Below are 56147 nucleotides of genomic sequence, written 5' to 3'. Positions count from 1 at the left end.
CAGCCGCAGATCAGATTGCCGATGCCGTCGGCCTTGAGCTCCTTGCCCGTCAGGACGCCGACGACGCCCGGCATGGCTTGCGCCTTCTTCACGTCGATCTTCTTGATCTGCGCATGCGCGTGCGGGCTGCGCACGAATACCGCATGCCTCATGCCGGGGACCACCATGTCGTCGACATAGCGGCCGCCGCCGGTGATGAACCTCTTGTCTTCCTTGCGCGCCACGCGGGCGCCGACGCCTTCGATACCCATTGCGGAAATTCCTCCGGAATTTAGGGGAGTAGTGAGTAGCGAATAGTGAGTAGTGAGTAGGAAAAGATTGGAGCAGCGATCGGTCACAGAGACGCCGACCATTCGCTACTCACTATTCGCTACTCACTCATCTCACGCTGCCTGCTTCGCCTTGCCCTTGGCGCCCTTCGACATCGCCTCCGATGCGGCGAGGATCGCCTTCACGATGTTGTGGTAGCCCGTGCAGCGGCAGATATTGCCGTCAAGCTCGGCGCGCACAGTTGCCTCGTCGAGGCCTTGCGGGTGGCGCGCGATCATGTCGGTCGCGGCCATGATCATGCCCGGCGTGCAGAAGCCGCATTGCAGCCCGTGATACTCCTTGAACGCGGCCTGAACCGGATGCAGCTCGGCGCCGTCGGCCAACCCTTCGATGGTGACGATGGTCGAGCCCGAAGCCTGAACGGCGAGCATGGTGCAGGACTTCACCGCCCGGCCGTCGACATGCACGACGCAGGCGCCGCATTGCGAGGTATCGCAGCCGACATGCGTTCCGGTGAGGCCGAGATGTTCTCGTAGGAAATGCACCAGCAACGTTCGGTCTTCGGTACTACCGCTGACCCGTTTCCCATTCACAGTCAACGACACGTCCGACATGCAGCCTCCCTGGGTATTGACCTTGGTCCTCGCCTTGCCGATGCCGCGCCTGTGCTTCGGCAGCGCGCTATTTGCGTACCGTACAACGGGCAAAACAGTGCTGCCAGCGCTCCGCCCCTTGTACTTTCGGTCATGGCCGACAAGCTGTTGAGCGTGCCGCCCGGCCCATTGCCAAATCAGGGATTGAGGGCAAAGATGCCCTCGACGCGAAGCGTGCCTGACACGCATAAGAAAAGACACGCATAATCAGCGTTGGAGGAAATTGCGGAGAAGGCGGCTGGCCAGTTCTAGCACACGCTATGCATCGGGCCTTTCGGCGCTCACCACGGATGAGCCCGACCCGAATGTTTTTGCCCGGGCCATCGCGGCCGAAGCCGCAATCGTCGACGCCGGCTTCGCGCTTTTGTTCTTCTCCCAGAGCCTGGTCGACGCGGCAGCGCTCGCGCAGGCGTTGAAGGTACACGCTCCGTCGCTTGCCTATGCTGGCTGCTCGACCGCCGGCGAGATCACGCCGCAGGGGCTGGAGGAAGGACATGCCCTTGCCCTGCTTCTGCCGTCGGCATCGTTTTCGACCGTCGCCACCATGGTCGAGAACCTCTCCTCGTCGGGCATGGACCGGATCACCGGCGAGGTCGCCTCGCTGCGGCGTCTGCTGCGCGGGCGCGTCGGCCAGGATCGGGCCAAGAACATATTCGCGCTCTGCTTCATCGATGGGCTGTCCTATGCCGAGGAAGCGGTTACCTCGGCCATCCACTGGGGGCTGGACGACATTCCGCTGATTGGCGGCTCGGCCGGCGACGACCTGAAATTCGAGACGACGAGGCTGATCGCCAACGGCACGGTCGCGTCCGACAGCGCCATCGTCGTGCTGGTCGCGACCGAGATCCCCTTCCACGTCTTCAAGACCGATAATTTCATTCCGACCGACGAGAAGCTGGTGGTGACGGCGTCCGACCCGGACCATCGTGTCGTGCGCGAGTTCAACGCCACCAACGCGGCGGAAGAATATGCCGCCTCCGTCGGCATCGTGCCGCAGACGCTGACGCCGCTGAGCTTTGCCTCGCACCCCGTGGTGGTGAAGGTCGGCGGCGAATATTACTGCCGCTCGATCCAGCGCATGCATCCCGACGGCTCGCTGTCCTTCTTCTGCGCCATCGACGACGGCGTGGTGCTTTCCATCGCCCAGCCCAAGAACATGGTCGAAGCGACGCGCACCGCTCTCCAGGACGTCGAGCATCGGCTCGGCGGCATCGACATGATCCTCGGTTTCGACTGCGTGCTGCGCCGGCTCGACGCGCGCAACCGCCAGGTTTTTCGCGATATCTCCGAGCTCTACCGGACCAACAAGGTCATCGGCTTCGGCACCTATGGCGAGCAGTATCGTTCGATGCATCTCAACCAGACCTTTACCGGCATCGCCTTCGGCGAGCGCCAGGCAGCCGAGTGAGTGCAGATGCCGCTTCGCGACATCGACGACCTCGAAAGGCTGAAGAAGATCAACGCCGCGCTGGTCAGCCGCGTCGAGCGCTCGATGGACCAGCAGGGCAACGCCTTCTCGCTGTTCCAGACCGCGATCTCGCTGGAAAACCGGGTGCGCAACCGCACCGAGGAACTGCACGCCACGCTGCGCCGGCTCGAACAGTCGAACATCGACCTCAGCGCGGCGAAGGAGAGCGCCGAGCTGGCAAACCTCTCCAAGACCAGGTTTCTCGCCGCCGCCAGCCACGATGTGCTGCAGCCACTGAATGCCGCGCATCTGTCGGTCTCGGCGCTGGCAGAGGTCCAGGCCAGCGATGAAGGCAGGAAGCTGGTGCGCCAGGTCGAGCGCTCGCTGGAGACGATGGAGGACCTGCTGCGCACGCTGCTCGACATCTCCAAGCTCGACGCCGGCGTGGTGCAGCCCGAGATCGGCGACGTCAGCCTGGAGGCGCTGTTTTCCTCGCTGCGCTCGGATTTCCTTCCCGAGGCGGCAAAGAAAGGCCTGTCGCTTAAATTCCGCCCCGTCAATGTCGCGGTGCGTTCCGACCGCACGCTGCTCAGGCGTATCCTGCAGAACATCCTCTCCAACGCGCTGCGCTACACCCGCTCCGGCGGCGTCCTGGTCGGCACAAGGCATCGCGGCGACACCATCCGCATCGACGTTGCGGATACTGGCTGCGGCATCCCCGAGGACCAGCGCGAGGCGGTGTTCGAGGAATTCCACCGCGGCACCTCCACGCTTGCCGACGCCGGGCTCGCCGGCGGGCTCGGGCTCGGCCTCGCGATCGTGCGCCGCATGGCGGCCGCCCTCGGCCACCCTGTGACCTTTTCCTCCAAGGTCGGGCGCGGCACCATCTTCCATATCGACGTGCCGGTCGGCATGGCCGCGGCCGAGCCGGCGATGGCTGCCGCCGACATTGAGCGGCCGCGCGGCTACGGCCTGTTCGGCACCAAGGTGCTCTTGGTCGAGAACGACATGGACGTGCTCTCGGCAATGACCTCGCTGCTCGAGCGCTGGCAATGCCTGGTGCGCGCCGCGACCTCGACCGACGATGCGCTCGACCTGCTCGGCGACACCGCCTGGCTGCCCGACATAGTCATCGCCGACCAGCATCTCGACGGCGGCGACCTCGGCACGTCAACGATCGCCGAAGTGCGCGACTATCTCGGCCGGACCGTGCCGGCGCTGATCGTCACCGCCGACGGCTCCGAACCCGTCGCCAAGGCCGCCCGCGCCGCCGGCATAGAGCTGATGCGCAAGCCGCTGAAGCCGGCGCAACTACGCGCGCTGCTGGCGCATTTGCTGGCTTAGAAATACCGCCTCAAAACCCCGCCTGATCCCGAAACAGTTCCGCATTGTCGAGCTTCGACACCTCGATCACCGCCTGCGTGCGGCTGTAGACGTTGAGCTTGCGCAGGATCTCCGAGACGTGTGCTTTCACAGTAGTCTCACCCACCTGCAGCTCATAGGCGATCTGCTTGTTGAGCATGCCCTGGCGCAGCATCTGCAGGACCCTCAGCTGCTGCGGCGTCAGCCTGGCTAGGCGCTGCACCATGTCGGCGCGGTCGGTGCTGTCGGGGTCCGGCGGCTGGCCCTCGTAATTTTCCGGCACATAGACCGCGCCATCCATCACCGAGCGGATGGCGGCGGCAAGATCGCTCTTGCGGGCCGATTTCGGGATGAAGCCGGCGGCGCCATAGGACAGCGCCTCGGAGATGATCTTCGGTTCCTCATAGCCCGACACGATCACCACCGGCAGGCGCGGATAGCGCGTCCTCAGTTGCAACAGCCCCTCGAAGCCATGCACGTCGGGCATGCTCAAATCGAGCAGCGCGAGGTCGAACGGCTTGGTGTCGGCAAGAAGCTCGATCGCTTCCCCGATCGAACGAGCCTCGACCGTATCGACGTCCGGATAGGCCATCTGCACGGCGCTGTGCAGCGCCTCGCGAAACAGCGGGTGGTCGTCGATGATCAGGAAGCGGGCGCGATCGTTGACGGCGGTCATTGCTCAGGATCAGGCATCGGTTCGGTTTCCAGCCGGCACAGGATAGTCTCGCGGCCCTGGCCAGATTATTGGCAAATAGTATATCGCCCAATGGTATACGGCATTGTCGGTGAAGCGACAGGGCCAACATGTTCGTGGCCATAGAGCCTTGCTCGCCCGTCGAAATCGGCTGAAGGTGCGGACGATTCATGCCAGCACGGAGACCGCCCATGCCAGAGTTCGTCCTTCCGCCCCCGGCGATTGCCTCGGTTGCCGTCGCAGGCTCGGCGGAGCGGTTTGCCGTGCGCCGCATCTTCTGCGTCGGCCGCAATTACGCTGCGCATGCGCGCGAGCTCGGCAATGACGAGCGCGACCCGCCCTTCTTCTTCACCAAGCCGGCCGACGCGGTGGTCGACAGCGGCGCCGAGATCCCCTACCCGCCGCTGACCTCGAACCTGCACCACGAGATCGAGCTGGTCGTGGCCGTCGGCAAGGCCGGCTTCCGCGTTCCGCGCGAAGACGCGCTCGCCCATGTCTGGGGCTATGGCGTCGGCGTCGACCTGACCCGCCGCGACCTGCAGGACCAGGCCAAGAAGGCGGCGCGGCCCTGGGATTGGTCGAAGGCGTTCGACCAATCAGCGCCTTGCGGTCCGCTGGTTCAGGCCGCGAAATCGGGGCATCCGGAAAAAGGCCGCATCTGGCTTGCCGTCAACGGCGTGGTGAAGCAGGACGGCGACCTGACCGAGCTGATCTGGCCGATCGCCGACATCGTCGCTATCTGCAGCGAGGCGGTCGAGCTGCAACCCGGCGACCTGATCTTCACCGGCACGCCGGCCGGAGTCGGCGCGGTCCAGGCCGGCGACAGGATCACCGGCGGCGTCGACGGCATCGGCGAGATCGCGGTCACCATCGGGCAGCCGAGGCCATGAGCGACCTCGTCCTTCATAACTACTACCGCTCCTCCACCTCCTACCGGGTGCGGATCGCGCTGGAGATGAAGGGCCTGAGCTACACTTATGTGCCGCACCACTTGCGCCATGGCGAGCATCTCGAGCCTGCCTATCGCGCCGTCAACCCGCAAGGGCTGGTGCCGGCGCTGGTTCTGGACGGCGGCACGCTTCTGACTCAGTCGCTGGCGATCATCGAATATCTCGACGAGATCCAGCCTGAGCCGCCGCTGCTGCCGAAGGATGCGCTGGGTCGGGCCCGCGTCAGGATGCTGGCGCAGATGATCGCCTGCGACATCCACCCGGTGAACAATCTGCGCGTGCTGACCTCGCTGCGCAGTTTGTTCGGCGCCGGTGACGAGGATGTCGTCAACTGGTTCCGGCACTGGGTGAACGAAGGTTTCCAGCCGCTTGAGAAGATTCTGGCTTCGTCGCCTGAGACCGGCACCTTCTGCCACGGTGACGCGCCTGGCCTTGCCGACATCTGCCTTGCCGCGCAGGTCGCCAACAATGCTCGCTTCGGCGTCGACATGGCGCCCTATCCGGTGATTGCGCGCATCAACGCCGCCTGCATGGCGCTGCCAGCGTTCCAGAAGGCTGCGCCGCAGAACCAGATCGATGCCGAATAACGAATTGAAGGACTCCCCATGAAAGCTGTCGTCTTTGAAAAATTCGGCGAGGCGCCGACGATCCAGACCGTTCCCGATCCGAAGCCCGCCCCCGACGGCGTGGTCATCAAGGTCGAGGCTACCGGCCTGTGCCGCAGCGACTGGCACGGCTGGATGGGCCATGATGACGGCATCACGCTGCCGCACGTCCCCGGACATGAACTGGCTGGCGTCGTCGTCGCCGCCGGCAAGCAGGTCGGCCGCTGGAAGGCCGGCGATCGGGTCACGGTCCCCTTCGCCGTCGGCTGCGGCCGCTGCTTCGAATGCACTTCGGGCAACCATCAGGTCTGCGAGCATCAGACACAGCCGGGCTTCACCGGCTGGGGCTCATTCGCCGAATATGTCGGCATCGAGCATGCCGACACCAACCTCGTGCGCCTGCCGGAGGAGATGGAATTCGCCACCGCAGCCAGCCTGGGCTGCCGCTTCGTCACTTCGTTCCGCGCCATCGTCGACCAGGGCCGGGTGACGCCCGGCGAATGGGTCGCGGTGCATGGCTGCGGCGGCGTCGGCCTGTCGGCGATCATGATCGCCACCGCCATGGGCGCCAATGTGATCGCCATCGACCTCACCGACGAGAAGCTGGAATTCGCTAAAAAGATCGGCGCGGTCGCGACCATCAATGCCTCGACGACGCCGAACGTCGTCAAGGCCGTCAAGCAGATCACCAATGGCGGCGCGCATATATCGATGGACGCGCTCGGACACCCGACCACCTCGTTCAACTCGATCGCCAATCTGCGCCGCCGCGGCCGTCATGTTCAGGTCGGCTTGATGCTGGGCGAGCATGCCCGGCCGCAGGTGCCGATGGACAAGGTGATCGCCTTCGAGCTCGAAATCCTCGGCAGCCACGGCATGCAGGCCTACCGCTACAACGCGATGATGGAGATGATCCGCACCGGCAAGCTGAAGCCCGAATTGCTGGTCGGCAAGAAGATCAGCCTAGATGAAGCGCCCGCCGCCCTGATGGCGATGGGCGGCTTCGAGGGCATCGGCATCGGGGTGGTGACGAGGTTTTAGCAGGCGTCGCGGCGAATATTCGCGCTTATTATGCTTGCAGTATTTTTCTTAGGAACATAAAGTGAACAAGAGATTGGGATAAGCCAACGAATGTCGGGTTGAGGGCAATGAGGCTTGCTTCGTACTTATTTTTGTTTGCGTTGCTGGTTTCTACGGCTGATGCTGCTGCTGCAGAGCAAGTAAGCCATGGGGCCACTCCAGATTGGCCACCCGCCCCTGCAGCATCGCCAGGGTGGGATGCTCCGCGCTTTGAGAAATATCTCGCAAAGCTTAGCCCTGAGGGCTCTAGAGCGAAGCCTCGCTTCAACGGATCAAACTGGACGCCGGAAACCAAGGCCAGGATTAGGGAGGCGGTGAAGTCCGGCTACAATTTCGCCGGACATTATACGATCGTCGAAATGGGATGCGGTACTGAATGTAAATCAGCTTGGATTGTCGACGGACGAAGCGGCGCGATCCACGCCTTCCCATTGGGTGGCGAAGGCACAAGCAGCCTGAAACTGGTCTATAATGTGAAAAGCCGATTGATAAAGTCCGCATGGCTTAACAGCGAAAAGGTTCTGTACAGGCAGCAAGATTTCGATTGGGACGGCAAGGATTTCAATAACATTGTTGGCATGGACCATACCGACAAAGGCACCTTCTTTCGATGCGACGTTCTCGATTCGAGCGTATCGATGGAGTGGCCGTCCGATGAGGCGAAGACATCACCAAGCGAAGAATTGCGCTTCGAAACCTTTCCGGCGAGGGTTTTTCAAAACGGACCCGTTAAGTTGCCTCAGTTTGACGGCAGAGACCGCGGGGCGCGGGAATACCGCACAAGGATATCAGATGCGATGAAATCCGGTGCTAATTTTGCCGGGCACTACAGGATTGTCGAAATCGGATGTGGTACGGGTTATTCATGCGTTTATATCGCAGACACAAATAGTGGAAAAGTTTGGGATTTCCCACTGGGCGGCATGGAATACTTGAATTTAGATTTGAAATACTCGCCGGATAGTCGCCTGATAAAGGCCCGGTGGATAGACGGACTAAATGGCGATCAGGCTGACTGTGCGGAGTCGGTCGCTGAATGGGATGGTCGCAGCTTCAACAGCTTCGGTAAGACGCACCGCGGAGTGGCCGACGAAACCTATTGTTCGTTTGAACCACCCCAAAACGAGTAGGATCGAGCAAGAACCAATCGCACTCGCCTCCCCTACCGCGCGAACTTCTTCGCCCCGAACACGCAGGCCACGACGCCGAGCGTGACGACCACCATCATCGGGCTGACCTTTTCGTGCAGCAGGCTCGCCGCCAGCGCCAGGCCGAAGAAAGGCTGCAGCAGCTGCAGCTGCCCGACGGCGGCGATGCCGCCTTGCGCCAGGCCGCGATACCAGAACACGAAACCGATCAGCATGCTGAACAGCGAGACATAGCCGAGGCCGATCCACGCGCCCGAACCGATGGCGGCGAAGGATGGCGGCAGCGTCGCGAAGCTCAACGCCAGCATGACCGGCAGCGACAGCGCCAAGGCCCAGCAGATCACCTGCCAGCCGCCGAGCTTGCGCGACAGCTTGGCTCCTTCGGCGTAGCCCAGCCCGCAGGCGATGATGGCGCCGAGCATCAGGCCGTCGCCGACCGGCGACGCGGTCACGCCTTGCGCCAGGGCGAAGCCTGCGACCAAAGCGCTTCCCAGGCACGAGAACAGCCAGAAGGCCGGGCGCGGACGGTCGCCGCCGCGCAGCACGCCAAAAATCGCGGTGGCCAGCGGCAGCAGGCCGACGAAGATGATGGAATGCGCCGAGGTGACATGTTTCAGCGCCAGCGCCGTCAGCAACGGGAATCCGACCACGACCCCCAGCGCAACGACGACGAGCGAGATCAAGTCGCTGCGCTCCGGACCCTTCTCGCGAAACAGCAGCAGCATCGCAATCCCGAGCAGACCGGCGATCGCCGCCCGGGCCGACGTCAGGAAGGTCGGGTCGAAATCCATCACCGCCACCCGCGTCGCCGGCAGTGACCCGCTGAAGATCAGCACCCCAATGAAGCCGCTGAGCCAGCCGTCGAAACTCTTTTCCATGATCCGCTCCGTTTGCGCTTCCGTACCGGCGCGGGCCATGGTGTTGCCAGGTACAATGGAGTACAATTTGACAAAACTGTAATGGCCTACAGAGAAGTACAGATGGAAGCATCAGGCCCAAATGGAAGCGGCGCCACCCTCGTCGAAACCGTCATGGCGGCAATCCGCCAGCGGATCGCGGCGCGCATGCTGACGCCCGGAGCCCGCCTGCCGTCGATACGGGCCATGGCCAGATCCATGCAGGTTTCAAAATCGACCGTGGTCGAAGCCTATGAGCGCCTCGCGGCGGAAGGCACGATCCGTTCGCGGCCTGGCTCCGGCTTCTACGCCGCCGGCCAGCTCGCGCCATTGTCGCTCGCCGAGATCGGCCCACGGCTTGACCGCGCCGTCGACCCGCTCTGGGTGTCGCGGCAATCGCTCGAAGCGGGCGAGGAGATGCTGAAACCCGGCTGCGGCTGGCTGCCGGCGTCCTGGATGCCGCAGGCCGCCTTGCGCCGGGCGCTGCGCACCGCTGCCCGTGCTGACGACGTGGCGCTTGCCGATTACGGCACGCCGCTCGGCCTGCCGTCGCTGCGTCAGTTGCTGGCAAGGCGCATGGCCGAGCATGGCGTCGAGGCCTCGCCGGACCAGATCATGCTGACCGACTGCGGCACCCAGGCGATCGACCTTCTGTGCCGCTTCCTGATCGAGCCCGGCGATGCGGTCCTGGTCGACGATCCCTGCTATTTCAACTTCCATGCGCTGCTGCGCGCGCATCAGGCCAAGGTTGTCGGCGTGCCTTACACGCCTTCGGGGCCGGACATCGAGCTATTCGCCGAGGCGATCGCCGAGCACCGGCCGCGCCTCTACATCACCAATTCCGGCATCCACAACCCGACCGGCGCGATCCTGTCGCCGGTCACCGCGCATCGGCTCCTGAAGCTCGCCGACCAGGCGGACCTCACCATTGTCGAGGACGATATCTTCGCCGACTTCGAGCATAGCCCTGCTCCGAGGCTCACGGCCTTCGACGGGCTGCAGCGCGTCGTCCAGATCGGCTCCTTCTCCAAGACGCTGTCGGCCTCGGTGCGCTGCGGCTTCATCGCGGCGCCAGCCGACTGGATGGAAGGCCTGACCGATCTCAAGATCGCCACGACATTCGGCGGCGCGCGGCTATCCGCCGAGCTGGTGCTGACCCTGTTGAAGGACGGCAGCTACCGAAAACATGTCGAGCAGTTGCGCACGCGCCTGTCGCGCGCCATGGCCGAGACCGGCGGCAGGCTGAAGGCGATGGGCATCGTTCCCTGGATCGACCAGCCAGCCGGCATGTTCCTCTGGTGCCGGCTGCCCGACGGCATCGATGCGGCGGAAGTCGCGCGCCATGCGCTTTCGGACAATGTCGTGCTGGCGCCCGGCAACGCCTTCAGCCTGTCGCACACCGCCGGCCGCTTCATGCGCTTCAACGTGGCCCAGTGCTGGGATCAGCGCATCTTCGGAGCGCTTGAGAAAGCGATGTCGGCATCGCGCCGCAACAAAGCTGCATAGATGACTTGATCAGCCTGATGAACCGACGCCGCCAGGTCTGTCGAGATTCAGGTCAGGCCGAGTCGAAAATAGTGAGTTCCGAGAACCGGAGCGGAGCGTACTTGAAGTACGTGAGCACCGGAAGCGCAGGAAGCCGCCATTTGCAGACCGGCCTCACCTGAATATCGGCGGACCTAACCTGCCCGTTTGCGGCGCTCATACATCATCACCAGCGTTTCGGCGGTCAGCGCCGGCTTCTGCTCGCCTTCGATCTCGACGGTGTTGGCCGCCTTCATCAGATACTGGCCGGGACCGCGGTCCTCCATGGAAAGCAACGTGGTGCGCAGCCTGATGCGCGCGCCGGCCTTGACCGGCGCCAGGAAGCGCACCTTGTCGAAGCCGTAGTTGAAGGCGGCCTGGGTGTTTTCCGGCACGATGCCCATCTCCAGCGCCAGCGCGCCGATGATCGACAAGGTCAGGTAGCCATGCGCGATCGTGGTGCGGAACGGGCTCTGCCGTTTCGCCCTTTCCGGATCGACATGGATCCACTGGTGGTCGCCCGTGCACTCGGCGAACTGGTCGATGCGCTGCTGGTCGACCGTCGTCCAGTCGGACACGCCGAGCTCCTGCCCGGACATCATGCGCAACTGCTCGAAGGTCGGCGGCGTTCTCAGCCGTGTTTCCGTCATTCCGGCTTTCCCATCACTCTTGCTGTCTCCCGACCATGAAGCGGCGGCCTCTGTCAATTCGCCGCCCCGCGATTTTCGCCGGTAGAGTTGATGCTTTGGGGCAGGCCGAGAACGCTCGGACGCCTGCGCCGGTTGCATCGCATGTCGGTCGGTGATGGGTCCGAAATCGCCAGGTAGCCTATTTCTTTTCGTAGCCGGCGCGGATTTCCGCCATCGCATCCCGGATCCGGTCGCGCAGGATCTCGACCGATTCGGTGCTGGATTTGCGTACAAGGTCGGCCACTTCGCTGGCATTCTTCAGCGTCGTCTCGAACGACCTGCGGGCAAACTCCGCCTGCTTGCTCATCAGCTCCTGCGGGTTGCCGGGCGTCTGATAGTTCTGTGCCATCCGCGTGATCTCATGCATGGCATTCTGGACCATCTCATGCTGCCTCGCCAGCACCGAGGATGCGCCGGCCGCACTTGCCCTCGCCGATTTTTCCAGGGCTTCGAGGTTCTTGCGGTGATGGTCGAGGATCGCCTGGACGTCGACATTCGGTAGCTTGAGGTCGCGGCCGAACCTGCTGAACATGTCGAGGAACGAGTCCGGTTCCGGTTGTCTTGCCATGCTCTGCCTCCCTGCCGGCCGCCATAGGGCGCCCTTGAACGAGAATAGTGCTCCGTGGGCCGGCGTCAATTGACGAGGAATAGCCGCTCCGCCGTATGGAGCGCCAGCCCGGCAAGCCCGCCGACGATCATGCCATTGAAGCGGATATATTGCAGGTCCCTGCCGATGTTCAGCTCGATCAGCCGCGTCAGTTGCGCCAGGTCCCAGCGCTTGACCTGGTCGGCGATGAATGTCGACACCCCGCTCTTCTGACTCTCGACGAACGAAGCCAGCGCCACGACAAAACCCTGGTTCATATCGGCCCTGATCTGGGCGTCGTCGGCCAGATGCCTGCCGACCTCGACGAACATGTTGGCGAGGTGCTCGCGGATCGTCGAATTCGGCGCATTGACGTCCTGCTCGATGAACAGGCGCAGGCTAGTCCATGCATCGCCGGCCAGCGCCCGCACCTCCGGACGTCCGAGGAAATCGCGCTTCAGCTTCTCGGCGCGCCTGGCATATTGCTTCGAAGTCCTGAGCCGCTCGATAAAGCCAAGTACGAAGCCGTCGAATTCGGCACGCATCGGATGGTTGGGATCGGCCCGCACCTCATCGAGCAGCGAACCCGCCGACGCGACGATCTTCTTCAGAAGATAGGCGTCGGCGCGAAACAGGTTGAACAGCGACGGCAGTTCCTCGCGGATCTTTTCACGCATCGTCGCCAGCGCCTGCTCGTCGTTGAGGAAACGCCCGACGACCCGGATGAATTCGTCGAAAAGCTTCTGGTGGCGACGATCGTCGGTCAGCGCCGACAAAAGATCGGCCGCGAGCGGCGCCAGCGGCACCTTCTCGATCTGCTCCAGCATGCGGCTGGTGACGAAGTCACGGAGACCTGATTGTTCCACCGCCGTCAATGTCTGCGGCACCAGGCGTACGACGAATCGCGACAGATCGGAGGCGCGTTCGGCGTCGGCCAGCCAGTCGGCGACCAAAGCGGCGAAATCGACCTCGGTGAGCTTCTCGCGCACCGGCTCCGGCGCCAGGAAATTGGCCTCGATGAAGCGGCCGAGATTATCGGCGATCCGGTGCTGGTTCTCCGGAATGATGGCCGTGTGCGGGATCGGCAGCCCGAGCGGCCGCCGGAACAGCGCCACCACGGCATACCAGTCGGCGAGGCCGCCGATGGTCGCCGCCTCGGCGAAGGCCGCGACGAAGCCGAGCCACGGATGGCCGCCCTCGAAGGATTTGGCGAGCGCAAAGACGAGGATGCACAGCGCGAGCGCCGCGGCGGCGACGAACTTGGTCCGCCGCAACGCCGAGAGCTTCGCCTTGGCATCGGCGTCGAATCGAACCGGCGCGAGGGCCGAAGCTGACTGTGGCATGGAAAGGCCGTTTCCTGTTTGCACCCGCTTCTATCTAGTGGCTGCGCCGGCAAAACGCTCGTTCGAAGCGCGGGAGCACGATATGCGCCGGCATGCACAAAAAGTTGACACGATTATTCAGCTATGTGCCGGTCCAGTCTGGAATTGTTCCAAACTATGGGCCATATTCGGCTTCAAGCTAATATTTCGCGAGGATACCATGCGGCTCACGCGCCAGACCAATTATGCGATGCGCATCCTGATGTATTGCGCCGCTAACACTGAAAGGCTGAGCCGCATCCCCGAGATCGCCGCCGCCTATTCGGTGTCCGAGTTGTTCCTCTTCAAGATCCTGCAGCCGCTGGTCGAGGCCGGCCTGGTCGAGACCGTGCGCGGCCGCAACGGCGGGGTGCGGCTCGGCCGCTCGGCGGAACAGATCAACCTGTTCGATGTCGTGCGCGTCACCGAAGAGAGTTTCGCCATGGCCGAATGCTTCGAGAACGACGCAGCCGAATGCCCGCTGGTCGACAGTTGCGCCCTGAATTCGGCGCTGCGCGAGGCGCTCAACGCCTTCTTCGCCGTGCTTTCCCGCTACACGATCGCCGATCTCGTCGCCGCGCGCCCGAATGTACGCAGCCTGCTCGGCATCGACCTCCTGGAGCAGCGCGCCCCGGCAGCCTAAGCCGCCGACTGCGGCAGCACGAACGGCACGCTGCCGGCGGGCAGAGCACCAACCTTCAGCCTGCAGTCAAACACCTTTTCGATCATCTCGTCGTTCAGTACGTCCGTTGGCGAGCCCGCGGCGGCCAACTGGCCGCCATGCAGCACAAAAATTCGGTCGGCATACATGGCCGTCAGATTGAGGTCGTGCAGGATCGCTACCACGCCGCCGCCGCGCCGGGCGAAATCGCGCGCAATGTTCATGATGATGAGCTGGTGCTTGATGTCGAGGCTGGAGACCGGCTCGTCGAGGAACAGATAGCGCGGCCGCCCTTCGAGCACCGGCGCCCAGACCTGGCAGAGCACGCGGGCAAGCTGCACGCGCTGCTGCTCGCCCCCGGAAAGCTCCTGGTAGAAGCGGCCGACAAAGCCGTCGAGATCCACCCGCGCCAGCGCCCGCTCGGGCAAACGCGCATCCTCGCCGGGCAGCACGCCGGAGCGTCCGCCGATCAGGCCGAGGCGAACGATCTCGCGCACGGTGAACGGGAAGGACAGCGTCGTGGCCTGCGGCAGCACCGCGCGCAGCGTGGCTGCCTCGACCGGCTTCATGACCGACAGATCGCGGCCGTTGAGGGTGACGGTGCCGGTATAGGCGAGCTCGCCCGTCAGCGCCTTGAGCAAAGTCGTCTTGCCGGATCCGTTTGGCCCGACGAGGGCTGTTACTTCGCCGGGCCGCGCCCTGAAGTCGACATGGGAGACGACGCGCTTGCCGCCGATCGCCACCGAAATGTCGCGCGCTTCGATCATGGCGAACTCACAGATCAACGACGCCGCGCTTGCGCAGCAGGATCCAAAGGAAGAACGGCGCGCCGGCGACCGCGGTGACGATGCCGATCGGCAGTTCGGCCGGCGCGACGATGGTGCGGGCGACCGCGTCGGCGATGAGAAGCAGCGATGCGCCGAGCAGGGCCGAGGCCGGCAGCAGATAACGGTTGTCCGGCCCGATCGCCAGCCGCAGCACATGCGGCACGACGATGCCGATGAAGCCGATGCCGCCGCTGACTGCGACCGAGGCGCCGACCGCCGCCGACACGCCGACGATGGCCGTGTATTTCAGCCGCTGCACCGGAATGCCGAGATGGCCCGCGGTCGCTTCGCCCAGCGCCAGCGCGTTGAGGCCGCGCGACAGGAACGGCATCGCCGACAGCGCCAGCAAGATCACCGGCCCCACGGTGCCGATCTTCGACCATGTCGCGCCGGCAAGCGAGCCGAGCTGCCAGAACGTCAGGTCGCGCAGCTGCCGGTCGTCGGCCATGAAGATGAGGATGCCCGTCAGCGCCATGGCAAGAGCGCTGATGGCGATGCCGGCAAGCAGCATCGTCGCGACCGACGTCCGTCCCTGGCGCGTGGCGATGGCGTAAAGCAGCAATGTCACCGCGAGCCCGCCGAAGAATGCCGCGAGCGGCAAAGCGAGCGTGCCCAGCGCAAGCGTGACGGGCGCAAGCCAGGTCGTGCCGAGCACGATGATCGCCACCGCACCGAGACTGGAGCCGGCGGAGACGCCGATCAGGCCGGGATCGGCAAGCGGGTTGCGGAACAGCCCCTGCATCACCGCGCCGCAAACGGCCAGCGCCGCGCCAATCAGCACGCCGAGCAGCACGCGCGGCACACGGATGTCATAGACGATCAGCCGGTCGCGCGCCGCAAGCGCCGCGTCGGCAGGCATGGTGCCCGTAAACCAGCCGCGGATGACGCGGACCGCGGAGGCGTCGGAAGCGCCCGACGTCAGGGACAGGAACAGGCAGAGAGCGAGCGTCACACACAAGAGCAGGATGACAAGCCTTGCCCGGGCCGAGCGGTCGCCATCGGCCGCCATCACCCTGCCCGCGCCGGCAATGGATTGTTCGGCCATCGCCGCTCAGTCCAGGACCTGGTTGCCGTAGAGCGAAACGGCAAGATCATGGATGGCTTCGGCGGTGCGCGGCCCGAAGCCGGGCAGGTAGGCGCCCCCCATGCTGATCATCTTGCGGTCGGCGCCCGCCGGTGTTGAAGCGACGGCAGGGTTGGCGAACAGCTCCTCTTCCGAGATCGGCGGTCCGGCGCCCTTCATCGTCAGGATGACGTCCGGCCTGGCGCTGACGATCGCCTCGTCGGTCATCGACTTGTAGCCGGAAAAACCCTCGACCGCATTGACCGCGCGGGCCAGCTTGACGATGCCGTCGGCCGCCGTGTCGCTGCCGGCGGCAAGGATCTTGCCGCCCTGCGTCGACAGCACGAACAGCACGCGCTTGCGATCCTTGATCGCAGCCGTCTGCTTTTCGGCCGCCGTCAGCTTCGCGTCCGTCTCGGCGGCGAGCTTCTCCGCCTTGGCCTCGACCCCTAGCGCTTTTCCCACGACGCGGATCTTTTCGAGAATGCCCTCATGATTGTAGTGGTCCGGCACCTCGACGAAAGGCACGCTCGACTTCTTCAGCACGTCGACCGCTTCTTTCGGGCCGCTGCCCTGCAGCGCCAGGATCCCGGTCGGATTGACAGACAGGACACCCTCGGGCGACAGCGCGCGCATATAGCCGACATCCGGCAGCTTCGCCGCCGCCTCGGGATAGTTGCTGGTCGAATCGCGGGCCACGAGGCGGCCTTCCTCACCGAGCGCGTAGACGATCTCGGTGATCGAGCCGCCTATCGAGACGATCCGCGAGCTGTCCGAAAAGACTGTCATGCCTTCGTCCGCCTTGGCCGGCTGCAGGGCGACGGCAAGCAGGACGCCGAGCATCGGCGCGAGCGCTGCGCGGAAACTGAGAACAAAGCGCATTGGGTGCTACCTCATGCAGCGGTCGGATTGGGAATGCGGGGCAGGTTCTCGGCGAGAAAACGCCAGTCTTCCCGCTCGCCTTCGCCTTCATGGCGCTTGCCGAAGAACTGGATGATCATGCCGCCATTGGCGTCATAGGCCTCCAGCGAGGTGACATGGCCGTCCTTGGTGGGTTTGCGCACCGCCCAGACTTCGCGGATGTGGTCGGTCCTCAGATGCAGATGGAAAGTCTCGTCGAGCACGTTGAGCCACGGACCCATCGGCTTGACCGACTTGATCGGGCCGGAATGGATCTGGATGCAGCCGCGGTTGCCGACGAAGCACATGATCGGCATCTCGCCTGCCGCAGCGTGGTGGAACATGGCGATGAACGCATCATTGTCGAGCAGCCAGGCATAGTCCTGGCCCACCATGCGCACGGCCTCGCGGCGGCTGAGCTTCAACGTCTTCAGCATGCCGAAGAACTGATGCACGTCGGTAAGCCGGCTCCAGCGGTCGCGCAGATCGCCGATCGAGGCAGCCGCGCCCTGCCCTTCATCCTCTCCTTCCGCGGCGCTTGGGAGGATCGCGACGGTCGGTTCCTGGTTCGACGATTCGAGGCTCGCCACCAGTTTCTGGTAGGCATAGAGGTTGGATGCGGGCTTCAGATGCACCTTGTGCACCGCCTCGCCCGCCGCGTCGAAGAACTGCAGGCTGCGGCGGATCTCGCCGCCGTCGCGCTTTTCGACGGCAAAGCCATGCGCCCAGACTTTCGGGAAGATGCGCAGGTCGATGTTTTCGCCAAGCACCATGGCGTTGTGGTTGCCGGTCACGACCTTGTCGTAGACGCCGATCTTTTCGTGCACGGCGCTTTCGTTTCGGGTCAGCGCCATCACCTCGCCGACCGCCTCGAGCCCGGTCAGCAGATCGTTGACACGCGGCTCGACACGGACAGTGCCGAAGCCGCAGTGCGCTGCAACCAGTTCCGCTTCCGAAATGCCCAATTGCGCCGAGAGATCGCGCTCCCGCATTTTCGGATTTTCTTCTCGCGCCCGCCGGATTTCCTCCGGCGACGGCTTAACGCGCTGATCCATTTCGTCCACCTGTATCGTCTGATCTCTGCTCGTCTGCCGCCCGCCGGTTCCGGTCACTTGTTGAGGATCAGCTTGCCCTGGCGGGTGATCTTCAGGCGGTAGAGCGCGCCGTGATGCTCGATGCCGATCTCGTGCTCGCCCTGGAACAGCGTGTTGCTGGAGAGCGTCCTCACCGCCAACGGTACCCTTTCGTAATGCATCTGCGTGTCTTCCGGGCGGCGGACGCGATAGCGGAAATCGTTGGGATTGTGCGTATTCATCGGGTCGGTCCTTTCCTCTGACGGCCACCTTGGCCGCAGCCTCATAAAATGCCGATTCAATTCTTGACTCGAATAGTCATGTTTACTAGTCAGTGCATTACCGGAGTAAATGAGTCAAGATTTAAGACGCCGGATGTGATCAAAAATGCGAGCGAGCCACCGGCCAGCCAGCTGCGAGCCTGAAATCTGGAGTTGGGGCAATGGGGTTGGCGACTTGGGGACGGACGGGCCTTGCAGGCAATAGTGCGGGGCCGGGCTTTCGATCGATTGCAAAGACAATCGCCGCATTGATGGCCGGAGCGGCGGCGATCGCGCTCAGCGCGCACGCCGCCAAAGCGCAGCAAGCCGCGCAGCCGGTCAACCAGCAGCAGGCCGATCAGAAAAAGAAGACTGATGAGAAGGCCGCGGCCGAAGGGACGCTGCTCGACAAGATCCTCGTCATCAGCCGCACCGGCGAAACCGCAATCCAGTCGCTGGCTTCCGCCAGCCATGTCGACCAGGAGCAGCTCGACCGCCGCATGGCGACGACGCCGAACGAGATGCTGCTCGGCGTGCCCGGTGTCACCGTGCAGGCCGATGCGCGCCGCGTCAGCTCCAGCATCAACATCCGCGGATTGCAGGATTTCGGCCGTGTCGCGGTGATCGTCGACGGCGCAAGGCAGGATTTCCAGCGCTCGGACCATGGCACGCAGTCGACCTTCTATGTCGATCCCGAGCTGATCAAATCCGTCGACGTCATCCGCGGCCCGACCGCCAACACCTATGGCTCCGGCGCCATCGGCGGCGTCGTCTTCTTCGACACCAAGGACGCGGCGGATTTCCTCAAGCCGGAGGAGACTTGGGCCGGCTCGCTGACCGGGCGCTATGAAAGCAACGGCAAGGGCTGGACCACCAGTGCGACCGGCGCTTACCGGATCAACGAGAACTTGGATGTTCTCGGCAACATCGTTTATCGCGACTACGACGACTATAAGAACGGCGGCGGCGACACCGTTGCCGGCACCGGTTTCAATGTGCTGAGCGGCCTGCTCAAGACCACTGTACGCCCGACCGAGAACAGCGAATTGAAGCTCGGCTGGGTCGGCTCCAAGGACGGCTGGACCGAGACCAGCGGCGGCGTGCCGGCGAATGACGTCGATCTGAAGTCGAACACGTTCACGGCCCGCTACAACATCACCGACGACGCCAGGAGCTGGCTCGACCTCCACATCAACGCCTCCTACAACAAGACCCTTCTCGACCTCACGACGCTTACCGCGCAGAACCGCTTCGATCCGGTCACCGGCCTGCCCGTGCTGCTGCCCGCCGGCTCGCTGTCGACCTTCGATGTCGGCACGACCGGCATCGACATCTGGAACACGTCGCGCTTCGAGACGGCGAGCGTCGCCCACGAACTGACCTATGGCGGTGACTGGGTCGGCGACGATGTCGATACCGGCGGCACGGCCGGCGGCGATTCCTTCTACACGCCGTCGGGCAAGCGCAACGTCTCCGGCGCCTACATCCAGGACAAGCTGACCTGGGAGTGGCTCGAGGTCATTGGCGGCCTGCGCTACGACCATTACAGTCTGAAGGACGACACGAATGAGACCTCCGGCGACCGAGTATCGCCGCGCATCACGGTCGGCGTCTCGCCCTTCGAAAGCGCCGGCCTGGCCGGCCTGCAATTCTACGGGACCTATGCGGAAGGTTACCGCTCGCCCTCGCTGACCGAGACGCTGATCAGCGGCAACCATCCGGCCGGGGTCAGCTTTCCCTTCCTGCCCAACCCGAACCTGAAGCCCGAGACCGGCAAGACCGTCGAGTTCGGCGTCAACTACCAGCAGAACGACATCATCGAGGGCGGCGATGCGCTGCGGCTCAAGGCAGCCTACTTCCACAACAATGTCGACGATTATATCGACGGCGTGACGCTCTCGCCCTTCGATCCGACCAGCGGTTGCCCGTTCGGCCCGGGCATTCCGATCTGCTTCCAGTACCAGAACTTCGCCAAGGCCAAGATCAATGGTTTCGAGCTGGAAAGCGTCTATGACGCCGGCTGGGGCTATGCCGGCCTGTCGGCCTCCATCATCGACGGCCACACCATCTCCTATGAAGGCGAGCGCGCCGACCTCGCGACCATCCCCTCCTCGCAGGTGACGGCCCAGCTCGGCCTGCGCTTCCTCCAGGACAAGCTGACCGTCGGCGGCGAGGTCCAGTACAACGGCAAGCCGAAGGGCAATCCGGTTGCCAAGGATTTTACACTGATCAACGCCTTCGCCAGCTACCAGGCGACTGATAATCTCAAGCTCGACTTCCGCGCCGACAATCTGTTCGACGTCAAATACACCAACCCGCTCAACGGAAGCACGACCGCCGTCCTCTATGAGCCTGGCGTCACGCTGAAGCTGGCGGCAACCATGCGTTTTGGCGGCTGAGGAATGGAAAGCTTGACGGCATCGCCTCGCCTGCTGACCTCGGCGCTGGCGATGTCGCTCGGCCTGGCGCCGGCGTGGGCCCAGTCCGCGCCGACTTCGGCCCGAGGCGCTTTCGGTGTATAGGGATGGGATTGCATCCGGCCATTCCGCATGGCGCTGTGGCGTGGCCTGCCTCCGGTCCAGCGCCATGGGCGGCAACCGATCTTGATTTGACAATTCCTTCTCGCGTGCGGCAGGTCTCGGCGCGAGACATGCAAGACATCAATCACCCTTCCGATGCAGGCAATGAACCGGCGATCAAGCCGGACGCGCCGCTCATGCAGACGCGGCAATCCGCGGGAGACCGCAGGTGGGCAGTGGCGATCATCGCCTCCGGCCTGCTCCATGGCGCCGCCGCGGCAGCGTTTCTGATCGCACCCGCGGGGACATTCGTTTCCGCGGACGCGATCAGGGCCGAGGGCGCCGATCAGTCCGGCGCCAACGTCATCGGCAGCGCCTTGGACGACCAGGCTTCCGGCGCGGTGGATGTTACCCTGGTACCGGATCCGCAGCCGGTGAAGCGCCAGGCCGCGAAACCCGCTCCGCCGGCCGAGGCGACGCAGCCGGCAAGTGAGCAAGTGGCGCGCCAGCCTCCGCCGGAAGCCGTCAACGAGCCGGCCTCGGATATCCTGGCGGCCGCCACACCGCGCCAGGATGATCAGAGCGTCTTCACGGACAGCAGGTCGACGCCTGCGATCGAGCCGCAAAGCCCACAAGCGCCCCCTGCCGAGCCTGAGCAATCGCCGGTCCCGAGCGCGACATCAAGCGCACCAGCCGGATCGGCGGGGCCAAGTGAAACCGTTGAACCGCGCGGCGCGGCGGATGGCGATACGCGCGATGCGCCGGTCGTCGCCAGCAAGGGCAAGAAACACGCCGCCGGCAATGCGCTCGAATCCCGCTACAGTGGTGAAATCCAGAAGAAGCTTGCCCGCGCCAACCGTCGCGTTTCGAAATCGATCCAGGCCAAGGCTCGCAACAATGCCAGGGTCGTTTTCGTCGTCGCGGCCGACGGCAGCGTCAGCGACCTGCAGCTCGCCGAAAGTTCAGGGTCCACCGAGCTCGATCAGTTCGCTTTGACGCTGGTGCGCAAACAAGCCCCGTTCCCTCCCATTCCACCCGAGACCGGAAAATCGAGTTGGGTGTTCAAGGCGCGAATTGGTCCTTTTTAAAACCCCCGCCATCCAAAGAATTCGTCCATGTCGAAAGGAAGCCGATGTACATCGCCATGAACCGCTTCAAGGTCCAGAACGGCTCGGAAGAAGCCTTTGAGAATGTCTGGAAGAACCGCGATTCAAGCCTCTCCGAAATGCAGGGTTTTAAGGAATTCCACCTGCTGCGCGGCCCGGTCAACGAGACCGAGGGCTACACGCTGTTCGCCTCGCACACGGTCTGGGCAAGCCAGGAGGATTTCGTCGCCTGGACGAAATCGGAAAACTTCCGCGCCGCCCATCGCAATGCCGGCGGCTCGAAGGTGCACTATCTGGGCCACCCGCAGTTCGAAGGCTTTTCGGTAGTCGAAGGCGCCTGAACATGCCTTTGCCAACGAGACTGTTTCGCGCCAGCTAGTTCCTCGACACAGGGATTCTCAAAGTTGTCGGCGGGTCAACCTCGTCATCCCAGGGCGAAGCAGCCGCGAAGCGGCGTCGCGGAGACCCTGGGATCCATTCCGTGACCTTATCGACGGGTGCAGCGGAGCAGAATTCTGCATCGCTGCAACGCTCATATGTAACGGAATGGATCCTCGGGTCTACGCTCGTCGCTTCGCTCCTTGCTCCGCCCGTGGATGACGATCGCGATGAGCGTTCCGGCCAATCGCCAAGGCATGCAACTGCCTAAGCAGACATAGCCGACTGGCCAAAAATCGCCGTACTGGAGAACTATGCCGCCGCCAGCAAACTGGCATTGCCGCCCGCCGCCGTCGTGTCGACGCAGACCGCACGTTCATGCGCGTAGGCCGCCGGATTGAGCACCTCGCTGACCAGCGGCACGATCGGCCCGGAGCGCTCGGCAATAACCTTGCGCACGATGCGCGCCGCCTCCGGCGTGCCGGAGAAGGCGACAACATCGACCCGCAGCGAGCGCGCCTCGACCGGATCGGGCCGACCGTCGATCGCCGCGAGCGGCAGGCCCTTGCCGGTCAGCGCCGATAGCGCGGCCGGCGCGCCCGGCGCCACGGCCAGCACGGCATTGCCGGCCGCAAGCGCCTGGATCGTCTGGGCTAGCAGCGTCTCTGCATCCGGGCCTAGACACAGCACTCGGCCACGCGGTGCCAGCGACAGTGTGTTGGCCTCGCCGGTGGGCCCGGGCAGGTCGACCTGGCCGAAATCGAGGCTGGCGGCTGCGGCGATCGCCGCCGCGCCCTTGCCGCGCAGATGCTTTCTCAGGATCGCCACGCGGTCCGGCCGCGTCGACCACCCGCCCAGCGCCGGATCCGGCAGATTGTCGGCAAGCTCGGTCGCGGTCACCTTGTGGCCTTCGCCCACCTCGGTGCCGGCCTCAGGCCCCTTGCGGAAGCGACGCAGATAATGGGGTCCTCCGGCCTTCGGGCCGGTGCCCGAAAGCCCCTCGCCGCCGAAGGGCTGCGAGCCGACGACGGCGCCGATCTGATTGCGGTTGACATAGATGTTGCCGGCATGGATGCCGTCGACGAAATGCTGGACGCGGCCTTCGATGCGCGTGTGCAGGCCGAAGGTCAGCCCATAGCCCTTGCGGTTGATGGCGGCAATCACTGCGTCGATCTCGTCAGCATCGAAGGTCGCGACATGCAGCACCGGGCCGAACACCTCGCGCTCCATTTCCTCTATGCCTTTGACGCGGAAGACATGCGGCGCGACGAAACGGCCGGTTGCCGGCGCTTCCAATCTCGCGATCAGCGTGCCTTCCAGCCCCTTCTGCTTGCAATAATCGCTGATCGACGCTTGCGCCTCATCGTCGATGACGGGGCCGACATCGGTCGAGATGGCCCAGGGATTTCCGACATTGAGCGCTTCCATCGCGCCCTTCAGCATCTCCAGCATTTTCTTCTCAACGTCCTTCTGGACATAGAGAACGCGCAACGCCGAGCAGCGCTGGCCGGCGCTCTGGAAGGCCGAGGCGAGGATATCGCGCACCGCCTGTTCCGGCAGCGCGGTGGAATCGACGATCATGGCATTCAAGCCGCCGGTCTCGGCGATCAGCATCGCATCGGGCGCCGCGGTCTCGGCCAGTTGCTTCTCGATCAGCTTGGCGACCTCGGTCGAGCCGGTGAAGCAGACGCCGGCAATGCGCGGGTCGGCCGTCAGCGGCGCACCGACCGAGGCGCCATCGCCCGGCAAAAGCTGAATGACGTCTTCCGGCACGCCGGCCTCGCGCAGCATTTCCACGGCGCGGAAGGCGATCAGCGGCGTCTGCTCGGCCGGCTTCGCGATCACCGAATTGCCGGTGACCAAAGCTGCCGCGATCTGGCCGGTGAAGATCGCCAGCGGGAAATTCCACGGCGAGATGCAGACGATCGCGCCCCGCGCCTGCGTGCCGGCTTCGGCATTGGCCGCCTCGGCCGCGTAGTAGCGCAGGAAGTCGACCGCCTCACGCACTTCGGCGACGCCGTCGGCCAGCGATTTGCCGGCCTCGCGGGTGGCGAGAGCGAAGAACTCGACCGCATTGGCCTCATAGAGGTCGGCGGCACGATTGAGGATCGCGGCGCGCTCGGCAACCGGACGCTTCGCCCAGGCGGGTTGCGCGTCGACGGCGATGCGAACGGCGATCGCCACCTGCTTGGCTGCCGCCTCATGCACCGTGCCGACGATCTCGTCGGGCTTGGCCGGATTGACGATTTGGCGCGGCTTGCCGTAGCCGGCGGCGCGCGTCACCGGCTTGGCGTGCCAGCGATCCGTTCCGGCGAACGCCGCCCGCGCCTTCTCGATAGCCGCGAGCGTCACCGGATCGGTGATGTCGAAGCCCTTGGAATTGCGGCGCCCGAGGCCGAAGATCGCGGCCGGGCGCGCGATCGCCGGATTGGCGGCCGGCCCCTGCGTCTCGACCACCGCGAGCGGATCGCGCGCGATCTCCTCGGGCTCGACCTCCTCGTCGGTCAACTGGTGAACGAAGGAGGAGTTGGCGCCGTTTTCCAGCAGACGGCGCACCAGATAGGCGAGAAGGTCCGAATGCGCGCCGACCGGCGCATAGATGCGACAGCGCGTGCCCTCGGCCTGCCGCACCGTCTCGTGCAGCGCCTCGCCCATGCCGTGCAGGCGCTGGAACTCGAAGCTGTCGCGGTCCTTTGCCATCGACAGGATCGCGGCAACCGTGTGCGCGTTATGTGTGGCGAATTGCGGATAGATGCGGTCGGTCATCGACAGCAGCTTCTTCGCGCAGGCGAGATACGAAACATCGGTGTTGGCCTTACGGGTGAAGACCGGATAGCCGGACAGGCCGAGCGTCTGCGCCCGCTTGATCTCGGTGTCCCAATAGGCGCCCTTCACCAGCCGCACCATGATTTTGCGATCGTATTTCCTGGCAAGCGCATAGAGCCAGTCGATGGCGAAAGCCGCGCGCGGGCCATAGGCCTGGACAACGACGCCGAAACCGTCCCAGTCGGCAAGTTCCGGCTCTGCCAGCACGCGTTCGATGACGTCGAGCGACAGGTCCAGCCGGTCGGCCTCCTCGGCATCGATGTTGAGGCCCATGCGCGAATGCCGGGCGGCAAGCGCCAACGACAGCAGCCGCTCGGCCATCACCGGCAGCATCGTCTCGCGCTGCGCCACCTCGTAGCGTGGATGCAGCGCCGAGAGCTTGACAGAAATGCCGTGGTTGTAACGGATGTCGGGACCGTTCGACCCTGCATCGAGCGAGGAGATCGCGTCGGCATAGGCGCGGTGGTAGCGCAGCGCGTCGGCCTCGGTGCGGGCCGCCTCGCCCAGCATGTCGAAAGAATAGAGGTAGCCCTTCTGCGTCATCGGCCGCCCGCGCTTGACGGCCTCGGCGATGGTTCGGCCAAGCACGAACTGCTCGCCCATCTCGCGCATTGCCGCGGCGACCGCCTTGCGGATCACCGGCTCGCCAAGCCTGCGCACCATGGCGCGCAGCGTGCCTTCGATCCCGCCCTCGCCTTCGTCGAGCACGCGGCCGGTCAGCATCAGCGCCCAGGTCGAGGCGTTGACGAAGATGGAGCTTGAGCCGCCCGAATGCGCCGACCAGTCATGCGGCGCGATCTTGTCGGCGATGAGATCGTCCATCGTCTCGGCATCGGGCACGCGCAGCAGCGCTTCGGCCAGGCACATCAGCGCCACGCCTTCCTTGGTCGACAGGCCGTAGGCCGAGAGAAAGACCTCCATCAGCCTTGGATCGGTGGATCCGCGCACCGCACGCACCAGATCGGCCGCACGCGCCGAGATCGCCTTGCGCTCTTCCGCCGAAAGCCCGGCCGCCGCCGACAGGCGCTTCACCGCCTCGTCTTCGTCGGGCAAATAATTGGCGCGGATCTGCTGGCGGATGGCGTCGAGCGGCATGTCGGGGTCCATGAAAGCGAGCGTGAGCGAACGGTCTGGCGGTCGCCGGACCGAATGGCGCAAGCTAGCACAGCTGCGGATTCCAGTCGGTCCAAAGAAATCGACATGACAGACTGATCGATCTAACATATAGCGGCTAGTCCCATCATTTCGACTGCAATTTTAATGACCGAAGACCAATTGGACCGCATTGACCGCAACATCCTGTCCGCGCTCGGGCGCGACGGTCGGCTTTCGATGTCTGAACTCGCTTTGAAGGTGGGCTTGTCGAAGACGCCGGTGCAGGCGCGCGTGAAGCGGCTGGAGAAGGACGGCTACATAAGAGGCTATCGCGCGGTCATCGACCGCGAGCGCATGGGCGAAGGCCATGTCGCCTTCGTCCAGGTGAAACTGTCGGACACGCGCTCGGCAGCGCTCGACGCCTTCAACCGCGCCGTTCAGGGCGTGCCGGAGATCGAGCAATGCCACATGATGGCGTCGAGCTTCGATTATCTGCTGAAGGTCCGCACCACCGACATCGCCGCCTACCGCCGGGTGCTCGGCGAGCGCATCTCCGCCCTGCCCCACGTTGCCCAGACGTCGACCTTCGTGGCGATGGAGACGGTGAAGGATCGCTAACCTACTCGGACAAGGTCTTGAGGAAAGCCACCAGCGCGGCCCGCTCGCGCTCGGACAGGTCGAGCGGGTGCACTTCGGAGACCCCTTCCACGCTGGGCGGCGCCTTCGAATAATGCGCCACCACCTCATCGAGTGTCGCGAACTGCCCGGCATGCATATAGGGCGGCCGGCTTGCGGCCCCCCTGAGCGACGGCGTCTTGTAGGCGCGCATGATCTGCGGACCGTCCTTGACCATGAAGCGCAGCTCGCGGCAGGCGCTCTCGTCGCCGTCGCGGAACTTGCCGAAACAGTTGAAAGGATCGGCCCCGACCTGCGCCACGGCATCGACGCGCCCGCGGTCAGGCGGCAGGCCGTCGACCGGCGGCACGCCGGTGTTGTGGAAGGAGTTGTCGGTGAAGCGCGGGCCGTTGTGGCAGGTCACGCAATTGGCCTTGCCGATGAACAGCTTCAGCCCAAGGACTTCCTCCGGCGAGAATGCCGCGTCCCCTTCCGGCTTGGCGCCGGTCGCCAGATCGATGGCGAAGCGGTCGAAGCGCGTCTGCTCAGGCTCGATCGAGCGCTCGAAGGCGGCGATCGCCTTGCCGATATTGGCGAAGACGCGGTTGACGTCGTCTTCCCGGCCGGCAGGCATGGCGTTCCACGCGGCCTTGTCGGCATCGCTGCCGAGCGGGCTGGCGTTGGCCGGCACCGCCGAAAGATCGGGCAGCGGTCCGAAGATGCGCTCATAGCGCTCGCCGAACCGCTTCTTGATGTAATGCGCGAAGGCGGCCCGGTTGCCGGCCTGCTCGAGCGGGTTTTCAAGCGGCGTCAGCGCCTGCGCCCACAGGCTGTCGCGCCTGCCGTCCCAGAAGAACCATGGATCGCGCGCCACGCCCGCCAGCGGCATCGTGCGGCGGTTGGTGTGGCCGACGCCGACCGCCTGCGGCAGGTCGTCCTGGAACTGACGGTCGATCTTGTGGCAGGTCGAGCAGGACACCGTGCCGTCGCGGCTCATGCCGGCATCGAAGAACAGCGTCGAGCCGAGCGCGGCAGCCGCCGGCACATCCGCATACTGGTTCGTGGTGTCGACTTTGAGCGAGGGCAGCGTGTTCAGCGCCAGCGACGCGATGGTCTTCTTCTCGGCGTCGCTGAACTGCGGCTCGCCGCAGCCGCCCAGCAAGGCGAGAGCGGCTAAGGCCGAGAGGCTCGCAACGCTGATCAGCCGCCTCATCGCCCGCTCACAACACGATGTTGAAGACGACGGAATCGGAGCCCGCCGCCGCCGAGATACCGAAGTGCAGCTGCCACCAGCCGCTCGTCGTGAACTTCACGCCATCGATGCGGTAGCGCCCCTGGCCCAAATAGTCGGTCGCCTGCGGACTGGTCGGCAGGCCGTGATCGTGCCGCGGCATCCCGCCGGAAACGGTGATGGCCGCTCCTTCCACCGGCGCGCCGGCGGCGGTCTTCAGCGTCAGCAGCCAGGACTGCAGCTCGCCCTGCCGGACCACGCCGCGCTCCGGCTCGAAGCTCGCGACGAACAGGCCGTTCGCCGTCTTTTTCGAGCGCGACAGGTCCGGTCCGGGCGCCGATTGCGGCAGCGTCAGATAGACTGCGGCCACGATGCCGACCAGCAGCACGGCAAGACCGAGACCCGCAAGAATGTAACGCCATATCGATGCCAAGCCCGTTCCTCTTCGGCTGCTAACGTCGCGGGCCGCTTGTCGCGTCCCGCCCTGCCTGTGGGAAATCGCTTCTGGCGCAAAATTCGCCGGTAGCCAAGCATGGCGCTGCCGGCCGCAAAAAGCTACAGCAACAATATCTTAGGAAGGGATAAGCCCGCATGGCCAATGGTACCGCATCGATCGGCGAATGTATGCTGGAACTGTCAGGCCAGGCCGGCCCGAACTGGCGAATGGGTTTTGCCGGCGATACCTTCAACACGCTCTGGGCGTTGCACGCCTTGAGCCCGGATCGGCCCGCGACCTATGTGACGGCCTTCGGCGACGATCCCTTTTCGCACGACCAGATCGCTTTCTTTGCCGAGAACGGCATCGGCATAGGCAACAGCCCGGTCATTGCCGGCGCGCGCCCCGGCCTTTACGCCATAACGCTTACAGGAGCCGAGCGCGCCTTCACCTACTGGCGAAGCGACGCGGCCGCGCGCCAGCTCGCCTCGGATCCGACAGCACTGGCAAAAAGCCTTGAAAACCAGGCGCTTGTCTATTTTTCCGGAATCACCCTGGCAATTCTGGACGCGGCGGCGCGCCAAACCCTCCTCTCGGCCGTGGCGACTGCCCGCAAGGCCGGCTCGCTCGTCGCCTTCGACCCGAATTACCGGCCGCGTCTGTGGCCGAGCCGCGAAGCGGCGCAGGCCGCGATCCTGGAAGCGCTTGCGGTGGCCGACATTGCGCTGCCGACTTTTCCGGACGAGCAGATGCTGTTCGGCGATGAGACCCCGGAGGTCACAGCCAAGCGCCTGCGCAAGCTGACCGGCGAGGTCGTGGTCAAGAATGGCGAGCAGCCGGCCCTGATTGCGCTGAACGGCGCTTCACAAGCTGTCGACGCGGTGCATGTGGCTGCCCCCGTCGATACCACGGGGGCCGGCGATTCCTTCAACGGCGGCTATCTCGCCGCCCGGCTTGCCGGCCACGCGCCTGCCGACGCGACACGCCGGGCGCACAAAGTCGCCGCCGCGGTGGTGCAGGTTCGCGGCGCGCTGGCGCCATTTGAGACCTTGCGGATCGCCTTCGACAGTTAAGCGCTATCGAACCTTGGGTGGACTTCACTTCAATATTGGAAAACTTTAGGGCAAGCGGAACCGGTACTCCGTCACCTGATGATAGATCTGCCCCGGCCACAGCGTCGCCTGCGGGAAATAAGGCCGGTTCGGCGCGTCCGGCCATGTCTGCGCTTCGAGGCAAAGGCCTGAAAACGCCTTGTAGCGGCGGCCGTCGAGCCCCGGCGATGTCGGCGCGACGAACTGACCGCTATAGAGTTGCAGTCCCGGTTCGGTGGTCCAGACTTCCATCTCGACACCGGAATTCGCGCCTTGCACCCAGGCAGCCTGGTGCAGCGGCCCGCGGCTGGAGGCCAGGCAGTAATTCAGGTCGTAGCGAAGCTGCTCGCCTTCCATTTCCATGCGCAGCGGCCGCGCCTGCCGGAAATCGTAGGGCGTGCCGTCGACCGGCTTCACCACGCCGGTCGGGATCATCTCGTCATCGACCGGCGTGTAGGCGCCGGCGTTGAGCATCAGCCGGTGGTCGAGGATATCGCCAGACCCGCCATCGTCGAGATTGAAATAGGAATGCTGCGCGAGGTTGCAGAGCGTCGGCTCCTCGCAGGTCGCGGTCAGCTCCATGCTGAGCGTGCCTGGAATCTTCAGCCGGTAGGTGCAGGTGACGTCGAGCGCGCCGGGAAAGCCCATCGCGCCGTCCGGATCGTGCAGTGTCAGTGTTACGAAATCGCGGCCATGCAGCGAGACGGTCCATGGCCGGCGGAAAAAGCCTTCCGAGCCGCCATGCAGCGTGTGCTTGCCGAGAAAATTCTGCTCGGTCTGGAAGCGGTTGCCGGCGATGGTGAAGCGGCCGCCGCCGATGCGGTTGGCGAAGCGGCCGACGACGGCGCCAAAGAACGCGCGATCGGTCTCGTAGGGCTCGAATCGGTCGTAGCCCAGCACCAGCGGCGCGTCATGGCCGCTCAGCCTGAGGTCCTGAATGATGGCGCCGAGCCCGATGATGTTAGCCGTGACGCCGCCGCCGCGGATGGTGAAGCGGCGCACGGCCTCGCCCGCCTGCGTCGTGCCGAAGACCTCGCCGTCTTTCATCGCCATGCCCGAAATGTCATTACCGATCCGTGGATTTAGGCCGGCTGCGTATCATCCGGCAAGCGCAGGCTAAAGCAATTCCAGGAAAAGTGCGCAGCGGCTTTGCGCCAAGACAAGGCGATAGAGCAGTCCACCGTCGTCTGAACGGTGGACTGCTGGGCGCGCCTGCCCCTGTTCCGGGGATCGGTATCAGAGCCCTAGGCCGCCGAAGCAGGCATATTTGGTGTCGAGATAGTCCTCGATGCCCTGATGCCCGCCTTCGCGGCCGAGGCCGGATTCCTTGACCCCGCCGAACGGCGCCTCGGGCGTGGTGATCAGGCCTTCATTGACGCCGACCATGCCGTATTTCAGGCCTTCCATCACCCGGAAGGCGCGGCCGAGATCGCCGGTGTAGAAATAGGCGGCAAGGCCGAACTCGGTGTCGTTGGCCAAGGCCACCGCCTCTTCCTCGGTCTCGAACTTGAACACAGGCGCGATCGGCCCAAAAATCTCTTCCTTCATGAAGCGCATGTTCGGCGTGGCGCCAGAAATCACCGTCGGCTGGAAGAACGAGCCGCCGAGCGCATGGCGCTTGCCGCCGGCGACGACCTTGCCGCCCTTCGACGTCGCATCGGCGATGAATTCCTCGACCTTCTCGACCGCTTTCTCGTCGATCAGCGGCCCCTGCTGCACGCCTTCCTCGAGGCCCGAGCCGACCTTGAGATTGTTGCTGGCGGCAGCCAGCTTCTCGACGAACTTGTCATAGATGCCGGCCTGCACCAGGAAGCGGTTGGTGCACACGCAGGTCTGGCCGGAATTGCGGTATTTGGCCGTGATGGCGCCGGCAACCGCGCGATCGACATCGGCGTCGTCGAAGACCAGGAACGGCGCGTTGCCGCCAAGCTCCATCGACACTTTCTTGACCGTCGCGGCCGACTTCTGGATCAGGATCTTGCCGACCTCGGTCGAGCCGGTGAAGGTGATCTTCTTGACCAGCGGGTTGGCGCAGATCTCGTCGCCGATCTCGCCGGCCGAACCGGTGACGACGTTGACGACGCCCTTCGGGAAACCGACCTCCTCGACAAGCGCGCCCCAGGCGAGGCCCGAATAGGGCGTCTGCGAGGCGGGCTTGACCACCGCGGTGCAGCCGGCGGCCAAAGCTGGGCCGATCTTGCGGGCAAGCATCGAGGACGGGAAATTCCACGGCGTGATGGCTGCAATGACGCCAACCGGCTCCTTGGTCACCAGGATACGGCGGTCGCCCCATGGCGACGGAACGATGTCGCCATAGACGCGGCGGCCTTCCTCGGCGAACCAGAGGATATAGCTGGCGGCCGAGCCGATCTCGCCTTTGGATTCGGTGAGCGACTTGCCCTGCTCGATGGTCAAGAGCTCGGCCAGCACATCCTGATTGTCCATCATCGCGTCATGCAGCTTGCGCAGGAGCTTCGAGCGCTCGAGCGCGGTGGTCTTGCGCCAGCCCTTGAAGGCTTCCTCTGCGGCTTCGATCGCGCGGCGGGTCTCGGCCTTGCCGGCCTTAGGCACGGTGCCGATCTTGAGGCCGGTCGCCGGATTGTTGACGTCGATGGTCTGGCCGCTGTCGGCCTGCACCCATTCACCATTGATGAGGTTGGCCTGGCGCATGAAATGGCTGGTTTTCTGAAGCATGGTCTGGCCTCCGTTCGGCGCGCTGATCGGCCGTTTTTCTGGATATCCGTTGAAGCGTGCTTCAAGAGCCGCACGCCAGCGCATTGCTCTTACCTAGGGAAAGGCGGGCAAGCAATCACAAGATGGCATATAGGGGTTGGGCCAGCAAAAGCGAGCCGCGTTCAGCGGCTCTATCCTAAGACGTGGATCACCACCGTCAGCCAGAACGAGGTGGTTACCACCGCGCTTGCGGTGGCAAGCGTCATCTGGTTCGAGGCCAGCGCCTGGCCGGTGTTGAACTGGACGGCGATCAGATAGGAGTTGATGCCCGAAGGCAGTGCCGCAACCACCACCGCGACCTTGGCCGTCAGCGGCGGCAGGCCGAGCAGCCAGACGAAGGCCAGCACCAGCGCCGGCATCACGAACAGTTTCAGCACCGACAGCGCCAGCGCCGGCCTGATATTGCCGGAAATGCCGAAGCGGCGCAGGCTGAGCCCCATGGCGAACAGCGCCACCGGACCGGCCGTGTCCGCGAGCGTATTGACCAACCGTTCGACCAGGTCCGGCAGCGGCGCGCCGGTGAGGCGCCAGGCGAGCCCCACCAGGATGCCGATGATCAGCGGATTGAGGAACAGGCGCCTGAGGAAGTTTTTGACGACGCGCAGCGGATGCACCGTCTCGCCGCTGCCGCGCCCGAACATCTCGAACAGCACGATCGAGGCCATCATCATGATTGGCAGGTGGATCGAGACCAGCAGCGACAGCACCTCGAAGCCGCTGGCGCCGAATATGCCGAGGACGAAGGGCGCGCCGAGCAGCACCACATTGGAATAAGCCGAGGACACGCCGCCGACGATGCCCGCGCGTGCATCTCGCTTGAAAACGCGCGTCATCATCAGATGGCCCGTGGTCCAGGTGATGGCGGCGGCCGCAAAATAGGCGCCCCACAGCGACCAGGGCGTTACGCCATGGAAATCCGATTTGACCATGGTCCGGAAGAGCAGCAGTGGCATCGCCACGCTGACGGCGAATTCCGAAATGCCCTCCCCGCTCGCCGGCTTCAGATAGAAGGTGAGCCCGGTCAGATAGCCGAGCGCCACAAGGCTGAAGACGAAGAGGACGGTTTCGGTAAGCGGCGTCATTTCTTGGGCGGAGACATTTTTCCCGTGATAGGCGGGCCTTGACTGCGGCGCAATCGCACCGAACGGAACGGCGCTCCATTTGCTCTGCTGCCCCGCTGCTTGTCTTTCAGCCTGCTTTGCGGTCCCTATATGCCAATCACCACCTTGCCTTTGCGGGCTGCCATAGGACTTCCGATGCTGCGACTTGCCCTGGCGCTCTTCCTGCTTGCCGTTCCCACCCTGGCTCACGCGACCGACGCGGGCTGGGCGTTGCTGCGCGACGGCGGCCATGTCGTTCTGCTTCGCCATGCCTTCGTCACCGGAGCTGCCGACCCGGCCAATTTCGACATCGACAATTGCGCCACGCAGCTCAACCTGTCGGAGCGTGGCAAGCAGCAGGCAAGCCGCATCGGCGCGCTGTTCGCGGCGCGCTCGGCGCCGATCGATCATGTGCTCTCCAGCCGCTACTGCCGTTGCCTTGATACTGCCCGCATCGCTTTCGAATCCGAGCCGCAGCCCTTCGCGCCCCTCGACCTGCTGAAAACCGACCCGGCCGAGAAGGCCGCGCAAATGGCCGCGATCATGAAGGAGATCCGTGGCTATTCCGGCTCCGATAATCTGGTGCTGGTCACGCATGTGGAGAACATCGAGGCGCTCACCGGCGTAGCGCCGCGCGAGGGCGAGGCCGTGGTGGTGGCGCCGGACGGTGATGGTCTCAAGGTGCTGGGACGGGTCACGTTCTAAGACGCCGCGCCCGCCGGTGTTGCCGAAATGCAACTCCCGCAAGAAGCCGCAAATCCGCCGCGACAATGCCGCTTGCGACAACCCGTCGCAGGGTCTATAGGCGCGCTCCCGGTCACGAAAACCGAAGCGAGCACAACGGTTGGAGCTTTCGTCTCCGCCCGCGCAGCCGGCTCTGCCGCGCTGTGTACGGCGCCGTTTCGGGTGTTGGGATCGCCGATGTAGCTCAGAGGTTAGAGCGCCGGGTTTAGGTCCGGAGGTCGAGGGTTCGAGTCCCTTCATCAGCACCACGGATAGCTCAGGTTGGGTAGAGCATCAGATTTGTCATCTGACTGTCGAAGGTTCGAATCCTTCTCCATTGGCCTCGAAAGCCAGCACCCTACACGGTGTTATTCGAAAAACGGTCCGGGGACCGGAATGCGAGGATTTCACGGACGGCAAGGTTTCGGCCTCGCCGGCGGCGACGTCCTGCGCCATCGGCTCGCGGCCAGGCCCGCGGTGACGATCAAGGCGCGACGCGGCCGGCAAAGTAAGCTTCGGCTTCCGGCGCCCGCTTCGTCGCCCCGCGATCCGCTCCCGAAGGCCCGCCGTGGATCGATGCCACCGGTCCCCGGATCATTCGTGCCCAGGACAGTACGACGACGTGAAACGAGAAACGAAAGGATGATCGACGCATGACGTGACGCCTCACATGGGGCCATGCCCGACAGGAGTAAGACAATGAAGACCATTCTCGAAAAGCTTCTTGGACGCCAGCGCGTCCTCGTGAAGGAAAATGAACGTGCCGTCGCCCTCTACAAGGGTGAGATCCGGGCGATCCTGATGCCGGGCGAGCATTGGCTCGCCAACCGGCGCGGCAACCTGGAAATCTCCAGGCACGACCTGAAGAACCCGGAATTCGTTTCGGCTTACGAGAAGGCGTTGTTCGACAAGCTCCCGGATGTGGCCGCGCGTCACCTCACCGTCATCCGCACCGGGCGTACCGACGTCGCCGTCGTCGAGCGCGACGGCGCCTTGCATGCCGTGCTCAACCCGGATCGCAAGCTCGTGCTTTGGACCGATGCTGGACCGTGGAAGGTAACGTCCGTCGACACGGCGGCCGATCTCGCCGTCGATCCGGCCTTGATGCGCCGGATCGGCCAGGCCCGGAAGACGGAACATGTGTTCCTCTATCCGGTCGTGGACGGCCAGGTCGGGTTGCTGTTCGTGGATGGCGTCTACACCCGCACGCTTGCCGCGGGTGTGCACGCCTTCTGGAATGTCGGGCGCATGGTCCAGGTGAAGGTCGTCGACGTCAAGCGCCAGTCGCTCGATGTCGCCGGGCAGGAAATGCTGACCAAGGATCGCGTGACGATCCGCGTCAACATCGCCGCCGAATACCGGGTCGTCGATCCGGTGACGGCGGTGAGCACGGTGAAGGACTTCTCCGAAGCCCTCTACCGCGCCCTGCAGTATGCCTTCCGCAAGACGCTTGGCGCGCTCACGCTCGACCAGATCCTCGACAAGAAGGTCACGGTCGACGAGGACGCGGCTGCCAAGGTGCGCGACGACATGGCCGTGATCGGCGTCGAGGTCAGCGATATCGCTCTCAAGGATGTGATCCTGCCGGGCGACATGCGCGAGATCCTCAACCAGGTGGTTTCGGCCGAGAAGCAGGCCGAGGCCAACGTCATCCGCCGCCGCGAGGAGACGAACGCTACCCGTTCGCTGCTCAACACGGCCAAGGTGATGGCCGAGAACCCGGTGATGCTGCGACTGAAGGAGCTCGAGGCTCTCGAGGCCATCGCCGGCAAGGTCGAGCGGCTCACCGTCCACAACGGGACGGGCGGGTTGCTCAACGACCTGGTCAAGCTCCGCGACTGATGCATGTCGCCCAAAGTGGTTCCGGCTTTGGGAAGACGGCATGCGACACAAAGCTGACGCAGCGTCAAATGGGAGGGGCCGCCGGGCAGGCCGGCGGCCCTTCTTGCGCTCCCAAAGCCGACATCCCATCTGCCCCGGCGCGTCAGGCCTTTTCCTGCCGGGAAAAACCGATTAGACAGCGCCCAAACAAGATGCGGACAGATTCCGCCCGCAACCGAAGGAAGAGCCCTTGTCCACCACGTTCGAGAAAGTCGCCAAGATCATTGCCGACACCAGCGAGATCGATATCGACACCATCACGCCCGAGAGCCACACGATCGACGATCTCGGCATCGACAGCCTCGATTTCCTCGACATCGTCTTTGCCATCGACAAGGAATTCGGCATCAAGGTGCCGCTCGAGAAGTGGACGCAGGAGGTCAATGACGGCAAGGCCTCGACCGACGACTACTTCGTCATGAAGAACCTGTGCGCCAAGATCGACGCGCTGGTCGCGGCCAAGGCCGCCTGAGCCGGCTCGGGCGCGGTCTTGACGCGCCCCGCCAGCTGACCCACAACAGCCGCCCATGAGTTCTCACGACGTCGTCATCACCGGCATCGGCCTTGTCTCTTCGCTTGGAGAAGGTCCTGATGCGCATTGGCAGAAGCTCACCCGACCGGGCCTTGAGCCGGTGCTCGAGGCAGAGCGCTTCGCGCCCTACACCATCCATCCCCTCCCCGAGATCGACTGGAACCTGCAGATCGCCAAGCGCGGCGACCAGCGTCAGATGGAGACCTGGCAGCGTCTCGGCACCTACACCGCCGGCCTGGCGCTCGACGATGCCGGCATCAAGGGCAATGACGAGCTTTGCGCCACCATGGACATGGTGGTGGCGGCCGGCGGCGGTGAGCGCGACGAAGCCGTCGACGCCGCGATCCTTGCGGCCTCCGAGAGCCGCAACGACCGCGACGTGCTGCTCAACGAGAAGCTGACGACGGAACTGCGGCCGACTTTGTTCCTGGCCCAGCTCTCGAACCTGCTCGCCGGCAACATCTCGATCGTCCACAAGGTCACCGGTTCGTCGCGCACCTTCATGGGCGAGGAAGGCGCCGGCGTCTCGGCCGTCGAGACGGCGGCCGCGCGCATCCGCTCGGGACAGTCGACCCATGTTCTGGTCGGCGGCGCCTTTCAGACCGAGCATTCCGACATGCTGCTCGGCTACGAGCTTGCCGGCTACCTGCATCGCGGCCCGTGGAAACCGGTCTGGCAGCGCCAGGGCTCGGACGGCGGCGGCGTGGTCACGGGCTCCGGCGGCGCCTTCCTGGTGCTCGAGCAGCGCGAGCACGCAAAGAACCGAGGCCGCAAGATCTACGCCGAGCTTGGCCCCGTCGTCTCCGGCCGCGCCAGGCGCCGGCAAGGCGAGTTGAATTCAGAGATTGCTGCGCTGCTGAAGCGGGCCGCCCTTCCCGACGGGGATCTGCTCACGATTTCCGCCGCCTCCGGCGCCCATGCCGCCACCGCGGCCGAAAAGGCCGTTCTCGATGCCAACCCGGCTTTGGCCGTGCGCGCCTTCTCGACGCTGACCGGCCATATGAAGGAGGCTCAATTCCCCTTTGCGGTTGCGCTCGCGGCAATGGCCGTCGATCGCGGGGCCAGTTATCCTGCCTTCGATGCCACGGTGGAGCGCTCATTTGAAGGCGCACCCAATTCCGTCCTTGCAACCGCGATCGGCTATCACCAATTCGAGGGCCTGGGGCTGGTTAAAGCCGTTTAGATTGGTTTTTCGCAATTCCGGGCGGAAAACCCCTACACACTTTTCCTGGAATTGCTCGATAACGAGGCAGACAAACCATGGCCAATCTTCGCGACCACATGGGCAGGCCAATCGTCGCCGTTACCGGCATCGGCGTGGTGACCTCGCTCGGCGTCGGCAAGGCCGACAACTGGGCGGCGCTGACCTCGGGCAGATCCGGCATCCATCCGATCACCCGCTTTCCGGTCGACCACCTCAACACCCGTATTTCCGGTATGGTCGACTTCCTGCCCTCGAGCTCGAAGGGCGCTAGCCACCTCACCTACGAACTGGCCGAGACGGCGGCCCAGGAGGCCGTCTCGGAAGCTGGTTTGGAGTCCGGCGATTTCGGCGGCCCGCTGTTCCTGGCCTCGCCGCCGGTCGAGCTCGACTGGATCGACCGCTTCTCGCTCTATAATTCCGACAAGCGGGACGCCGGTGCCGAAAGGTTGCTGCGCGTGGCGCGCGGATTGAAGGAGCTGGATGTCTTTGAGACCACGCAGTTCGGCTCGATCGCCGATCGCCTGGCCGACCGCTTCGGCACGCGTGGCCTGCCGATCACCCTGTCGACCGCCTGCGCCTCGGGCGCCACCGCCATCCAGCTCGGGGTCGAGGCGATCCGGCGCGGCGAGTGCGACAAGGCACTGTCGATCGGCGCCGACGGCTCGGCCACCGCCGAAGCGCTGATCCGCTTCTCGCTGCTCTCGGCTCTTTCCACTCACAATGATATCCCCGAAAAGGCCTCAAAGCCCTTCTCCAAGGACCGCGACGGCTTCGTGCTGGCTGAAGGCTCCGGCGCGCTGGTGCTGGAATCGCTGGAAGGCGCCCTTGCGCGCGGCGCGACGATCCTCGGCATCATGCGCGGCTGCGGCGAGAAGGCCGACGATTTTCACCGCACCCGCTCCAAGCCCGACGGCTCGCCGGCGATCGCGGCGGTGCGCGCAGCTCTTGCCGATGCGGGCCTTGGCGAAAACGAGATCGACTACGTCAATGCGCACGGCACTTCGACGCCCGAGAACGACAAGATGGAGCACCTGTCGCTGTCCACCGTCTTCGGCGAGCGCATCGGCTCGATGCCGATCTCGTCGAACAAGTCGATGATCGGCCACACGCTGTCGGCCGCCGGCGCGGTGGAGGCCGCCTTCTCGCTGATGACCATGCGCGAAAGCGTCATCCCGCCGACGATCAATTACGACAATCCCGATCCGGCCATCGTGCTCGACGTCGTGCCGAACAACAAGCGCAACGCCGAAGTGGGCACGGTTTTGTCGAATTCCTTCGGCTTCGGCGGCCAGAACACCTGCCTTGTCATGGCGCGGGAACCGGTCTAAGCGGACTTTTTCCGCCAATGCGTGTCGCGCAAAAGTAAAATCGGTTTTGCGACGACATGCATAAAACAAAGACTAAAGCGCAACGCGCTTTTGATCAGAACCCGACAGGCCACATGCGCGCATTGCAACTTATCGAGGACCGCCGCCTTGAAACGGTGGACCTGGCGCCTCCCCCGCCGCCTTCGCTGGGCGAAGTGACGCTCCGCATCAAGGCGGTGGCGCTCAACCATATCGACGTCTGGGGCTGGCGCGGCATGGCGTTTGCCAAGCGCAAGCTGCCGCTGGTCGTCGGCGCCGAGGCCGCCGGCGAGGTCGAGGCGGTCGGCCCCGGCGTCTCCAACCTGCTGCCGGGACAATTGGTCTCGATCTATGGCGCGCGCACCTGCGGGCTGTGCCGCGCCTGCCGCGAAGGCCGCGACAATCTCTGCGAGCATGTCTCCGGCGTGCACGGTTTCCATCTCGACGGCTTCGCCCAGGAAAAGATCAACCTGCCGGCGCGCCTGCTGGTGCCCGCTCCTCCCGGCGTAACCGAGATCGGCGCCGCGGTCGCGCCCGTTACCTTCGGCACGGTCGAGCACATGCTATTCGACAATGCGAAGCTGGAACCCGGCGAAACCATCCTCGTCCATGCCGGCGGTTCCGGCATCGGCTCCGCTGCCATCCAGCTCGCAAAGAAGATGGGCTGCACTGTCATCACCACGGTCGGCTCGAACGACAAGATCGACAAGGCCAAGGTGCTTGGCGCCGACCATGTCATCAACTACCGCGAGGATCGTTTCGAAGGCGTCGTGCGCAAGCTGACCAGGAAGAAGGGTGTCGATGTGGTGTTCGAGCATGTCGGCGCCGACACCTTCGCCGGTTCCATGCTGTGCTTGAAGCGCGGCGGCCGTCTCGTCACCTGCGGCTCGACCTCGGGCGTGTCGACGCAGGTCAACCTGATGCAGCTCTTCCAGCAGCAGCTGAAGCTGCTCGGCTCCTTCGGCTGCCGCATGGAGAACATGGCCAACGCCATGCAGAAGATGGCGGCCGGCCTCGTTGCGCCGGTCATCGACACGGAAGTCGGCTTCGACGACATCGACGCCGCGCTGAAGCGCATGGAAGGCCGCGACGTCTTCGGCAAGATCATCCTGCGCGTTTCCTAAGACAAGATGGTCGGCAAGGTGTTCAGGAAAGCCCGCCGGGACTTCATGTTCCGCTACGGCCGACGGCTGCGCCAGCTGGAGCATTGGCTGGTCGCCAAGCTCGCCATCGTGTTGCTCTCGCTGCTGCGGCTTCTGCCGCCGGACAGCGCGCTCAACTTCGCCGACCGCGTCGCCCGCCGCATCGGCCCGATGGTCGGGCGCCACCGCGTTGCGGTCAACAATCTGCGCCTTGCCTATCCGCAAAAGAGCGACGCCGAGATCGAAGCGATCGCGCGCGACATGTGGGGCAACATGGCCCGCCTTGCCGCCGAATACATCTTTCTCGACGCGCTGTTCGACTTCGATCCGAACGCTTCGAAGCCGGGCCGGGTCGAGGTAGGCGGCGTCGAGCATTTCCACGAGATCGCCGGCGAGAGGAAGCCGCATATCCTGTTCACCGGCCATCTCGGCAATTTCGAGTTGCTGCCGGTGGCCGCGGCCACCTTCGGCATGAACATCACCGCGCTGTTTCGCCCGCCGAACAACCCCTATCTCGCTGATTACATCCACTCGACGCGCCGCTCCTCGATGGGCGCACTACTGCCCTCCGCCGCCGGCGCGTCCTTCGCCCTTGCCGCCATCCTCGAAAAGGGCGGCAATATCGGCGTGCTTGTCGATCAGAAATTCTCGGGCGGCGTGGAGACGACTTTCTTCGGCCGCCCATGCCAGAGCAATCCGATGCTCGGCATCCTGGCCCGCCACTATGACTGCGATGTCTATCCCGCCCGCTGCGTCAGGCTGCCGGGCAACCGCTTCCGCCTGGAAATCGAGGACAGGCTAACCTTGCCGCGCACCGAAGGCGGCAGCGTCGATGTCAGCGCCACCACCCAGCTGCTCACCGATGTGGTCGAGCGCTGGGTGCGCGAGGACCCCGGCCAGTGGATGTGGTTCCACAAACGCTGGGAAATCAGCGGCCGTCGCCGCAAGCGGCAAATGCAGACCAAAGAGGTCGGCTAGGCCAATTCCAAGAAAACTGTAACCGGTTTTCCGTCCGGAATTACATCAAAACAAAGAGATAGAGCGGTTCGCCGTTTCCGTAAAACGCTCTCGATACCAGTTCGAGGAACATGCGCCGCGTTCCGTCCGGATCAGCGGCTGAATTGCGGTGAGGCAACTTCGCGGGCGACGCTGCTTCGCATACGCAATGAAAAAGCCGCGGGGAGCGCCCCCGCGGCCCGGATCGGATGCCCTCAAAGCGGAGCGGGGATGGTAAAATTCGGCCGGAACGTATCCATGGTGGCACCGTTGCGATCCTCGGAGAGCAAGGTGTCGGAACCGAAGCTTGCCCGCAGACCAACCACATATTTGTGGATGTTCACGCTTCCAGAACCTCCCGAGAAGGTCAGGTGGTCCAGCTGGTAGCGGCCAAACACCGCCCAAGGGGTCCCCGAGAACCGATAAGTAGCCTGCAATGCCGCCGTGACAGTATCGAAATGTCCGCCAAAGCCGGACAGCCGCGAGAAGCCGAGTTCACCGTCGAAGCGAAGATTGTCCTGCGCGAAATACCGCACAACGCCACGGCCGCCCCAATTGTCGAAATGTTCGGACTCGCCGCTGGCCCGCAACTGCCCGTAATAGGCCTGACCGTAGAGCGTCACGTTGCCGAAATAGGCCTGAGCCTCGGGACCGACGGTGAAAGTGTAGAGGCCAGCGTCGCCGATGCCCTCGTCCCCGCCATATCCGTTGATCGTCGCAAAGCCGCCGAGAGCATACGAGCTCGGATCGCGCCAGTAGCCGTGAATGGCGCCGCCATAGCTGTAGATGTTAGTTCCTTCTACCCACAGCGAGTCGATCACCGCGTCGGTCTGGATGTTCCAGCGGGCGTCGATCGGAAAATTGATCCGAGCCGCGCCACCGGCGGTCGTGCCGTTTGCGTCGTCCCCGGGCGTCGAGAAATGGATGCCGCCGAGATAGAGTTCGCCATAACCCGAAATATGCGGCTGTGCGAGTTCCTGATCCAGAACAACCGGTGCGTCGGCAGCGAAGGCCGACGTTGCTGTCGCCGCGATCGCAGCGCCTAGAAGAAATCGATACATGCTTAGCCCCCGAGCCATTGCAATGAACACATCACGCTTATCATTGCAGCATCGGCCAAACCAGCTTCATCGGCGGAACAATGCGTCTAAGCCGTTGTTTTTCGGTGCTTGTGAGGCATTGCTGCAACGCTTCAAGACGAGTTCGCGCGCAGGCGGCAAATGCCACCCGCGCATTCTATCGATCACAGGTCCGACCAGGCTCAGTTGGTGACGACGATCCGCGTGTTGCCGTAACCGACTTCCTTGACCATCGAATAGAAGGTCGCGGCGTTGGACGGATGCAGGCGCACGCAGCCATGCGAGGCCGGGCGCCCGAGATTTCTTACCGACCCGGTGCCGTGAATGGCGTATCCGCCGTGGAAGAACACCGAATAGGGCATCGGCGAGTTGTCATACTTGCGCGAATACCACATCCGGGCGGTCCATTGCGGCCGGTAGCTGCCGCGCGGCGTGAAGTAACCCTTGCGCGCGGTCGACACGCTCCAGCGATAAACCACTTGGCCGTATTTGCTGACGGTCATGGTCTGCGACGAGACGTCGATATTGGCCACCAGCGCAGCCGCCCGGCTTGCGATGGACATGCCGAACAACGCGGTTGCTAGCACGGTTGCCATGAGAACGAACTTTTTCATGCGATCAAACCCCTTTGATTGCCCCTGCCGTTCGCGCGGTTCTTCCATCTTTTCGCCGGCAGATGCGTTAAGTACCACACACTCCTTGACGAATCCGCCAATGCAATGCGGTGAATTTGAACGATTTTCGCGGTATAGTTGCTGCCGCACCACGCACCCTCTGAAGTTTAGGCGAGGCGTTGGTCCATGCTTCGGTCGTTGTGTGGCAATGAGCGACTGGTCGCTTGCAAAAATGCTGCGTTCCTTCTTCAATTCGCCGGATGAATGAACGACTTCTCAAGGCGGTCGAGGATCGGGCCGACGACCTCGTTGCGCTGACCGCCGACCTGATCCGCTTTCCGACCGTAAACCCGCCGGGCGAAGCCTATCGGCCATGCGCCGAGTTTCTCGGCGCGCGCCTGAAGAAACTCGGCTTCGAGACCGAGTTTATTCGTGCCGAAAGCGCGCCAGGCGACAGCGACCGCTACCCGCGCGTCAACGTCGTTGCCCGTTTCGAGGGCAGCTCGCCCGGCCCCTGCGTGCATTTCAACTCGCACATCGACGTGGTCGAGGCCGGCGACGGCTGGACCGTCGATCCCTTCGCCGGCGTGGTGAAGGACGGCAAGGTCTATGGGCGCGGTGCCTGCGACATGAAGGGCGGCCTGGCTGCCTCCGTCATCGCCGTCGAAGCCTTCGTGGAAGTCTATCCCGATTTCCCCGGCGCCATCGAGATATCAGGCACGGCGGACGAGGAATCGGGCGGTTTCGGCGGCGTCGCCCATCTGGCGAGGCTCGGCTATTTCTCGAAGCCGAAAGTCGACCACGTCATCATCCCCGAGCCGCTGAACAAGGATCGCATCTGCCTTGGCCATCGGGGCGTGTGGTGGGCCGAGATCGAGACCAAGGGCGAGATCGCGCATGGCTCGATGCCGTTCCTCGGCGACAATGCGGTGCGCCATATGGGCGCCGTCCTGCAGGCCTTCGAGGACGAGCTGTTCCCGGCCCTCGACCGCAAGATGACGCGCATGCCGGTGGTTCCGGAAGGCGCCAGGCGCTCGACCATGAACATCAATTCCATTCATGGCGGCCAGACCGAGGATTTCCGGCCGGGGCTTCCCTCGCCCAACGTGCCCGATTGGTGTCGGCTCACCATCGACCGGCGTTTTCTGCTCGAAGAGGACATCGCCTCCGTCAAAGGCGAAGTCACGGGCATCCTCGAACGGCTGAAACGCGAGCGCGAGAAATTCGACTACGAGATCCGCGATCTGATGGAGGTGCAGCCGCTGATGACGGAGCGCGACGCGCCGGTGGTGAAGGCCGTCGCCAAAGGCATCATGGCGGTGTTCGACCGCGAACCGGAATATGTGATCTCGCCCGGCACCTACGATCAGAAGCATGTCGCGCGCATCGGCCATCTCTATGACTGCATCGCTTATGGCCCGGGCATTCTCGACCTCGCCCACCGGCCGGACGAATGGGTCGGCATCGCCGACATGGTGGAATCGGCCAAGGTGATGGCTATCGGCCTCAATGTGCTCTTGCGCGGTACAACCGGCTGATCCGGAAAAACATTCCGCCTGGCGCCGCCCGGCAGCACGAAACGCAATTTACTCGCAGGCCAAATCACGCTTCTATCCGCCAGCTTGAGCGCATTTTGAGCAAATGGGAGTTCAGCGATGAAATTGTGGAAGACCATCCTGGCCGCGGCCATGCTGTCGCTTGCCGCCGCCACGTCGGCCTTTGCCGCACGCACCGACCTCACGCTCGGCATTGTGCTTGAGCCGCCGCATCTCGATCCGACCGCCGGTGCGGCCGCGGCCATCGGCGAAGTCACCTATGCCAACGTCTTTGAAGGGCTGACACGCATTGACGACAACGGCCAGGTTCAGTCAGGTCTCGCCGAGAGCTGGGCCGTCTCTGACGACGGCAAGGTCTACACGTTCAAGCTGCATTCGGGCGTGAAGTTCCACGATGGCTCGGCCTTCAGCGCCGACGACGTGAAATTCTCGCTGGACCGGGCGCGTGCCAAGGATTCGCTCAATCCGCAAAAGCAGCTCTTTGCCCACATCACCGATGTCACGGCGGTCGATCCGGCGACCGTCAAGGTCAGTCTCGATGGACCGCAGGGCAGTTTCCTCAGCGACATGGGCCAGGTTGCAGCGGTGATCGTGGGGAAGGGGTCGGCCGACGGCAACAAGGACAAGCCGATCGGCACCGGTCCATTCAAGCTCGATCATTGGGCCAAGGGTTCCGAGATCACGCTGGTCAAGAATCCGGACTACTGGGGTACGCCCGCCGCGCTCGACAAGGCGACGTTCCGTATCGTGCCCGACGCGGCCGCGGCTGTCCCCGCATTGCTCTCGGGCGACATCCAGGCTTTCGCCAACATGCCCGCACAAGACGCGCTCGAGCAACTCCAGTCCGATCCGCGCTTCAGCGTCGTGATCGGCTCGACCGAGGGCGAGACGATCCTGTCGATCAACAACAAGAAGCCGCCCTTCGACAAGCTCGCGGTGCGGCAGGCGCTCGCCTCCGCGATCGATCGCAGTGCCATCATCGCCGCGGCCTCGAACGGTCTTGGAAAGCCGATCGGGTCTCATTTCTCGCCAGGCGATACGGGCTATGTCGATCTCACCGGCGTCTATCCGCACGACATCGCCAAGGCCAAGGAGTATCTGAAGGAAGCGGGGCTGGAGAACGGCTTTTCGGCCACGATCAAGCTGCCGCCCGTACCCTACGCACGCGACGGCGGCCAGGTGATTCAGTCCCAACTGAAGGACATCGGGGTCAATCTGCAGATCATTCCGGTCGAATGGGCGGAGTGGCTGAGCCAGGTCTTCACCAACAAGGACTACGACCTGACGATTGTTTCCCATGTCGAGCCAAACGACATCGATATCTATTCGCGGCCCGGCTACTATTTCCAGTATGACAATCCGAAGTTCAACGATGTCATCAAGGAGCTCGGCACCACGGTCGACAAGGACAAGAGGCTGGAGCTGCTGGGCGAGGCGCAGAGGATTCTCGCGCACGACGTGCCCGCCGTCTACCTGTTCGAGCTGCCCAAGATTGGCGTCTGGGATGCCAAGCTGCAGGGCATGTGGACGAACTGGCCGATCGAGGCTGACGATCTGACCAAGGTGAAGTGGACGGATTGAGGCCGGCGCGATCGCCCGATCGCCTCCCATGACCGCCTATCTCCTGAAACGCCTCATCATCGCGGCCCTCACGCTGGTGCTGGCCTCGATGGTGGTGTTCGCGGTCATGGAGATCCTGCCCGGCGATCCGGCGCGCCTGATGCTGGGCCTCAACGCCAGCGCCGAGCAGGTCGAGGTGCTGCGCGACCAGATGGGGCTGAACGCGCCGCTGGTGCTGCGCTATCTCCACTGGGCGGCAGGCTTGCTCAGTCTCGATTTCGGCCGCTCCTACACCTATTCGGTGCCCGTCATCGACCTGGTGCGCGAACGCGTCGTCGTCTCCCTGCCACTGGCGCTGATCGCGCTGGCGCTTTCGACCATCATCGCCATTCCGGTCGGCGTGTTCTCCGCCAGCCGCCAGGGCCGCGCTGGCGACACGCTCGCCATGGGCGCCGCCCAGCTCGGCGTCGCCGTGCCGAATTTCTGGTTCGCGCTGATGCTGATCTATCTGTTTGCCGTATGGCTGCGGCTGGTGCCGGCCGGCGGTTTCCCAGGCTGGAGCGCCGGCATCTGGACGGCGCTGAAATCCCTGCTGTTGCCCGCCGTCGCGCTCGCGCTGCCGCAGGCGGCGATTCTCGGACGCGTCGCCCGCTCGGCGCTGATCGAGGTGCTCAACGAGGACTATATCCGCACCGCCCGCGCCAAGGGCCTGCCCTACCGCGCCGTGCTGTGGCGCCACGCGCTGCGCAACGCCATGATCCCGGTGCTCACCATCCTCGGCCTGCAATTCGCCTTCCTGCTTGCCGGCACCATCATCATCGAGAATGTCTTCTACTTGCCAGGCCTCGGCCGGCTGATCTTCCAGGCGATCACCCAGCGCGACCTGATCGTGGTCGAGAGCATCGTCATGCTGCTGGTCGCCGCCGTGATCGTCATCAACTTCATTGTCGATTTCTCCTACGCCCTCGTCGACCCGCGCCTAAGAGCAATTCCAGGAAAAGTGCGTGGCGGTTTTCCGTCCGGAATTGCGCCAAAACAAATACTGAGAGCGGTTCAGCGATTCCGCGAAACGCGGAACCGCTCGAGAGGCCGGCAATGACCCTGCGCGTCGACCTGCCCGAAGAAACGCTTGCCGGCGTGCTGGCCAAGGCCTTCGGCAACCGCTCCTTCCTGATCGGTCTGGCCATCACGCTGCTGGTTGTGGCCGTCGCGCTCGTTTCGTTCCTGTGGACGCCTTACGACGTCACGAGGTTGGTGATCGCCGACAAGACGCAGGCGCCCTCCTGGGCGCACTGGTTCGGCACCGACCATTTCGGCCGCGACATCCTGTCGATGATCATGGTCGGCGCCCGCAACTCGATCGCCGTGGCGTTGGTCGCGGTCGGCATCGGCATGGGCATCGGCGTGCCGCTCGGCGCCTTCGCCGCGGCGCGCGGCGGGATAGTCGACGAGGCGCTGATGCGCCTCAACGACCTGGTCTTTGCCTTTCCGGCGCTGCTTTCGGCAATCATGATCACCGCGATCTTCGGCCCGGGCGCCGTCAACGCCATCATCGCCATCGGCATCTTCAACATCCCGGTCTTTGCCCGTGTCACCCGCGCCGGCGCTTTAGCCATCTGGCCGCGCGAGTTCATCCTCGCCGCACGCGCCGCCGGCAAGGGCATGACGCGGATCACCGTCGAGCACATCCTGCCCAACATCGCGACGCTGCTGCTGGTCCAGGGCACGATCCAGTTCGCGCTGGGCATCCTCGCCGAAGCCGGGCTTTCCTATGTCGGCCTCGGCGCCCAGCCGCCGATGCCGAGCTGGGGCCGCATGCTGTTCGACGCGCAGACGCGCATGGTGACCGCGCCCTGGATGGCGATCTTCCCCGGCATGGCGATCGTGATCACCGTGCTCGGGCTGAACCTGCTCGGCGACGGCATCGCCGACATCCTCGATCCGAAATCGCGGCGGCGTAGATGAACCTGCTCGAGATCGAAAACCTGTCGCTTTCGATCGGCGCCACACCGATCCTGAAAGGCGTCGAGCTGACAATCGCACCGGGCGAGGTCGTCGGCTTGGTCGGCGAATCCGGCTCCGGCAAGTCGATGACGGCGCTGACAATCATGCGGCTGCTGCCGCATCTGGCCCGCGCCGAGGGCCGCGTCGCCTTGGACGGCATCGACATCCTCGCTGCCACCGAGGACCAGATGTGCGCCTTGCGCGGCGACGATATCGGCATGGTCTTCCAGGAGCCGATGACGGCGCTCAACCCGGTCAAGACCATCGGCGAGCAGGTCGCCGAGGGCATACGCTGGCACACCAAGGCGGGCCGCGCCGAGGCCGAGGAGCGCGCGCGAAAAATCCTCGACCGCGTCGGCCTGCCCGAGGCCAAATTCCCGCTGTCGCGCTACCCGCACGAACTGTCCGGCGGTCAGCGCCAGCGCGTCGTCATCGCCATCGCCTGCGCGCTGAAACCGAAGCTGCTGATCGCGGACGAGCCGACGACGGCGCTCGACGTGGTGCTGCAGGCGCAGATCCTCGATCTTCTGCGCGACCTGGTCAGCGAAAACCGTATGGGCCTGCTACTCATCTCGCACGACCTCGCGGTGGTGACCGAGATGGCCGACCGCCTGACCATCCTGCGCCGTGGCGAGGTGACGGAAGCCGGCGACACCGCCCGCACGCTGTCGGAACAACAGCATCCCTACACCCGCGAGCTGGCGCTGGCTTCCATGCATGTGCCGGCGCGCCCGAAACCGCACCTTGCCGGATCGGCAAAACCCTTGCTCGAAGTCGAGGGCGTCAGCCGGGACTATCCGGGGCGGCGCAAATCGCTGTTCCGGCCGGCGCAACCGATCCGCGCCGTCGACGATGTCTCGCTCACCATCGAGCCCACGCAATCGGTGGCGCTCGTCGGCCGCTCGGGCTGCGGCAAGTCCACGCTTGCCCGCATGATCCTCGCCTTGGACAAGCCGACGGCGGGCACGATCCGCTTTCGCGGCGAGCCCATCACCGGCAAGCCGGAGTCGACGCTGAAGCCGGCCCGACGCGACATGCAGGTCGTGTTCCAGGATCCTTACGGTTCCTTCGACCCGCGCCAGAAGGTCGAGAAGCTGGTGGCCGAGCCGCTGCATCTTCTGGAAAAGCAGCCGGCAAAGGCCGAGCGCCGCGAGATGGTCGCGCATGCGCTGCAGGAAGTCGGCCTTAGCCAGCGCGACATGGACAAATACCCGCATGAATTCTCGGGCGGCCAGCGCCAGCGCCTGTCGATCGCCCGCGCCATCATCACCCGTCCGAAGCTGGTAGTGGCCGACGAGCCGGTATCGGCGCTGGACGTCTCGATCCGCGCCCAGATCCTCGACCTTTTCGCCGAGCTCAACCAGAAGCTCGGCATCGCCTATCTCTTCATCACCCATGACCTGACGGTCGCCCGCGCCATGGCGGACGAGGTGCTGGTCATGCATGAAGGCAAGATCGTCGAACGCGGCCGGGCGGCCGAGGTGCTCGACCATCCGCGCTCAGAGGCGGCGCAGGCGCTGGTCGCGGCGGCACCCGACCTTCACCGCGCGATCGCGCGCAAAATGCAGGAACAGGGGTAGTTCAGCTCTCCGGTTTCACCAAATCGACGGGGCTGATGTCGAGCAGGTCGAGCGTGCGGCGCAGCAGCTTCACCTCGCTCTCCGCCAGCTTGGAATCGGCCTTGGCGATCTCGGCCATGTGGCGCGCAAGCAGCTTTCGGCGCTCGACATCGAGGTCGCGGAACAGCGCGATCGCCTGCGAGCCGTTGGTCTCGTAGCCATAATCGTTAAGATATTCGATGACACTGTCGATGCTGGCCTCCGGAATGCCGAAGGCTTCCTCGCAGATATGCCGGAAGACGGCCATCTCGCTCTCCGAGACCGAGCCGTCGGCCAGGATCATGCGGAACAGCATCAGCAATTCCGCAGACAGCACAGGGTCGTCCGCCACCTTGCGCACACCCGGGTCACCGTCGAAGATCGAACGTATCTGGTCGAGCAGCGCCATCGCCACCAAGCTCCCTTTGCGAATCCGCCTGATTGTTAGAGCAAATTCAGGAAAAGTGTGAGCGTTTAGGCTCGGCGACTTCGCCGTAGCCTTCCGACCGGAATTTGCGTCAAAACAAGAACAGAGCGGTTCGGCGTCTAACGGCGAACCGCTCTAGCGTGGAATCGCTCTTGCGCAAACGGGGCGAGCGTGATGGAAGCTGCGGCTCCCTTCCTCGCCTCACTCCCAGCCCGATGATCGATCTTACCCTGCAGTCCGTCTTCATACTCACTGCCGCCGCTTTCGCGGCGGGTTTTGTCGACTCGATCGCCGGCGGCGGCGGGCTGATCACCATCCCGGCGCTGCTGCTTGCCGGCTTTTCGCCGGTCGCAGCCCTTGGCACGAACAAATTGCAGGGCATGTTCGGGTCCGGCTCGGCCACCATCCATTACGCCGCCAAGGGTCAGGTCGACCTGCGTCGCCAGTTGCCGTCCGCCGCGCTGGCGCTTGCCGGCGGCGCGGTCGGGGCGCTTTTGGCGACCGTCGTGCCGGGCGATTTCCTGCGTGCCCTGCTGCCGCTGCTGCTGATCGCCATCGCGCTCTATTTCGCACTGAAGCCGAACATGGGCGACGTCGACCGCGCCGAGCGGCTGTCGCCCTTCCTGTTCGGACTGAGCGTCCCGCCGCTGATCGGCTTCTATGACGGGCTCTTCGGTCCGGGCGCCGGTTCCTTCTACATGCTCGCCTTCGTCACCCTTGCCGGCTACGGCGTGCTCAAGGCGACGGCGCACACCAAGCTGCTCAATTTCACGTCCAACATCGGCGGCTTCGTCGTCTTCGCCGCGGTCGGCGTTATCGACTGGAAGATCGGCCTGATGATGGGCGTGGCGCAGTTCATCGGCGCCCGGGTCGGCGCAAGCTTGGCCATCCGGATTGGCGCGAAGCTGATCAAGCCGCTGCTGGTGACCGTGTGCGTGGCGCTCGCGATCAAGCTCTTGGCAGACCCCGCCAATCCCTTACGCCAACTGGTTGGTGTGTGAGGCCTCCTCCTGTTAGAGTTCTGGTGTTGCGAATCATGTTGGAGGGACCAGACATGAATCTCAGTGCGCCCACCCAGATCGTGTTCATTATTTCGTTGGTTATCGCCGTCATCGGCCTTCTCGCCGCGCTTGGCGTTCTTGCATTCATTCCTCTTGCGTCCGTTTGGATCATGCTTATCGCCTACATCGTGCTCGCCGCCGGCTGTTTGATGCGCGGCACCTGAGCACAGCATTCTCAGGCAACTCGGAGCGCCCGGCCCTGCCGGGCGCTTTTGATTTTCGAAGGGGTGTTCTGCTAGGCTTGGATCATGTCCGACGAGTCAGAGCGCCATCGCCAGGATAATCGCTCTCCCGCCCTCCATTTCGAGATGGTGCGGCGCAAGCCCGCCGCCTCGCTTGCGGGCGTCGTCACGGATATCTGCGGCTATCGCGAGACCCGCCTCGGCCATTTCCGCATCGTCGAATATGCTTCGCTGACCGTGCCGCTGGTGATCAGCTTCGCCGAAGCCTTTGCCATCGGGCTCGGCCACAGCCCGGGCGACAATGACCGCCACGCCAGCTTCGTCGCCGGCCTCTATGCCGGGCCGGTCATGATCGAATCCTTTGGCGGCGCCTGCTGCGTTCAGGTCAATTTCACCCCGCTTGGCGCCAGGCAGTTCTTCGGCCTGCCGATGAGCGAGTTGCGCGATCGCATGGTCGGGTTGGACGATGCGCTGGGCTTTGACGGCATCGCATTGCGCGAACGGCTCGGCGAGGCATCGGATTGGAACGCGCGCTTCGACATTGCCGAGGGATTCATTACCAGCCGCCTTGTCGAGGCGAATGCGCTTTCACCGGAAATCGCCTGGGCCTACAGGGCGGTCATTGCGTCGGGCGGCCGCACCCGCATTTCGACGCTCGCCGGCGAGATCGGCTGGAGCCGCAGGCATCTGGCGGCGAGATTCACCGACGCGATCGGCATCGGCCCGAAGACATTGTCGCGCATCGTGCGCTTCAATCGCGCGCTGTCCCTGTCGAAGCGGCAGGACGATGACTGGGCCGGCATCGCCGCCGATTGCGGCTACGCCGACCAGGCGCATCTGGTGCGCGAGTTCCGTCAGTTGGCCGGCGAAACGCCGACCGGTCTCGCGGCGTCGATGTAGGCCTGACCCAGGTAACATTTCTTCAAGACGCCGAGACCGCCTTTGCGCAGACTGGCATTCATCAACCGACCAGGGAGATTGTCATGCCGACAGCAAACGAAGCACCCCGTCTCTATCCGGCTCTGCGCTACAGGAACGCCGCCAAGATGATCGACTGGCTATGCGAGGCCTTCGGCTTCGAGGCGCACGCTCGCTATGGCGAGGGCGACATCGTCCACCATGCCGAGCTCACTTTCGGGTCCTCGATGATCATGCTGGGTACGGCACGCGACGACGATTACGGCAAGATGGTCGGCGCGCCCGGCGGTGGCGGCGGCAAGTCGATCTACATCGCCGTCGATGACGCCGACGCCGCCTATGCGCGTGCCAAGAAGGCCGGCGCGAAAATCATCCAGGAACTGGTCGACCGCGACTATGGCAGCCGCGAGTTCATCTGCCTCGACCCGGAAGGCAATGTCTGGTCCTTCGGCACCTATTGGCCGAAGGTGGGGGAGAAGGCTTGAGGCCATCAGTGACGCTGGAGATTGGCCGCGATCTGCCAGCTTCGTCATCCACGGGCGGAGCGGGAGCGAAGCGGACGCGCAGACCCGAGGATCCATTCCGTTACCTCACGCGAGGGGTGCTGCGGAGCAGAATTCTGCACTGTTGCAAAGCCTTGACGTCACGGAATGGATCCTCGGGTCTGCGCTGCGTCGCTTCGCTCCTTGCTCTGCCCGTGGATGACGACCCGAGGGGCGTTTTCGCCAATCACAAACCCTGTGGGTTCGATAGAGCTATCTATCGCGCGATGGCAAAAATCGCGTCGCAGTCGAGATGCCTCTCCAGCTCGGCCGCGACCTCGTCCAGCGCCTTCTCGACATCCGCGCGATAGTCGATACCGCCTCCCCTGACGCCAAGGCTCTCCAGGTATGCGGCGCGAAAAGCGTCGGCGGAAAACAGGCCGTGCAGATAGGTGCCGATCACCTTGCCGTCGGCGGAAACCGCGCCGTCCTCGGCGCCGTTGAGGATCGTCGATGGCCGCGCCGTGTCCGGGCCGGTGGTGCGGCCGAGATGGATCTCGTAGCCTTCGAGCGGCAGGCCGAACTGCACTGACTGCGCGCTTGAATTGCGCACAGTCTTCTCAGGCTCCATCACCGTTTCGATGTCGAGCAGGCCAAGACCTTCGGCCTCAGTGACACTGCCTTCGATGCCGTCGGGATCGCGCACCATGCGGCCGAGTATCTGGTAGCCGCCGCAGATGCCGACGACATGGCCGCCGCGCTTGCGATGGGCGAGGAGATCGCGATCCCAGCCGTTCTCGCGGAATTTCAGGAGATCGCCGATCGTCGATTTGGAGCCGGGGATGACCACCAACCCGGCATCTTCCGGCAGCTTCTTGCCCGGCGGCACGAACACCACCTCGACCTGCGGCTCGGCTTTCAGCGGATCGAGATCGTCGAAATTGGCGATGCGCGCCAGCATCGGCACCGCCACCTTCAGCGCCCGCTTCTCGCCGGAAGCGAGGCGTTCGAGCACCACCGAATCCTCGGACGGCAGCCGCCCGGCCGCCTTCAGCCACGGCACGACGCCGAAGCAGCGCCAGCCGGTGAATTTTTCGATCGCGCTGATCCCGTCGTCGAACAACGAGACATCGCCGCGGAACTTGTTGATGAGATAGCCGGCGATCATGCGCCGGTCTTCCTCCGGCAGGATCAGATGCGTGCCGGCCACGGACGCAATCACGCCGCCGCGGTCGATGTCGCCGACCAGGATCACCGGCACATTGGCGCGCGTGGCAAAGCCCATATTGGCGATGTCGCGGCTTCTGAGATTGATTTCGGCGGGCGAGCCCGCGCCCTCGACGATGACCAGGTCCGCGCCCGCGCCAACCTGCGCCCAGGAATCCAGCACAGCGTCCATCAGTCCGGCTTTCATCGCCTGGTAGTCGCGCGCCCGCGCCTCGCCAAAAACCTTGCCCTGCACCACCACTTGCGAGCCGCTATCGCTCTGCGGCTTGAGCAGCACCGGGTTCATATGCACGGTCGGCCTCACGCCGCAGGCCAGCGCCTGCAGCCATTGCCCGCGGCCGATCTCGCCTTCGCCGGTTGTGGCGTCGCCCGGGATGTCGGCAACGGCAGCATTGTTCGACATGTTCTGCGGCTTGAATGGCCTAACCTTCAGCCCGCGATTCTTCGCAGCGCGGCAAAGCCCCGCCACCAGCACGGTCTTGCCGACATCCGAGCCGGTGCCCTGCAGCATGATCGCTTTCGCCATCAGCCCCTGCCCCCTGAGCCAATGGTCGATTTCTGTGCCAGCGGCCCGCCGCGCCAGAGATAGAGCGCCATCAGCGGTTCCTTGCCCGTGCGCATGGCATGGCTGACATTGGAAGCGTGGTGAATGACCTCGCCGGCGTCGCGCGTATGAAAGTTCTCCTCGCCCATCCGCCACTCCGTGCCGCCGGTCAGCGGGATATAGATCTCCTCGGCGAGGTGATGATGGTCGGGATAGACGATGTTGGGCCCAAGGATCAGCAGGCCAGCCGCGACCGCTTCGTTGACGAAATGCCCGCGGGTGCCGAACACTTCCAGCCAGCCGTAATTGTCGACAAAACTCTGCCCGAAATCGGCGGCGCTGTAGGTCTGCCCCCAGCGCAACTCGTCCCGATGGTCGGCAACAAATCGCGTCAATGGCCCGGCGTCGGCCGGAGCCAACTCGGCGATGCGATCGAGATGGCTAAGGCAGCCAAGCGCACGCGGCTCGAGAGAACGCGCAGGCATGTCCCAGCCGATGCGCGCGACTTCATCCGTCACCAGATCGTTGTCGGCGCCGGCGAGACAGGCTTGGAATCGCTCCAGCAACTCATCGAAAATTGTCGGCACGCAAGAACTCCGTTCGTCATTCCATGCACAGCCGGTTCTCAACGGCCCGGGTTGCGCGGCGGCATCATTGGTCTAGATTGAACGGCGCGCAAAGCCAAAAACGACAGGCCAGAAGGCCTGAACGACAGGGAGCACGCCATGGACGCGGCAGTCGATGCGGGCACTGGCCAGTTCGAACTCAACGAGGAACAGCGCGCCATCCAAGAGATGGCCCGAGCCTTCGCGTCGGACCGCGTCGCGCCCAATGCGCTCGACTGGGACAAGGCAAAGCACTTCCCCGCCGATGTGATCCGCGAGACCGGGCCGCTCGGCCTCGGCGGCATCTATGTGCGCGACGATGTCGGCGGCTCGGCGCTGGGGCGGCTGGATGCCGTGCTGATCTTCGAGGCGCTTGCCCACGCCGATCCGGCATTCTCCTCTTTCATTTCCATCCACAACATGGCGGCCTCGATGATCGACCGCTTCGGTAGCGACGAGCAGCGCCAGCGCTTCCTGCCGAAACTGACCTCTATGGAGTGGCTGGCGAGCTATTGCCTGACCGAGCCCGGCTCGGGCTCGGATGCGGCTGCGCTGAAGACGCGTGCGGTGAAAAGCGGCGGCGATTATGTCTTGAACGGCGCCAAACAGTTCATCTCCGGCGCCGGCGACAGCGACCTCTATGTCGTGATGGCGCGCACCGGCGGCGACGGCCCGAAAGGCATTTCGACCTTTGTCGTGCCCAAGGATGCGGCCGGCCTTTCGTTCGGCGCCAACGAGCACAAGATGGGCTGGCACATGCAGTCGACCCGCCAGGTCATCTTCGAGGACTGCAAGGTGCCGGCCGAGAACCTGCTCGCCGCAGAAGGCGCAGGCTTCGGCATCGCCATGGCCGGGCTCGACGGCGGCCGGCTCAACATCGCCGCCTGTTCGCTCGGCGGAGCGCAGTCGGCGCTCGACAAGGCGCTTGCCTACACGGCCGAGCGCAAGGCCTTCGGCTCCAAGATCAACCAGTTCCAGGCGCTGCAGTTCAGGTTGGCCGACATGGAAACGGAACTGCAGGCGGCCCGCATCTTTCTCTATGCCGCCGCTTCCAAGCTCGACCGCAAGGCGCCCGACGCCGGCAAATGGTCGGCGATGGCCAAGCGCTTCGTCACCGATATCGGCTTCGACATCGCCAACCAGGCGCTGCAGCTGCACGGCGGCTATGGCTACCTGCACGACTACGGCATCGAGAAGCTGGTGCGGGATCTGCGCGTCCACCAGATCCTCGAAGGCACCAACGAGATCATGCGCGTCATCATCGCGCGGGCGTTGATTGGCAGGCAGTAGGCAGTAGGCAGTAGGCAGTAGGCAGTAGGCAGTAGG

The 56147-nt window shown here is 64.3% G+C and carries 53 protein-coding genes and 2 tRNA genes (1 of these 55 running past the window's edge); 32 read left to right on the top strand and 23 right to left on the bottom strand.

Annotated elements, in window-relative coordinates:
• Together LB525_RS04140 and LB525_RS04135 are read right to left on the bottom strand one after the other, a co-directional pair.
• Positions 1–251, bottom strand: the 5' end (the start) of a protein-coding gene (locus LB525_RS04140) for a xanthine dehydrogenase family protein molybdopterin-binding subunit (protein ID WP_224543616.1). The gene continues 2095 nt to the left of window position 1, outside the view; 251 of the gene's 2346 nt are visible here — the first part of the coding sequence; the start codon lies at positions 249–251; its stop codon lies beyond the left edge, outside the window.
• A gap of 132 nt (positions 252–383) precedes the next feature.
• On the bottom strand, positions 384–884 hold the full coding sequence (locus LB525_RS04135) for a (2Fe-2S)-binding protein (protein ID WP_224543615.1): 501 nt from the start codon (positions 882–884) through the stop codon (positions 384–386).
• 262 nt (positions 885–1146) lie between these two features.
• On the opposite strand from LB525_RS04135, the gene LB525_RS04130 reads away from it, so the two are divergent.
• On the top strand, positions 1147–2331 hold the full coding sequence (locus LB525_RS04130) for an FIST signal transduction protein (protein ID WP_224522638.1): 1185 nt from the start codon (positions 1147–1149) through the stop codon (positions 2329–2331).
• Positions 2332–2337: 6 nt separating this feature from the next.
• Complete coding sequence (locus tag LB525_RS04125; RefSeq protein WP_224543614.1) at positions 2338–3675, top strand: hybrid sensor histidine kinase/response regulator; 1338 nt, start codon at positions 2338–2340, stop codon at positions 3673–3675.
• Positions 3676–3685: 10 nt separating this feature from the next.
• Here the strand turns inward: LB525_RS04125 and LB525_RS04120 are convergent, their stop codons facing one another.
• A complete protein-coding gene (locus tag LB525_RS04120; RefSeq protein ID WP_224543613.1) occupies positions 3686–4369 on the bottom strand; it encodes a response regulator in 684 nt (227 codons plus the stop codon).
• A 209-nt stretch (positions 4370–4578) separates the two neighbouring features.
• On the opposite strand from LB525_RS04120, the gene LB525_RS04115 reads away from it, so the two are divergent.
• The 4 genes from LB525_RS04115 (at position 4579) to LB525_RS04100 (ending at position 8152) form a co-directional block, all read left to right on the top strand.
• A complete protein-coding gene (locus tag LB525_RS04115) occupies positions 4579–5277 on the top strand; it encodes a fumarylacetoacetate hydrolase family protein (RefSeq protein ID WP_224543612.1) in 699 nt (232 codons plus the stop codon).
• Positions 5274–5924, top strand: a complete 651-nt coding sequence (gene maiA, locus LB525_RS04110; protein ID WP_224543611.1) for a maleylacetoacetate isomerase — start codon at positions 5274–5276, stop codon at positions 5922–5924. Before LB525_RS04115 ends, maiA begins: the two co-directional genes overlap by 4 nt.
• Positions 5925–5942: 18 nt before the next feature.
• Entirely contained in the window at positions 5943–6983 is a 1041-nt protein-coding gene (locus tag LB525_RS04105; protein ID WP_224543610.1) for a zinc-dependent alcohol dehydrogenase family protein, read from the top strand.
• Between the two features lie 107 nt (positions 6984–7090).
• The gene (locus LB525_RS04100; protein WP_224543608.1) at positions 7091–8152 is read left to right on the top strand and encodes a hypothetical protein; all 1062 of its coding nucleotides are present in this window, start codon (positions 7091–7093) and stop codon (positions 8150–8152) included.
• Between the two features lie 32 nt (positions 8153–8184).
• On the opposite strand, the gene LB525_RS04095 is transcribed toward LB525_RS04100, so the two are convergent.
• On the bottom strand, positions 8185–9048 hold the full coding sequence (locus LB525_RS04095) for a DMT family transporter (protein WP_224543606.1): 864 nt from the start codon (positions 9046–9048) through the stop codon (positions 8185–8187).
• A gap of 102 nt (positions 9049–9150) precedes the next feature.
• Between LB525_RS04095 and LB525_RS04090 the strand changes: the two genes are divergently transcribed.
• The gene (locus tag LB525_RS04090) at positions 9151–10572 is read left to right on the top strand and encodes a PLP-dependent aminotransferase family protein (RefSeq protein WP_224543604.1); all 1422 of its coding nucleotides are present in this window, start codon (positions 9151–9153) and stop codon (positions 10570–10572) included.
• Between the two features lie 173 nt (positions 10573–10745).
• On the opposite strand, the gene LB525_RS04085 is transcribed toward LB525_RS04090, so the two are convergent.
• The 3 genes from LB525_RS04085 to LB525_RS04075 form a co-directional block, all read right to left on the bottom strand.
• The gene (locus LB525_RS04085; RefSeq protein ID WP_140846135.1) at positions 10746–11240 is read right to left on the bottom strand and encodes a MaoC family dehydratase; all 495 of its coding nucleotides are present in this window, start codon (positions 11238–11240) and stop codon (positions 10746–10748) included.
• Between the two features lie 178 nt (positions 11241–11418).
• The gene (locus LB525_RS04080; protein ID WP_224543594.1) at positions 11419–11847 is read right to left on the bottom strand and encodes a phasin family protein; all 429 of its coding nucleotides are present in this window, start codon (positions 11845–11847) and stop codon (positions 11419–11421) included.
• A 65-nt stretch (positions 11848–11912) separates the two neighbouring features.
• Complete coding sequence (locus LB525_RS04075; protein ID WP_224543592.1) at positions 11913–13208, bottom strand: DUF445 domain-containing protein; 1296 nt, start codon at positions 13206–13208, stop codon at positions 11913–11915.
• A gap of 199 nt (positions 13209–13407) precedes the next feature.
• Here LB525_RS04075 and rirA point away from each other — a divergent pair, with 199 nt between their 5' ends.
• Complete coding sequence (gene rirA, locus LB525_RS04070) at positions 13408–13869, top strand: iron-responsive transcriptional regulator RirA (RefSeq protein WP_224543590.1); 462 nt, start codon at positions 13408–13410, stop codon at positions 13867–13869.
• Here rirA and LB525_RS04065 read toward each other — a convergent pair.
• The 5 genes from LB525_RS04065 to hemP are packed head-to-tail and all read right to left on the bottom strand — an operon-like array spanning position 13866 to position 17992.
• A complete protein-coding gene (locus LB525_RS04065) occupies positions 13866–14654 on the bottom strand; it encodes a heme ABC transporter ATP-binding protein (RefSeq protein WP_224543589.1) in 789 nt (262 codons plus the stop codon). The two genes, rirA and LB525_RS04065, sit on opposite strands and share 4 nt — an antisense overlap.
• Positions 14655–14661: 7 nt before the next feature.
• Complete coding sequence (locus LB525_RS04060; protein WP_224543587.1) at positions 14662–15759, bottom strand: FecCD family ABC transporter permease; 1098 nt, start codon at positions 15757–15759, stop codon at positions 14662–14664.
• 6 nt (positions 15760–15765) lie between these two features.
• The gene (locus tag LB525_RS04055) at positions 15766–16659 is read right to left on the bottom strand and encodes a hemin ABC transporter substrate-binding protein (protein ID WP_224543586.1); all 894 of its coding nucleotides are present in this window, start codon (positions 16657–16659) and stop codon (positions 15766–15768) included.
• 11 nt (positions 16660–16670) lie between these two features.
• On the bottom strand, positions 16671–17732 hold the full coding sequence (locus tag LB525_RS04050; protein WP_224543584.1) for a hemin-degrading factor: 1062 nt from the start codon (positions 17730–17732) through the stop codon (positions 16671–16673).
• A gap of 53 nt (positions 17733–17785) precedes the next feature.
• Entirely contained in the window at positions 17786–17992 is a 207-nt protein-coding gene (gene hemP, locus LB525_RS04045; protein WP_095765558.1) for a hemin uptake protein HemP, read from the bottom strand.
• 200 nt (positions 17993–18192) lie between these two features.
• Between hemP and LB525_RS04040 the strand changes: the two genes are divergently transcribed.
• The 3 genes from LB525_RS04040 to LB525_RS04030 all read left to right on the top strand — a co-directional run bounded on the left by LB525_RS04040 (position 18193) and on the right by LB525_RS04030 (position 21976).
• A complete protein-coding gene (locus LB525_RS04040) occupies positions 18193–20409 on the top strand; it encodes a TonB-dependent hemoglobin/transferrin/lactoferrin family receptor (RefSeq protein ID WP_411970999.1) in 2217 nt (738 codons plus the stop codon).
• 251 nt (positions 20410–20660) lie between these two features.
• On the top strand, positions 20661–21617 hold the full coding sequence (locus LB525_RS04035) for a TonB family protein (RefSeq protein ID WP_224543580.1): 957 nt from the start codon (positions 20661–20663) through the stop codon (positions 21615–21617).
• Positions 21618–21661: 44 nt separating this feature from the next.
• Positions 21662–21976 (top strand): antibiotic biosynthesis monooxygenase family protein, encoded by a 315-nt coding sequence (locus LB525_RS04030; protein WP_224543579.1) that lies wholly within the window; start codon positions 21662–21664, stop codon positions 21974–21976.
• A 349-nt stretch (positions 21977–22325) separates the two neighbouring features.
• On the opposite strand, the gene putA is transcribed toward LB525_RS04030, so the two are convergent.
• Entirely contained in the window at positions 22326–25934 is a 3609-nt protein-coding gene (gene putA, locus LB525_RS04025; RefSeq protein ID WP_224543577.1) for a bifunctional proline dehydrogenase/L-glutamate gamma-semialdehyde dehydrogenase PutA, read from the bottom strand.
• 165 nt (positions 25935–26099) lie between these two features.
• Between putA and LB525_RS04020 the strand changes: the two genes are divergently transcribed.
• Positions 26100–26552 (top strand): Lrp/AsnC family transcriptional regulator, encoded by a 453-nt coding sequence (locus LB525_RS04020; RefSeq protein ID WP_040981793.1) that lies wholly within the window; start codon positions 26100–26102, stop codon positions 26550–26552.
• A 1-nt stretch (position 26553) separates the two neighbouring features.
• Here the strand turns inward: LB525_RS04020 and LB525_RS04015 are convergent, their stop codons facing one another.
• Complete coding sequence (locus tag LB525_RS04015; protein WP_224543576.1) at positions 26554–27762, bottom strand: cytochrome-c peroxidase; 1209 nt, start codon at positions 27760–27762, stop codon at positions 26554–26556.
• 7 nt (positions 27763–27769) lie between these two features.
• Positions 27770–28213: a FixH family protein gene (locus tag LB525_RS04010; RefSeq protein WP_224543574.1), complete on the bottom strand. Its 444-nt coding sequence runs from the start codon at positions 28211–28213 to the stop codon at positions 27770–27772.
• A 158-nt stretch (positions 28214–28371) separates the two neighbouring features.
• Here LB525_RS04010 and LB525_RS04005 point away from each other — a divergent pair, with 158 nt between their 5' ends.
• On the top strand, positions 28372–29289 hold the full coding sequence (locus tag LB525_RS04005; RefSeq protein ID WP_224543573.1) for a sugar kinase: 918 nt from the start codon (positions 28372–28374) through the stop codon (positions 29287–29289).
• A 45-nt stretch (positions 29290–29334) separates the two neighbouring features.
• Here LB525_RS04005 and LB525_RS04000 read toward each other — a convergent pair whose 3' ends face one another.
• The 3 genes from LB525_RS04000 to LB525_RS03990 form a co-directional block, all read right to left on the bottom strand.
• Positions 29335–30360 carry an aldose epimerase family protein gene (locus tag LB525_RS04000; RefSeq protein ID WP_224543571.1) on the bottom strand — a complete coding sequence of 342 codons (1026 nt, stop codon included), beginning with the start codon at positions 30358–30360 and terminating at the stop codon, positions 29335–29337.
• A gap of 183 nt (positions 30361–30543) precedes the next feature.
• On the bottom strand, positions 30544–32001 hold the full coding sequence (locus LB525_RS03995) for an NAD-dependent succinate-semialdehyde dehydrogenase (protein WP_224543570.1): 1458 nt from the start codon (positions 31999–32001) through the stop codon (positions 30544–30546).
• 170 nt (positions 32002–32171) lie between these two features.
• Positions 32172–33122: an AEC family transporter gene (locus tag LB525_RS03990; RefSeq protein WP_224543568.1), complete on the bottom strand. Its 951-nt coding sequence runs from the start codon at positions 33120–33122 to the stop codon at positions 32172–32174.
• Between the two features lie 174 nt (positions 33123–33296).
• Here LB525_RS03990 and LB525_RS03985 point away from each other — a divergent pair, with 174 nt between their 5' ends.
• From LB525_RS03985 to LB525_RS03945, 9 genes are all read left to right on the top strand, one after another.
• Positions 33297–33845, top strand: coding sequence for a histidine phosphatase family protein (locus tag LB525_RS03985; RefSeq protein ID WP_095764970.1), 549 nt, complete (start codon positions 33297–33299; stop codon positions 33843–33845).
• A gap of 212 nt (positions 33846–34057) precedes the next feature.
• Positions 34058–34132: transfer RNA gene (locus tag LB525_RS03980), tRNA-OTHER, on the top strand.
• 2 nt (positions 34133–34134) lie between these two features.
• Positions 34135–34204, top strand: a tRNA-Thr gene (locus LB525_RS03975).
• Positions 34205–34562: 358 nt separating this feature from the next.
• Positions 34563–35705: a slipin family protein gene (locus tag LB525_RS03970; protein WP_224543566.1), complete on the top strand. Its 1143-nt coding sequence runs from the start codon at positions 34563–34565 to the stop codon at positions 35703–35705.
• A gap of 229 nt (positions 35706–35934) precedes the next feature.
• Entirely contained in the window at positions 35935–36216 is a 282-nt protein-coding gene (locus LB525_RS03965; RefSeq protein ID WP_027167184.1) for an acyl carrier protein, read from the top strand.
• Between the two features lie 55 nt (positions 36217–36271).
• Positions 36272–37459: a beta-ketoacyl-ACP synthase gene (locus LB525_RS03960; RefSeq protein ID WP_224543564.1), complete on the top strand. Its 1188-nt coding sequence runs from the start codon at positions 36272–36274 to the stop codon at positions 37457–37459.
• Between the two features lie 77 nt (positions 37460–37536).
• Positions 37537–38808 (top strand): beta-ketoacyl-ACP synthase, encoded by a 1272-nt coding sequence (locus tag LB525_RS03955; RefSeq protein ID WP_224543562.1) that lies wholly within the window; start codon positions 37537–37539, stop codon positions 38806–38808.
• Positions 38809–38921: 113 nt separating this feature from the next.
• Positions 38922–39950, top strand: coding sequence for a zinc-binding dehydrogenase (locus tag LB525_RS03950; RefSeq protein ID WP_224543561.1), 1029 nt, complete (start codon positions 38922–38924; stop codon positions 39948–39950).
• A 6-nt stretch (positions 39951–39956) separates the two neighbouring features.
• On the top strand, positions 39957–40946 hold the full coding sequence (locus LB525_RS03945) for a lipid A biosynthesis lauroyl acyltransferase (RefSeq protein ID WP_224543560.1): 990 nt from the start codon (positions 39957–39959) through the stop codon (positions 40944–40946).
• Between the two features lie 233 nt (positions 40947–41179).
• Here LB525_RS03945 and LB525_RS03940 read toward each other — a convergent pair whose 3' ends face one another.
• A complete protein-coding gene (locus LB525_RS03940; protein ID WP_224543558.1) occupies positions 41180–42025 on the bottom strand; it encodes a hypothetical protein in 846 nt (281 codons plus the stop codon).
• 200 nt (positions 42026–42225) lie between these two features.
• Complete coding sequence (locus LB525_RS03935; RefSeq protein ID WP_095764962.1) at positions 42226–42657, bottom strand: L,D-transpeptidase; 432 nt, start codon at positions 42655–42657, stop codon at positions 42226–42228.
• A 260-nt stretch (positions 42658–42917) separates the two neighbouring features.
• Between LB525_RS03935 and LB525_RS03930 the strand changes: the two genes are divergently transcribed.
• The 5 genes from LB525_RS03930 to LB525_RS03910 all read left to right on the top strand — a co-directional run bounded on the left by LB525_RS03930 (position 42918) and on the right by LB525_RS03910 (position 49357).
• Complete coding sequence (locus tag LB525_RS03930) at positions 42918–44195, top strand: acetylornithine deacetylase/succinyl-diaminopimelate desuccinylase family protein (protein ID WP_224522666.1); 1278 nt, start codon at positions 42918–42920, stop codon at positions 44193–44195.
• Positions 44196–44312: 117 nt separating this feature from the next.
• Positions 44313–45794, top strand: coding sequence for an ABC transporter substrate-binding protein (locus LB525_RS03925; RefSeq protein WP_224522667.1), 1482 nt, complete (start codon positions 44313–44315; stop codon positions 45792–45794).
• A gap of 28 nt (positions 45795–45822) precedes the next feature.
• Positions 45823–46872 (top strand): ABC transporter permease, encoded by a 1050-nt coding sequence (locus LB525_RS03920; RefSeq protein ID WP_224543557.1) that lies wholly within the window; start codon positions 45823–45825, stop codon positions 46870–46872.
• Positions 46869–47738 (top strand): ABC transporter permease, encoded by an 870-nt coding sequence (locus tag LB525_RS03915; RefSeq protein WP_224522669.1) that lies wholly within the window; start codon positions 46869–46871, stop codon positions 47736–47738. The genes LB525_RS03920 and LB525_RS03915 overlap by 4 nt, the downstream gene beginning before the upstream one ends.
• Entirely contained in the window at positions 47735–49357 is a 1623-nt protein-coding gene (locus LB525_RS03910; protein ID WP_224543556.1) for an ABC transporter ATP-binding protein, read from the top strand. The genes LB525_RS03915 and LB525_RS03910 overlap by 4 nt, the downstream gene beginning before the upstream one ends.
• 1 nt (position 49358) lies before the next feature.
• Here the strand turns inward: LB525_RS03910 and LB525_RS03905 are convergent, their stop codons facing one another.
• On the bottom strand, positions 49359–49790 hold the full coding sequence (locus tag LB525_RS03905) for a TerB family tellurite resistance protein (protein WP_224522671.1): 432 nt from the start codon (positions 49788–49790) through the stop codon (positions 49359–49361).
• 227 nt (positions 49791–50017) lie between these two features.
• On the opposite strand from LB525_RS03905, the gene LB525_RS03900 reads away from it, so the two are divergent.
• From LB525_RS03900 to LB525_RS03885, 4 genes are all read left to right on the top strand, one after another.
• Positions 50018–50803: a TSUP family transporter gene (locus LB525_RS03900; protein WP_224522672.1), complete on the top strand. Its 786-nt coding sequence runs from the start codon at positions 50018–50020 to the stop codon at positions 50801–50803.
• Positions 50804–50856: 53 nt separating this feature from the next.
• A complete protein-coding gene (locus LB525_RS03895; protein WP_095764956.1) occupies positions 50857–51027 on the top strand; it encodes a hypothetical protein in 171 nt (56 codons plus the stop codon).
• An 84-nt stretch (positions 51028–51111) separates the two neighbouring features.
• Positions 51112–51945 carry a helix-turn-helix domain-containing protein gene (locus LB525_RS03890; protein WP_224522673.1) on the top strand — a complete coding sequence of 278 codons (834 nt, stop codon included), beginning with the start codon at positions 51112–51114 and terminating at the stop codon, positions 51943–51945.
• Between the two features lie 83 nt (positions 51946–52028).
• Positions 52029–52448, top strand: coding sequence for a VOC family protein (locus tag LB525_RS03885; protein ID WP_224543555.1), 420 nt, complete (start codon positions 52029–52031; stop codon positions 52446–52448).
• A gap of 274 nt (positions 52449–52722) precedes the next feature.
• On the opposite strand, the gene LB525_RS03880 is transcribed toward LB525_RS03885, so the two are convergent.
• Both LB525_RS03880 and LB525_RS03875 read right to left on the bottom strand, forming a co-directional pair.
• A complete protein-coding gene (locus tag LB525_RS03880) occupies positions 52723–54198 on the bottom strand; it encodes a cobyric acid synthase (protein ID WP_224543554.1) in 1476 nt (491 codons plus the stop codon).
• On the bottom strand, positions 54198–54803 hold the full coding sequence (locus LB525_RS03875; protein WP_224543553.1) for a dimethylsulfonioproprionate lyase family protein: 606 nt from the start codon (positions 54801–54803) through the stop codon (positions 54198–54200). Before LB525_RS03875 ends, LB525_RS03880 begins: the two co-directional genes overlap by 1 nt.
• Before the next feature lie 138 nt (positions 54804–54941).
• Here LB525_RS03875 and LB525_RS03870 point away from each other — a divergent pair, with 138 nt between their 5' ends.
• Positions 54942–56111, top strand: a complete 1170-nt coding sequence (locus LB525_RS03870) for an isobutyryl-CoA dehydrogenase (protein ID WP_224543552.1) — start codon at positions 54942–54944, stop codon at positions 56109–56111.
• The last annotated feature ends 36 nt before the right edge of the window (positions 56112–56147 follow it).

Origin of the sequence: Mesorhizobium sp. CA16 (assembly GCF_020165175.1) — a bacterium.
Classification (GTDB): domain Bacteria; phylum Pseudomonadota; class Alphaproteobacteria; order Rhizobiales; family Rhizobiaceae; genus Mesorhizobium.
Note: the sequence above shows the minus strand (reverse complement) of the source record. Positions and strands in the feature narration are given on the sequence as shown.

Excerpts from the sequence above, each read along its gene's own strand:
- LB525_RS04135 (WP_224543615.1), bottom strand. The coding sequence starts at position 884 with ATGTCGGACGTGTCGTTGACTGTGAATGGGAAACGGGTCAGCGGTAGT.
- LB525_RS04125 (WP_224543614.1), top strand. The coding sequence starts at position 2,338 with ATGCCGCTTCGCGACATCGACGACCTCGAAAGGCTGAAGAAGATCAAC.
- LB525_RS04120 (WP_224543613.1), bottom strand. The coding sequence starts at position 4,369 with ATGACCGCCGTCAACGATCGCGCCCGCTTCCTGATCATCGACGACCAC.
- LB525_RS04115 (WP_224543612.1), top strand. The coding sequence starts at position 4,579 with ATGCCAGAGTTCGTCCTTCCGCCCCCGGCGATTGCCTCGGTTGCCGTC.
- maiA (WP_224543611.1), top strand. The coding sequence starts at position 5,274 with ATGAGCGACCTCGTCCTTCATAACTACTACCGCTCCTCCACCTCCTAC.
- LB525_RS04105 (WP_224543610.1), top strand. The coding sequence starts at position 5,943 with ATGAAAGCTGTCGTCTTTGAAAAATTCGGCGAGGCGCCGACGATCCAG.
- LB525_RS04100 (WP_224543608.1), top strand. The coding sequence starts at position 7,091 with ATGAGGCTTGCTTCGTACTTATTTTTGTTTGCGTTGCTGGTTTCTACG.
- LB525_RS04095 (WP_224543606.1), bottom strand. The coding sequence starts at position 9,048 with ATGGAAAAGAGTTTCGACGGCTGGCTCAGCGGCTTCATTGGGGTGCTG.
- LB525_RS04090 (WP_224543604.1), top strand. The coding sequence starts at position 9,151 with ATGGAAGCATCAGGCCCAAATGGAAGCGGCGCCACCCTCGTCGAAACC.
- LB525_RS04085 (WP_140846135.1), bottom strand. The coding sequence starts at position 11,240 with ATGACGGAAACACGGCTGAGAACGCCGCCGACCTTCGAGCAGTTGCGC.
- LB525_RS04080 (WP_224543594.1), bottom strand. The coding sequence starts at position 11,847 with ATGGCAAGACAACCGGAACCGGACTCGTTCCTCGACATGTTCAGCAGG.
- LB525_RS04075 (WP_224543592.1), bottom strand. The coding sequence starts at position 13,208 with ATGCCACAGTCAGCTTCGGCCCTCGCGCCGGTTCGATTCGACGCCGAT.
- rirA (WP_224543590.1), top strand. The coding sequence starts at position 13,408 with ATGCGGCTCACGCGCCAGACCAATTATGCGATGCGCATCCTGATGTAT.
- LB525_RS04065 (WP_224543589.1), bottom strand. The coding sequence starts at position 14,654 with ATGATCGAAGCGCGCGACATTTCGGTGGCGATCGGCGGCAAGCGCGTC.
- LB525_RS04060 (WP_224543587.1), bottom strand. The coding sequence starts at position 15,759 with ATGGCCGAACAATCCATTGCCGGCGCGGGCAGGGTGATGGCGGCCGAT.
- LB525_RS04055 (WP_224543586.1), bottom strand. The coding sequence starts at position 16,659 with ATGCGCTTTGTTCTCAGTTTCCGCGCAGCGCTCGCGCCGATGCTCGGC.
- LB525_RS04050 (WP_224543584.1), bottom strand. The coding sequence starts at position 17,732 with ATGGATCAGCGCGTTAAGCCGTCGCCGGAGGAAATCCGGCGGGCGCGA.
- hemP (WP_095765558.1), bottom strand. The coding sequence starts at position 17,992 with ATGAATACGCACAATCCCAACGATTTCCGCTATCGCGTCCGCCGCCCG.
- LB525_RS04040 (WP_411970999.1), top strand. The coding sequence starts at position 18,193 with ATGGGGTTGGCGACTTGGGGACGGACGGGCCTTGCAGGCAATAGTGCG.
- LB525_RS04035 (WP_224543580.1), top strand. The coding sequence starts at position 20,661 with ATGCAAGACATCAATCACCCTTCCGATGCAGGCAATGAACCGGCGATC.
- LB525_RS04030 (WP_224543579.1), top strand. The coding sequence starts at position 21,662 with ATGTACATCGCCATGAACCGCTTCAAGGTCCAGAACGGCTCGGAAGAA.
- putA (WP_224543577.1), bottom strand. The coding sequence starts at position 25,934 with ATGCCGCTCGACGCCATCCGCCAGCAGATCCGCGCCAATTATTTGCCC.
- LB525_RS04020 (WP_040981793.1), top strand. The coding sequence starts at position 26,100 with ATGACCGAAGACCAATTGGACCGCATTGACCGCAACATCCTGTCCGCG.
- LB525_RS04015 (WP_224543576.1), bottom strand. The coding sequence starts at position 27,762 with ATGAGGCGGCTGATCAGCGTTGCGAGCCTCTCGGCCTTAGCCGCTCTC.
- LB525_RS04005 (WP_224543573.1), top strand. The coding sequence starts at position 28,372 with ATGGCCAATGGTACCGCATCGATCGGCGAATGTATGCTGGAACTGTCA.
- LB525_RS04000 (WP_224543571.1), bottom strand. The coding sequence starts at position 30,360 with ATGGCGATGAAAGACGGCGAGGTCTTCGGCACGACGCAGGCGGGCGAG.
- LB525_RS03995 (WP_224543570.1), bottom strand. The coding sequence starts at position 32,001 with ATGCTTCAGAAAACCAGCCATTTCATGCGCCAGGCCAACCTCATCAAT.
- LB525_RS03990 (WP_224543568.1), bottom strand. The coding sequence starts at position 33,122 with ATGACGCCGCTTACCGAAACCGTCCTCTTCGTCTTCAGCCTTGTGGCG.
- LB525_RS03985 (WP_095764970.1), top strand. The coding sequence starts at position 33,297 with ATGCTGCGACTTGCCCTGGCGCTCTTCCTGCTTGCCGTTCCCACCCTG.
- LB525_RS03970 (WP_224543566.1), top strand. The coding sequence starts at position 34,563 with ATGAAGACCATTCTCGAAAAGCTTCTTGGACGCCAGCGCGTCCTCGTG.
- LB525_RS03960 (WP_224543564.1), top strand. The coding sequence starts at position 36,272 with ATGAGTTCTCACGACGTCGTCATCACCGGCATCGGCCTTGTCTCTTCG.
- LB525_RS03955 (WP_224543562.1), top strand. The coding sequence starts at position 37,537 with ATGGCCAATCTTCGCGACCACATGGGCAGGCCAATCGTCGCCGTTACC.
- LB525_RS03950 (WP_224543561.1), top strand. The coding sequence starts at position 38,922 with ATGCGCGCATTGCAACTTATCGAGGACCGCCGCCTTGAAACGGTGGAC.
- LB525_RS03945 (WP_224543560.1), top strand. The coding sequence starts at position 39,957 with ATGGTCGGCAAGGTGTTCAGGAAAGCCCGCCGGGACTTCATGTTCCGC.
- LB525_RS03940 (WP_224543558.1), bottom strand. The coding sequence starts at position 42,025 with ATGTATCGATTTCTTCTAGGCGCTGCGATCGCGGCGACAGCAACGTCG.
- LB525_RS03935 (WP_095764962.1), bottom strand. The coding sequence starts at position 42,657 with ATGAAAAAGTTCGTTCTCATGGCAACCGTGCTAGCAACCGCGTTGTTC.
- LB525_RS03930 (WP_224522666.1), top strand. The coding sequence starts at position 42,918 with ATGAATGAACGACTTCTCAAGGCGGTCGAGGATCGGGCCGACGACCTC.
- LB525_RS03925 (WP_224522667.1), top strand. The coding sequence starts at position 44,313 with ATGAAATTGTGGAAGACCATCCTGGCCGCGGCCATGCTGTCGCTTGCC.
- LB525_RS03920 (WP_224543557.1), top strand. The coding sequence starts at position 45,823 with ATGACCGCCTATCTCCTGAAACGCCTCATCATCGCGGCCCTCACGCTG.
- LB525_RS03915 (WP_224522669.1), top strand. The coding sequence starts at position 46,869 with ATGACCCTGCGCGTCGACCTGCCCGAAGAAACGCTTGCCGGCGTGCTG.
- LB525_RS03910 (WP_224543556.1), top strand. The coding sequence starts at position 47,735 with ATGAACCTGCTCGAGATCGAAAACCTGTCGCTTTCGATCGGCGCCACA.
- LB525_RS03900 (WP_224522672.1), top strand. The coding sequence starts at position 50,018 with ATGATCGATCTTACCCTGCAGTCCGTCTTCATACTCACTGCCGCCGCT.
- LB525_RS03895 (WP_095764956.1), top strand. The coding sequence starts at position 50,857 with ATGAATCTCAGTGCGCCCACCCAGATCGTGTTCATTATTTCGTTGGTT.
- LB525_RS03890 (WP_224522673.1), top strand. The coding sequence starts at position 51,112 with ATGTCCGACGAGTCAGAGCGCCATCGCCAGGATAATCGCTCTCCCGCC.
- LB525_RS03885 (WP_224543555.1), top strand. The coding sequence starts at position 52,029 with ATGCCGACAGCAAACGAAGCACCCCGTCTCTATCCGGCTCTGCGCTAC.
- LB525_RS03880 (WP_224543554.1), bottom strand. The coding sequence starts at position 54,198 with ATGGCGAAAGCGATCATGCTGCAGGGCACCGGCTCGGATGTCGGCAAG.
- LB525_RS03870 (WP_224543552.1), top strand. The coding sequence starts at position 54,942 with ATGGACGCGGCAGTCGATGCGGGCACTGGCCAGTTCGAACTCAACGAG.